Origin of the sequence: Streptomyces sp. NPDC002564 (genome assembly GCF_042889645.1) — a bacterium.
In the GTDB taxonomy this organism is placed as follows: domain Bacteria; phylum Actinomycetota; class Actinomycetes; order Streptomycetales; family Streptomycetaceae; genus Streptomyces.
Map to the genome: position 1 here is coordinate 1 of NZ_JBIARE010000009.1, position 55,857 is coordinate 55,857.

The 55,857-nt window shown below is 70.3% G+C and carries 49 protein-coding genes and 3 pseudogenes (1 of these 52 only partly in view); 27 read left to right on the plus strand and 25 right to left on the minus strand.

Annotation, left to right across the window (positions count from 1 at the left end):
- Window positions 1–302: 302 nt before the first annotated feature.
- Window positions 303–674, minus strand: a complete 372-nt coding sequence (locus tag ACFYXE_RS28130; RefSeq protein WP_389316869.1) for an ATP-binding protein — start codon at window positions 672–674, stop codon at window positions 303–305.
- Between the two features lie 249 nt (window positions 675–923).
- Here ACFYXE_RS28130 and ACFYXE_RS28135 point away from each other — a divergent pair, with 249 nt between their 5' ends.
- Window positions 924–1,328, plus strand: coding sequence for an STAS domain-containing protein (locus ACFYXE_RS28135; RefSeq protein ID WP_389316872.1), 405 nt, complete (start codon window positions 924–926; stop codon window positions 1,326–1,328).
- 55 nt (window positions 1,329–1,383) lie between these two features.
- Here ACFYXE_RS28135 and ACFYXE_RS28140 read toward each other — a convergent pair.
- Both ACFYXE_RS28140 and ACFYXE_RS28145 read right to left on the minus strand, forming a co-directional pair.
- Window positions 1,384–2,167: pseudogene (locus tag ACFYXE_RS28140) on the minus strand (DUF6086 family protein).
- Complete coding sequence (locus tag ACFYXE_RS28145) at window positions 2,064–2,933, minus strand: alpha/beta fold hydrolase (RefSeq protein WP_389316876.1); 870 nt, start codon at window positions 2,931–2,933, stop codon at window positions 2,064–2,066. Before ACFYXE_RS28145 ends, ACFYXE_RS28140 begins: the two are co-directional and overlap by 104 nt.
- A gap of 261 nt (window positions 2,934–3,194) precedes the next feature.
- On the opposite strand from ACFYXE_RS28145, the gene ACFYXE_RS28150 reads away from it, so the two are divergent.
- From ACFYXE_RS28150 to ACFYXE_RS28160, 3 genes are all read left to right on the plus strand, one after another.
- Complete coding sequence (locus ACFYXE_RS28150) at window positions 3,195–3,437, plus strand: DUF6411 family protein (RefSeq protein ID WP_361177049.1); 243 nt, start codon at window positions 3,195–3,197, stop codon at window positions 3,435–3,437.
- A gap of 229 nt (window positions 3,438–3,666) precedes the next feature.
- A complete protein-coding gene (locus tag ACFYXE_RS28155; RefSeq protein ID WP_389316880.1) occupies window positions 3,667–4,263 on the plus strand; it encodes a TetR/AcrR family transcriptional regulator in 597 nt (198 codons plus the stop codon).
- A 229-nt stretch (window positions 4,264–4,492) separates the two neighbouring features.
- The gene (locus ACFYXE_RS28160) at window positions 4,493–5,227 is read left to right on the plus strand and encodes an SDR family NAD(P)-dependent oxidoreductase (RefSeq protein WP_389316883.1); all 735 of its coding nucleotides are present in this window, start codon (window positions 4,493–4,495) and stop codon (window positions 5,225–5,227) included.
- A 316-nt stretch (window positions 5,228–5,543) separates the two neighbouring features.
- Here the strand turns inward: ACFYXE_RS28160 and ACFYXE_RS28165 are convergent, their stop codons facing one another.
- Window positions 5,544–6,587 (minus strand): iron-siderophore ABC transporter substrate-binding protein, encoded by a 1,044-nt coding sequence (locus tag ACFYXE_RS28165; RefSeq protein WP_389316886.1) that lies wholly within the window; start codon window positions 6,585–6,587, stop codon window positions 5,544–5,546.
- A 301-nt stretch (window positions 6,588–6,888) separates the two neighbouring features.
- Between ACFYXE_RS28165 and ACFYXE_RS28170 the strand changes: the two genes are divergently transcribed.
- Window positions 6,889–7,134: a DUF5133 domain-containing protein gene (locus tag ACFYXE_RS28170; protein WP_389316889.1), complete on the plus strand. Its 246-nt coding sequence runs from the start codon at window positions 6,889–6,891 to the stop codon at window positions 7,132–7,134.
- Window positions 7,135–7,215: 81 nt separating this feature from the next.
- Here ACFYXE_RS28170 and ACFYXE_RS28175 read toward each other — a convergent pair whose 3' ends face one another.
- Window positions 7,216–7,464, minus strand: coding sequence for a hypothetical protein (locus ACFYXE_RS28175; RefSeq protein ID WP_389316892.1), 249 nt, complete (start codon window positions 7,462–7,464; stop codon window positions 7,216–7,218).
- Window positions 7,465–7,795: 331 nt separating this feature from the next.
- The gene (locus ACFYXE_RS28180) at window positions 7,796–8,659 is read right to left on the minus strand and encodes an oxidoreductase (protein ID WP_389316895.1); all 864 of its coding nucleotides are present in this window, start codon (window positions 8,657–8,659) and stop codon (window positions 7,796–7,798) included.
- Window positions 8,660–8,780: 121 nt separating this feature from the next.
- Here ACFYXE_RS28180 and ACFYXE_RS28185 point away from each other — a divergent pair, with 121 nt between their 5' ends.
- The gene (locus tag ACFYXE_RS28185) at window positions 8,781–9,596 is read left to right on the plus strand and encodes a helix-turn-helix domain-containing protein (protein WP_389316898.1); all 816 of its coding nucleotides are present in this window, start codon (window positions 8,781–8,783) and stop codon (window positions 9,594–9,596) included.
- A 199-nt stretch (window positions 9,597–9,795) separates the two neighbouring features.
- On the opposite strand, the gene ACFYXE_RS28190 is transcribed toward ACFYXE_RS28185, so the two are convergent.
- On the minus strand, window positions 9,796–10,407 hold the full coding sequence (locus ACFYXE_RS28190) for a TetR/AcrR family transcriptional regulator (protein ID WP_389316901.1): 612 nt from the start codon (window positions 10,405–10,407) through the stop codon (window positions 9,796–9,798).
- A gap of 150 nt (window positions 10,408–10,557) precedes the next feature.
- Here ACFYXE_RS28190 and ACFYXE_RS28195 point away from each other — a divergent pair, with 150 nt between their 5' ends.
- The 3 genes from ACFYXE_RS28195 (at window position 10,558) to ACFYXE_RS28205 (ending at window position 14,610) form a co-directional block, all read left to right on the plus strand.
- A complete protein-coding gene (locus ACFYXE_RS28195; protein ID WP_389316904.1) occupies window positions 10,558–12,093 on the plus strand; it encodes an MDR family MFS transporter in 1,536 nt (511 codons plus the stop codon).
- 95 nt (window positions 12,094–12,188) lie between these two features.
- Window positions 12,189–13,202, plus strand: coding sequence for an amidohydrolase family protein (locus ACFYXE_RS28200; RefSeq protein ID WP_389316909.1), 1,014 nt, complete (start codon window positions 12,189–12,191; stop codon window positions 13,200–13,202).
- 223 nt (window positions 13,203–13,425) lie between these two features.
- Window positions 13,426–14,610 (plus strand): hypothetical protein, encoded by a 1,185-nt coding sequence (locus ACFYXE_RS28205; protein WP_389316912.1) that lies wholly within the window; start codon window positions 13,426–13,428, stop codon window positions 14,608–14,610.
- Window positions 14,611–14,776: 166 nt separating this feature from the next.
- On the opposite strand, the gene ACFYXE_RS28210 is transcribed toward ACFYXE_RS28205, so the two are convergent.
- The 4 genes from ACFYXE_RS28210 to ACFYXE_RS28225 all read right to left on the minus strand — a co-directional run bounded on the left by ACFYXE_RS28210 (window position 14,777) and on the right by ACFYXE_RS28225 (window position 19,736).
- Entirely contained in the window at window positions 14,777–14,962 is a 186-nt protein-coding gene (locus ACFYXE_RS28210; protein ID WP_389316915.1) for a hypothetical protein, read from the minus strand.
- A gap of 32 nt (window positions 14,963–14,994) precedes the next feature.
- Entirely contained in the window at window positions 14,995–16,971 is a 1,977-nt protein-coding gene (locus tag ACFYXE_RS28215) for a HEAT repeat domain-containing protein (protein WP_389316917.1), read from the minus strand.
- 42 nt (window positions 16,972–17,013) lie between these two features.
- On the minus strand, window positions 17,014–17,691 hold the full coding sequence (locus ACFYXE_RS28220) for a DUF7019 family protein (RefSeq protein WP_389316920.1): 678 nt from the start codon (window positions 17,689–17,691) through the stop codon (window positions 17,014–17,016).
- A gap of 521 nt (window positions 17,692–18,212) precedes the next feature.
- On the minus strand, window positions 18,213–19,736 hold the full coding sequence (locus ACFYXE_RS28225) for an aldehyde dehydrogenase family protein (RefSeq protein WP_389316923.1): 1,524 nt from the start codon (window positions 19,734–19,736) through the stop codon (window positions 18,213–18,215).
- 419 nt (window positions 19,737–20,155) lie between these two features.
- On the opposite strand from ACFYXE_RS28225, the gene ACFYXE_RS28230 reads away from it, so the two are divergent.
- The 3 genes from ACFYXE_RS28230 to ACFYXE_RS28240 all read left to right on the plus strand — a co-directional run bounded on the left by ACFYXE_RS28230 (window position 20,156) and on the right by ACFYXE_RS28240 (window position 23,828).
- A complete protein-coding gene (locus ACFYXE_RS28230) occupies window positions 20,156–21,298 on the plus strand; it encodes a PQQ-dependent sugar dehydrogenase (RefSeq protein ID WP_389316926.1) in 1,143 nt (380 codons plus the stop codon).
- Between the two features lie 433 nt (window positions 21,299–21,731).
- Entirely contained in the window at window positions 21,732–22,760 is a 1,029-nt protein-coding gene (locus tag ACFYXE_RS28235) for a VOC family protein (protein WP_389316929.1), read from the plus strand.
- Between the two features lie 213 nt (window positions 22,761–22,973).
- Window positions 22,974–23,828 (plus strand): SigB/SigF/SigG family RNA polymerase sigma factor, encoded by an 855-nt coding sequence (locus ACFYXE_RS28240; RefSeq protein ID WP_389317601.1) that lies wholly within the window; start codon window positions 22,974–22,976, stop codon window positions 23,826–23,828.
- Window positions 23,829–23,927: 99 nt separating this feature from the next.
- Here the strand turns inward: ACFYXE_RS28240 and ACFYXE_RS28245 are convergent.
- Together ACFYXE_RS28245 and ACFYXE_RS28250 are read right to left on the minus strand one after the other, a co-directional pair.
- Window positions 23,928–25,181: pseudogene (locus ACFYXE_RS28245) on the minus strand (GAF domain-containing protein); the annotation flags it as partial.
- Between the two features lie 145 nt (window positions 25,182–25,326).
- Window positions 25,327–25,929, minus strand: coding sequence for an N-acetylmuramoyl-L-alanine amidase (locus ACFYXE_RS28250; protein ID WP_389316932.1), 603 nt, complete (start codon window positions 25,927–25,929; stop codon window positions 25,327–25,329).
- Between the two features lie 381 nt (window positions 25,930–26,310).
- Here ACFYXE_RS28250 and ACFYXE_RS28255 point away from each other — a divergent pair.
- Window positions 26,311–27,156 (plus strand): annotated as a pseudogene (locus tag ACFYXE_RS28255) (NAD(P)H-binding protein).
- Window positions 27,157–27,535: 379 nt separating this feature from the next.
- On the opposite strand, the gene ACFYXE_RS28260 reads toward ACFYXE_RS28255, so the two are convergent.
- Entirely contained in the window at window positions 27,536–28,768 is a 1,233-nt protein-coding gene (locus ACFYXE_RS28260) for an ROK family protein (protein ID WP_389316935.1), read from the minus strand.
- 14 nt (window positions 28,769–28,782) lie between these two features.
- Complete coding sequence (gene xylB, locus ACFYXE_RS28265) at window positions 28,783–30,237, minus strand: xylulokinase (RefSeq protein ID WP_389316938.1); 1,455 nt, start codon at window positions 30,235–30,237, stop codon at window positions 28,783–28,785.
- A gap of 123 nt (window positions 30,238–30,360) precedes the next feature.
- On the opposite strand from xylB, the gene xylA reads away from it, so the two are divergent.
- Both xylA and ACFYXE_RS28275 read left to right on the plus strand, forming a co-directional pair.
- The gene (gene xylA / locus ACFYXE_RS28270) at window positions 30,361–31,527 is read left to right on the plus strand and encodes a xylose isomerase (RefSeq protein ID WP_389316941.1); all 1,167 of its coding nucleotides are present in this window, start codon (window positions 30,361–30,363) and stop codon (window positions 31,525–31,527) included.
- 174 nt (window positions 31,528–31,701) lie between these two features.
- Entirely contained in the window at window positions 31,702–32,427 is a 726-nt protein-coding gene (locus ACFYXE_RS28275) for a hypothetical protein (RefSeq protein WP_389316944.1), read from the plus strand.
- Window positions 32,428–32,443: 16 nt separating this feature from the next.
- Here ACFYXE_RS28275 and ACFYXE_RS28280 read toward each other — a convergent pair whose 3' ends face one another.
- The 3 genes from ACFYXE_RS28280 to ACFYXE_RS28290 all read right to left on the minus strand — a co-directional run bounded on the left by ACFYXE_RS28280 (window position 32,444) and on the right by ACFYXE_RS28290 (window position 38,470).
- On the minus strand, window positions 32,444–33,796 hold the full coding sequence (locus tag ACFYXE_RS28280; protein WP_389316947.1) for an esterase-like activity of phytase family protein: 1,353 nt from the start codon (window positions 33,794–33,796) through the stop codon (window positions 32,444–32,446).
- Between the two features lie 499 nt (window positions 33,797–34,295).
- Entirely contained in the window at window positions 34,296–35,615 is a 1,320-nt protein-coding gene (locus tag ACFYXE_RS28285) for an SWF or SNF family helicase (RefSeq protein WP_389316950.1), read from the minus strand.
- Window positions 35,612–38,470: a DEAD/DEAH box helicase gene (locus ACFYXE_RS28290; protein ID WP_389316953.1), complete on the minus strand. Its 2,859-nt coding sequence runs from the start codon at window positions 38,468–38,470 to the stop codon at window positions 35,612–35,614. Before ACFYXE_RS28290 ends, ACFYXE_RS28285 begins: the two co-directional genes overlap by 4 nt.
- A 265-nt stretch (window positions 38,471–38,735) precedes the next feature.
- Here ACFYXE_RS28290 and ACFYXE_RS28295 point away from each other — a divergent pair, with 265 nt between their 5' ends.
- Both ACFYXE_RS28295 and ACFYXE_RS28300 read left to right on the plus strand, forming a co-directional pair.
- Complete coding sequence (locus tag ACFYXE_RS28295; protein WP_389316956.1) at window positions 38,736–39,788, plus strand: fatty acid desaturase family protein; 1,053 nt, start codon at window positions 38,736–38,738, stop codon at window positions 39,786–39,788.
- A 206-nt stretch (window positions 39,789–39,994) separates the two neighbouring features.
- Window positions 39,995–40,177, plus strand: coding sequence for a hypothetical protein (locus ACFYXE_RS28300; protein WP_361168708.1), 183 nt, complete (start codon window positions 39,995–39,997; stop codon window positions 40,175–40,177).
- A 54-nt stretch (window positions 40,178–40,231) separates the two neighbouring features.
- Here ACFYXE_RS28300 and ACFYXE_RS28305 read toward each other — a convergent pair whose 3' ends face one another.
- On the minus strand, window positions 40,232–41,074 hold the full coding sequence (locus ACFYXE_RS28305) for a hypothetical protein (RefSeq protein WP_389316960.1): 843 nt from the start codon (window positions 41,072–41,074) through the stop codon (window positions 40,232–40,234).
- Window positions 41,075–41,203: 129 nt separating this feature from the next.
- Window positions 41,204–41,452, minus strand: a complete 249-nt coding sequence (locus ACFYXE_RS28310; RefSeq protein WP_361168702.1) for a hypothetical protein — start codon at window positions 41,450–41,452, stop codon at window positions 41,204–41,206.
- A 151-nt stretch (window positions 41,453–41,603) separates the two neighbouring features.
- Here ACFYXE_RS28310 and ACFYXE_RS28315 point away from each other — a divergent pair, with 151 nt between their 5' ends.
- The gene (locus tag ACFYXE_RS28315) at window positions 41,604–42,509 is read left to right on the plus strand and encodes an oxygenase MpaB family protein (RefSeq protein ID WP_389316963.1); all 906 of its coding nucleotides are present in this window, start codon (window positions 41,604–41,606) and stop codon (window positions 42,507–42,509) included.
- Here ACFYXE_RS28315 and ACFYXE_RS28320 read toward each other — a convergent pair.
- Window positions 42,486–43,019, minus strand: a complete 534-nt coding sequence (locus ACFYXE_RS28320) for a PadR family transcriptional regulator (protein WP_389316966.1) — start codon at window positions 43,017–43,019, stop codon at window positions 42,486–42,488. The two genes, ACFYXE_RS28315 and ACFYXE_RS28320, sit on opposite strands and share 24 nt — an antisense overlap.
- Before the next feature lie 135 nt (window positions 43,020–43,154).
- On the opposite strand from ACFYXE_RS28320, the gene ACFYXE_RS28325 reads away from it, so the two are divergent.
- The gene (locus ACFYXE_RS28325; RefSeq protein WP_389316969.1) at window positions 43,155–43,910 is read left to right on the plus strand and encodes an alpha/beta fold hydrolase; all 756 of its coding nucleotides are present in this window, start codon (window positions 43,155–43,157) and stop codon (window positions 43,908–43,910) included.
- Window positions 43,911–43,945: 35 nt separating this feature from the next.
- Here the strand turns inward: ACFYXE_RS28325 and ACFYXE_RS28330 are convergent, their stop codons facing one another.
- Window positions 43,946–44,545: a class I SAM-dependent methyltransferase gene (locus tag ACFYXE_RS28330; protein ID WP_389316972.1), complete on the minus strand. Its 600-nt coding sequence runs from the start codon at window positions 44,543–44,545 to the stop codon at window positions 43,946–43,948.
- A 182-nt stretch (window positions 44,546–44,727) separates the two neighbouring features.
- Between ACFYXE_RS28330 and ACFYXE_RS28335 the strand changes: the two genes are divergently transcribed.
- From ACFYXE_RS28335 to ACFYXE_RS28355, 5 genes are read left to right on the plus strand one after another with little or no spacing between them, the layout of a single operon-like run.
- Window positions 44,728–45,501 carry an MHYT domain-containing protein gene (locus ACFYXE_RS28335; RefSeq protein ID WP_389316975.1) on the plus strand — a complete coding sequence of 258 codons (774 nt, stop codon included), beginning with the start codon at window positions 44,728–44,730 and terminating at the stop codon, window positions 45,499–45,501.
- A 53-nt stretch (window positions 45,502–45,554) separates the two neighbouring features.
- Window positions 45,555–48,191, plus strand: coding sequence for a nitrate- and nitrite sensing domain-containing protein (locus ACFYXE_RS28340; RefSeq protein ID WP_389316978.1), 2,637 nt, complete (start codon window positions 45,555–45,557; stop codon window positions 48,189–48,191).
- Window positions 48,188–48,622 (plus strand): roadblock/LC7 domain-containing protein, encoded by a 435-nt coding sequence (locus tag ACFYXE_RS28345; protein WP_389316982.1) that lies wholly within the window; start codon window positions 48,188–48,190, stop codon window positions 48,620–48,622. Before ACFYXE_RS28340 ends, ACFYXE_RS28345 begins: the two co-directional genes overlap by 4 nt.
- 19 nt (window positions 48,623–48,641) lie before the next feature.
- Window positions 48,642–49,055 (plus strand): DUF742 domain-containing protein, encoded by a 414-nt coding sequence (locus ACFYXE_RS28350; RefSeq protein WP_361168678.1) that lies wholly within the window; start codon window positions 48,642–48,644, stop codon window positions 49,053–49,055.
- Window positions 49,036–49,641 carry an ATP/GTP-binding protein gene (locus tag ACFYXE_RS28355; RefSeq protein WP_389316986.1) on the plus strand — a complete coding sequence of 202 codons (606 nt, stop codon included), beginning with the start codon at window positions 49,036–49,038 and terminating at the stop codon, window positions 49,639–49,641. Before ACFYXE_RS28350 ends, ACFYXE_RS28355 begins: the two co-directional genes overlap by 20 nt.
- Before the next feature lie 52 nt (window positions 49,642–49,693).
- Here the strand turns inward: ACFYXE_RS28355 and ACFYXE_RS28360 are convergent, their stop codons facing one another.
- Window positions 49,694–50,122, minus strand: coding sequence for a PPOX class F420-dependent oxidoreductase (locus ACFYXE_RS28360; RefSeq protein WP_361168672.1), 429 nt, complete (start codon window positions 50,120–50,122; stop codon window positions 49,694–49,696).
- A gap of 92 nt (window positions 50,123–50,214) precedes the next feature.
- On the opposite strand from ACFYXE_RS28360, the gene ACFYXE_RS28365 reads away from it, so the two are divergent.
- Window positions 50,215–50,628, plus strand: coding sequence for a roadblock/LC7 domain-containing protein (locus tag ACFYXE_RS28365; protein ID WP_389316990.1), 414 nt, complete (start codon window positions 50,215–50,217; stop codon window positions 50,626–50,628).
- A gap of 136 nt (window positions 50,629–50,764) precedes the next feature.
- On the plus strand, window positions 50,765–51,700 hold the full coding sequence (locus tag ACFYXE_RS28370) for a DUF6397 family protein (protein ID WP_389316993.1): 936 nt from the start codon (window positions 50,765–50,767) through the stop codon (window positions 51,698–51,700).
- A 41-nt stretch (window positions 51,701–51,741) separates the two neighbouring features.
- On the opposite strand, the gene ACFYXE_RS28375 is transcribed toward ACFYXE_RS28370, so the two are convergent.
- Entirely contained in the window at window positions 51,742–52,644 is a 903-nt protein-coding gene (locus tag ACFYXE_RS28375) for an acyl-CoA thioesterase (RefSeq protein WP_389316996.1), read from the minus strand.
- Between the two features lie 46 nt (window positions 52,645–52,690).
- The gene (locus ACFYXE_RS28380; RefSeq protein ID WP_389316999.1) at window positions 52,691–55,264 is read right to left on the minus strand and encodes a DEAD/DEAH box helicase; all 2,574 of its coding nucleotides are present in this window, start codon (window positions 55,262–55,264) and stop codon (window positions 52,691–52,693) included.
- Window positions 55,265–55,325: 61 nt separating this feature from the next.
- Between ACFYXE_RS28380 and ACFYXE_RS28385 the strand changes: the two genes are divergently transcribed.
- On the plus strand, window positions 55,326–55,857 hold the 5' portion of the coding sequence (locus tag ACFYXE_RS28385; protein WP_361168660.1) for a metal-dependent hydrolase. It continues 263 nt past the right edge of the window; the window shows 532 of its 795 coding nt (coding positions 1–532); it begins with the start codon at window positions 55,326–55,328; its stop codon lies off the right edge, out of view.

Here is a 55,857-nt window from a genome sequence, read left to right on the forward strand (position 1 = left end):
GCCCGATCTCCCGGGCATCCTTCGGCCGGACCGAGGCGGGATCGGCGTAGGCGCGCTCGATCAGAGCCTCCCCGACCGACCCGGCCGTGGTGTGCCTCTGCTCGTCGACTGCCGCGGTCGCCATGGTGACCCGCCCCTTTCTGCTCAATATTGCTCACGGTCTTGCGTGCGTGCTCGTACCCCCGCCTCAGAGGCATATGCACGACGGAACGCGCGGATTCTCCCGGCCCGGGCACACGGTCGGCTTTGCCGTCATGCCGGTATGCCGTCATGCCGTTATTCCAGACCGTCTTCCGGATCGGTCAGACCGTCTTCAGAGCCGCGGTGATCGTCTTGCCCTCCGGCTCCACGGCGACGTCGAGGCGCGAACACAGGCGCTGGACGACCATCCAGCCGTGGCCGCCCGGCCTGCCCGGGGCCGCCGGCTGGCGGCGCGGCACGTCGGTGCTGGCATCGCTCACGCGCAGCTCGATCTCGTCACCCGTCAGGCGCGCGCTGAAGCGGGTGATGCCTCCGGCGTGCAGGAGAGCGTTGGCGGCCAGTTCGCTGACGACCAGCAACGCGTCGTCGCGCAGGCGCTGCGCCTGCGGCGGCGGCAGGCTGCAGGACATCTCCGCGAGTACCTCACGGACCGCGGTGCGTGCGTCCGCGCAGCTGATGTCCTCTGTCTCCACTGGCTTCACTGTTTCCACTGCCTCGGCAACGCGCATCGGCCGTTGCTCCTCTCCCCGTGCATGCCCGAACACCGCATCGGTCTCTTCGTTCCCTTCCCGCCTGCCCGACGCGACCCGTCCCACACTCAGGCCCGCACGGACCCGTCGTGGGTTCCCGCCTGGAGCGGAACACGTCAGTGTCGACCTTCTCACGGGTCGGTCGGCACATTCTCTTGTCACATGCAGTAGCCGGTGTGGGAAGGTCTGGGCATGGTTTCCGACCGACAGAGCATCGACGTCACCCGGCACGAGCGGGTCACCGTCGTCTCCTTCCGCAACGAGCTCGACCTCGAAGACACCACCGAGGCCACGCTCGCGCTCTCCAGCGCGCTCACCGACACCCTCACCGCGGGAACCCTGCTCGATCTGGCCGGACTCACCTTCGCCGACAGCACCCTGCTCAACGTGATCCTGCGCGCACACGCCGAGCACCAGGACGCTCTGCGCCCCTTCGTTCTTGCCGGCCCCTACCAGAGCGGCATCTCACGGCTCCTCGAAGTCACCGGCGTCACCGGTGTCCTGGATCTGGCCGACACCCACGAGGACGGTGTCCGACGCATCCACGCGCTGCGCGACTCGGGCAGGGCCTCCGCGCCGGACGACACACGGCACTGACCCGCTGCGACGGGTGGTGGTTCGGGACGTCGAGCCACCCCCGCGGGGCGGATGGTCAGCGGGGCATGCCACGTCCCAGCTCCCGTGTCTTCTCGCGCAGGCCCGCAGCCCAGGCTGTGCCCTCCGCATGGGTGGACACTCCCGCTCCGGTGGAGACCTGCACGTCTTGGAGCGGGCCTTCCGGGGCGACTCCGTGTGGTGCCCAGTCCACCTTGACCGCGGCGCGTTCGGCAAGAACAAGCACTGTGGCAGTGAAGCCTTCGGAGAGCGCGAGCCAGACGGAGTGGATCGACTCGGTGCTGCGTTAGGAGGGCATTGACGAAGGCTTCGAAGATGGCGGGGCTGATCTGGCACTCGTCGTTCTCCATCTTCCCAATGCCTGACGGGAGTTCCAGCTCCGCTTCGAAGACCGCTATCTGGCGCTGGAACATACGGGAAACTGCATTGGACGGGTTCCACAGCGTCTCGTCGCCGAGGTCGAAGTTCTGGCTCATCGCGGCACCTTTCATCAGAGCGGAGTCTTGGCCGGACACCGGTGGCAGATGAGCATCGCAGCTGTGCCGACGAAGCCCAGGAGGCGTTCGCGCTTGCGTGCGTAGCGGCACTTGTGTGCGTAGCGGCAGTGGAGCCGACGGCGCCGGCCAGCCAGAATACGGTCCTCTCGGCCACCCCTTCCCCATGCCCGTGCCTTCTGGCAGGCCGACAGACCCACGCTTCCGCGTACGGTCGAAACCCTTACTCGGGCTGCTCGGTGAAGAAGTCCGCGAGGGAGGAGGCGACGTCGGCGGGGGCTTCTTCGGCGACGTGATGGCCGGCGTCGATGCCGTGGCCGCGGACATCGGCCGCCCACTGCCGCCAGATGAGCACCGGGTCCCCGTACAGGTCTTCGAGGTCGTCTCGGAGCGACCACAGGATCAGCGTCGGGCAGGAGAGCTGTTTCCCGGTGACGCGGTCCTCCTTCTCGTGCGCGCGGTCGATGGTGAGACCGGCCCGGTAGTCCTCCAGCATGGCCCGGACGACGTCGGGGTTGCGCGTGGCCGCACGCCACTCGTCGTAGTTCTCCTGACCCATCCTCTGCGGGTCGCCGCGGTACCAGTTGTCCGGGTCGGCGTTGATGATCCGCTCGGGGATCTCGGGTTGGGCGAAGAAGAACCAGTGCCACCACTGGGTGGCGAACTCGGTGGTGATGCGGGAGAGGTGCTCGGTGACGGGCAGGCAGTCCATGAGCGCCACCCGCGAGACCGCGCCGGGGTGATCGAGTGCCAGCCGCAGCGCGACGCTCCCCCCGCGGTCGTGCCCGGCGAGCGCGAACCGGTCGTGGCCCAGGGAGCGCATCACCGCGATCACGTCGCCTGCGACGGCCCGCTTGGAATAGCCGGCGTGGTCCGCGGTGGGCGTGGGTCCGGTGGACTGCCCGTAGCCCCGCAGGTCAGGGCAGACAACGGTGAAACCCCTCTGGACCAGGAGCGGGGCGACGCGGTGCCAGGTGGCCGACGTCCGGGGATGGCCGTGCAGCAGTACCACCGGCGGTCCCTCACCGCCGTAGCGCACGAAGGCGGATGCCTCGTCCACCTGAACGCGTGTGGTCGTGAAGCTCTCGAACACGGCCTGGGCCTCCCCTCGTTGAACACGTGGTTCCCGACGGCTGCTGGTCCAGTGCCCACCCTCGCTCCGCCCGAACATTGCGGGCAGGCCCAGCTGTCCTGGCAGGCCTACCTGTCCTGGTCACCTCAGGCCCCGGGGGCGGCGGGAATCCGTTTGGCTCCGCCGCAGGGCAGGGCAGGGCGGGCCGGGACGCGGTGGGCGGCGCATGGGAATGCGTTGTGAGGGCATCCGGCAGGAACACATCAACGCTAGGAGCCTGTCGTGATCATTGTCGGTATCGTCGCGGTGTGCGTGGTCCTGGCCGTCCTCGCGTTCTTCGTGCCGCGCCTGTCGCGCCACCCCGAGCGCGGTACTCAGCGCACGTTGGGCGCGGGATCGCGGGCGGGCGGCAAGGCCCCGGGCATCCTGGGCCGGATCTTCAGCAAGCCGTTCCGCAGCAGTTCCAAGGCGGTGGGCCGCAGCGGCTCCGCCGGACGCCGCGCCCGCAGCCGTATGCCCTTCTGACCACCCCGCCGGACGGGGCCCGCAGTCTCCGCAGCTGATGCACCAGGGCCAGTCCGTGGCTCGGGACGTTGATCAGCCGCCCGGCGCGGGCGCGCCGGGCATGTGGGACAGCCCGGGCCATGCCGAGGAGTCCGGGCTGCGCCGAGGAGTCCGGGCTGCGCCGAGGAGACCGGGCTGCGTCGAGGAGCCCGTTCTGGCCCGTGCGGTCCAGAACCCGTACGATGAGGGCATGGCCCGCCCCCGCAAGTTCGACGAAGAGCGAGTGATTCTCGCTGTCCGCGACGAGTTCTGGGACAAGGGCTATGCGGCAACGTCCCTGGAGGACCTGCTGCGCGTCAGCGGGCTCGGCAAGGGCAGCCTGTACGGCGCATTCGGGGACAAGCACCACCTGTTCCTGCGGGTCCTGCGCGCGTACGACGACGCGAACCTCCAGATGCTGCGCGAGCGGCTGGAATCCGCGACGCGGGGGATCGACCTGGTGCACGAGTTCCTGCTGAGCCCGGCCTCCGACCCCACCGGGTCAGCCGCACGGCGTGGGTGCCTGCTGGCCAACAGCAACGCCGAACTCGCCGCCAGTACACCGGAAGTGGCCGCTGAGGCGCGGCGCAGCTACGACGCGATCACCGCCATCCTTGCCGAGGCGCTGGAGCGGGCCCAGCGCGAGGGTGACCTCGCGCCCGATGCGGACCCGGCCGAGACCGCCCGCACTGTCCTCGTCGCCCAGCTCGGCCTCATCGCCCTCGGGCGCACCGGCATGAACATGGAAACTCTCGCCGCGGCGGCCCAGTCCGCCCTCGCGCGACTCCTGCCTGCGCTCGCGCAGTAGTAGCCCCCTCCTGGGCGCCCTGAACCGCCCGCGAACCCCGCAATCCCTACACCCTGCCAGCCGCGTCTTCGCGCTGCGCGCTGCGTGCTTCGCGCTGTGTGTGGGGCTTTCTGCGGCGAACCCCGCCCCCAGCCCCCTCTGCGCTGCGCTCCGACCTCGTTCTTGACTGTTCGGTCCATATCGGCGATGGTTATTGACCTAGCAGTCCATAACTAGTGAGGAGGACGGCATGCCCGTCTTGGCAGGCAAGGTCGCGGTCATCACCGGGGGCAGCATCGGCATCGGCTTCGCCACGGCACGCGCGTTTCGCGACGAGGGCGCCGAGGTGTTCATCACCGGTCGGCGCAAGGACGCGCTGGATGCCGCGGTCGCCGAACTCGGAAGCGGCGTGAGGGGAGTGGTGTGCGATGTGTCGGTGCCCTCGCAGCTGGATGCGTTCTACCGGGTCGTGCGCGAGCAGGCCGGTCCTATCGACGTGCTGGTCGCCAACGCCGGCATCGGCACCGCGGCTCCGCTCGGCGAGGTGACGGAGGAGGTGGTCGACTCCCTGTTCGCCGTCAACGTCAAGGGGACGATCTTCACGTTCCAGCAGGCGCTGCCCCATCTGAACGCCGGCGCTTCGGTGATTCTGACGGGCTCGACCGCCGCGACACGACCCGATGAGGGGCTCGAGGTCTACGCGGCATCGAAGGCGGCGGTGCGCAGCCTCGCGCGCGGATGGGCCCTCGGTTCGCGCGCACGCGGCTTCCGCGTCAACGTCGTGTCGCCGGGCGCCACGCGCACTCCGGGCCTGCTCGACCTGGTCCCGGCCGACGTGCTCAAGCAGGCGGAGGCCGACGTTCCGCTGGGGCGCCTCGCCGAGCCCGCGGAGGTGGCCGCGGTGACGACGTTCCTCGCTTCGGATGCCGCGAGCTATGTCAACGGCGCCGAGTTCTTCGCCGACGGCGGATACGCGCAGGTGTAGGCGCGGATCGGCCCAGCAGCACGCTCGGGACGAGCGACCCGTCAGCGGACTGGCGGCTCTTGAGGCCTCCATGGAGCACTCCATGGGTGACGCCACTCCGGTGCCGGGTGCTGGGTGGTGGGTACCGAGTGCCGGGTGCTGGGTGCCGATCCGGAAATGGCAGAGGGCCCCCAAGTCGAGCTGGGGGCCCTCTGTCGGTGCGCTGCCCGCAAGGTAGCGGTGGTGCCTCGTCCCGTGCCGATGGCCTCGGCGTCGTCGTCCGGCTCGGGACGAGCGGCGTGCGAGGGCCTCCTCCTCGGAGGGGCACGGCCTCCGGCTACTTCAGGGCTTTGGCGAACTCGGGAACGATCTTGTCCAGGGTGTAATTCACGGAGAGCACGGAGTCCGTGGCGAAGGCCTTGCCGGACGGCGACTTGGGGTCAAGGATCACGTCGTGTCCGGCCTTGGCCGCAGGGACCTTCTTGAACAGCGGGTCCTTGGCGACCTCGGCCGCCGACAGGCCGATGGGCTCCATCACCATGAGGTCGGCATCGAGCTTGCTCACGTTCTCGCGGGCGATGCTGATGTAGAAGCTGTCGCCGCCCTGCTTGTCGACCCAGGGATTGTTTTTGAAGCCGAGCCGCTCGAGGAAGTCGACCCGGCCGCTGCCCCGTACGTAGGCGCCGAAGCCGTTGGAGGTCAGTGAGCCGGAGGTGACCGTCTTGCCCTTGAACTCGGGGTGCGCCTTGGCCGCTGCGGTGAACTTCGCCTTGGTCTGCGAGATGAGCTTCTGGCCCTTGTCGTGCAGGCCGAGTGCGTCGGCCACCATCTCGGTCTGGTCCTGCCAGTCCGTCAGGTACTGGTCGCCGCCCTTGGGGACGCCGATGGTCGGGGCGAGCTTGCTGAGCTTCTCGTAACGCTTGGGGTCACCGCTCGACTTGGTGTCGAGGATCAGGTCGGGCCGCAGGGACGCGATCTTCTCGTACTCGGGCTCGAGGGTGCCGATCTTCGTGGGGCTCTTGTCGTACTTGCCCTTGGCCCACGGCCCGACGCCGTCTCCGTCGAAGTCGAGCCAGTCGCTGGCCCCGACCGGCTGTACGCCCAGAGCGAGCGCGGTCTCCGCGTCACCCCAGCCGAGCGCGACGACGCGCTTGGGCTGCTTCTCCACGGTGACCTTGCCGAACTTCGTGGCGACCTTGGCGGGGAAGTGCCCCTTGGCGACCGTCCCGGAGTCGCTCTCGGTGTCGCTGCCCGAGTCGGAGCTCGAAGAGCAGCCTGCGACCACGAGGACCGCTGCGGCCGCGAGGGAGCCCGCGGCGAGGCGGCGGGGCCGGGAGAAAGGGGCAATCGGCCGCGAAGAGGTTGTCGAACGCTTGAACATGAGGAAAGGCTAACCTAACCAGTCGCGTTCGGGTGCCACCGGCCCGGCCTCTTGCGCGGGTCCTTTCCTCATTGCTGTCCCGCTACCAGAAATCGAATCGAAAAGGCGTGGGGAAGGACCTGAAAATTCGTGGACGAAAGTCCCGGCGGATTCTCCGCTTCGCCAGAAACTCCAGCGCCTGGGTGGCCCGCCGTGTTTCGCCGTTCTGCACGTGCTGCCAGCGGCTGTTGGGCGTGGATCTTCGGGGACGGGGCATGCGGGCGAGGAAGACATCGCACCGCATGTACATCGAGGAGAGATCATGGTCGTTCCGGCGGAGAATACGCTGCGCCTGGTTCTGGCACGCTTCGCGCAGGCACGCTTCGACCATGACATCCGCCCCACCGGCACCACCTCGCGCGCCTTGGAGGACGTCACCTACACGCTGTGCGTGATGACCGGCCGCCCCGACATCGACCAGGCCCTGGAGGAAGCGGACTTCCTGCTCGCCGCCGGCCCCAGGAGCGAGGCGAGCGCCGGGCAGTGCGACGAGGCGCTCGCCGCGTAACCTCGCTCCACGCAGCCGCCGTCTGCCGCTTTCTCGGTTCGGCCACCGCCGCACGGCGGCCATGCCATCTCGCTGAGGACCTCAGTGGGGGCGGGCTAGCGGGTAGTCCGGGTCGACGCCCGAAAGGTCCAGGTTCCCGTCCGTGACAGCGGGGAGCGCACTCCACGAGCTGTCGCCCTGGTGATAGACGCCCGCGGCTTCGATCTCGGTGGGTGCGGCACCGGCCCCGTTGCTCTGGAGCTCGATACCTGCGGTGGCGAGGCCGACGGCGAGTACGAGGCCACCGCCCGCCAGTACGGTGACGGCGGCAAGGTGTGCACGACGGCGCATGACTCTCCCGGAGTGGTCGGCGGCAGTCGCAGAGGAGCAGGCCGGAGGAACCGGCCGTCCTCAGTCTGCTCATTGCTTACGTCTCGTCTTGCTTGTGTCTCGCCCACCTGTCATACGCCCAAGGACCACACGGCGTCCAGAGCGCAAGGAACTCCAGGCCGGAACCGGCCTCGGGGCCTCGGCGACGCTCTGCGTGCCTGCCCGTGCGCCAGGGTGCGGCCGAGACCCGGTCCGCGGTGACGGCATCGTGCGGTGACGGCGTCGGCGGTGACGGCATCGTCGGGTGCCGTGTCCGCGGCGCCGGCCCCTGGTGATGCACGAACCTATCCGGTCATGATTCCCCCACGAAGTCCGCGCTGAGCGTCAGCGCCTCGTTGATGTCGATCTCGCCCGCGAGGCGCCGCAGCCGCGTGCGGGCCCCGCCCAGGGCGTCCGAACCCAGCAGCAGACGCAGCGGCGGCTGCTCGGAGTCGACCACGGCCCCGATCGCCGCGGCGGCCCGGTCGGGATCACCGGGCTGCTTGCCCGATACGCCCAGGGTGGAGGTCCGTCGCGCACCCGCCGTCGGCGCGTAGTCGTCGATGTGCCGTGCGGACTGCTGCATGGACGAACCCGCCCACTGGGTGCGCAGCCCGCCCGGTTCGGCGATGGTCACGCGGATCCCGAGTGGCTCCACTTCGGCGGCCAAGGACTCCGACAGTCCCTCGAGGGCGAACTTCGTCGCGTGGTAGTAGCCCGTCGCCGCGAAGGCGGCCAGGCCGCCGAAGGAGGACACGTTGACGACGTGGCCTGCTCGACGGGCCCGCATCCCCGGCAGCACGGCCTTCAGAACGGTCACCACGCCGTGCACGTTCGTGTCGAACAGGGCGCGCACGGCCTCGTCCTCGCCTTCCTCGACAGCGGAGAGGTAGCCGTAGCCGGCGTTGTTCACCAGCACGTCGATGCCGCCGAAGTGTTCCTCGGCCCGCTCCACGGCGTTGCCTACCGACCGCGCGTCGGTGACGTCGAGCGTCAAGGGCAGAGCCCGTTCACCGTGGCGGCCGACGAGGTCGCTGACCGCGGTGGTGTCGCGGGCGGTGACGGCGACGTTGTCACCGCGGTTGAGGGCGTGCTCCGCCAGTGCGTGTCCCAGGCCACTGGAGCAGCCGGTGATGAGCCAGGTCTTTGTCAGCGCAGTGCTGTTGCTGTCGAACATGACGTTATCCGAACAGGCCGCGCACACAGCTGCCACACCCTGGCGAGGGTAGCTCTCGCAGGGGCAGCCTCACGGCGCAGGCCGACGCGCCGGCACCGGCGGCCGCAGTAGGGTCGGCCGTGTGACCAGCCACGACGACAACGCACTGGGCACGTTCCTGCGCAGCCGGCGAGAGAAGACCGATCCCGCGCGCGCAGGCGTGATCACGCACACGCGCCGCCGGGCCAAGGGCTTGCGCCGCGAGGAACTCGCCCTGCTCGCCGGCGTCAGTCCCTCGTACTACACACGCCTGGAGCAGGGACGGGACCGCAACCCCTCACGCGAAGTCCTCCAGGCCATCGCGGCTGTCCTCGAACTGGACGACACCGAGCGGACCTACCTGTGGGCCCTGGCGGCCCCAGCGCTCGACGCGGCCGATGCCGCCAGCCCCGCAGTCGACGCCGTGCGGCCCGGAGTGGTGCACCTGCTGCGCCGCTGGAGCGACCTGCCTGCCCTGGTCGTCAACCCCCGACGCGACGTGCTGGCCACCACCGCCCTCGCCCCTCGCATGAACCCGGCCTGGACCACCGGGCAGAACCTGATCGAATTCACCTTCCTCGATCCCCGGGCCCGGCAGGTGTATCCGCAGTGGCAGGACATCAGCCTTCAGGCCGTGGCCGGCCTGCGGGCCAGTGCAGCCGCTCACCGCGGACAGCTGGACGATTTCATCGCCACTCTGCGCGACCGCAGCGACGTCTTCCGGTCCCTGTGGGACTCGCATGACGTCTACGGCCGTGTCCACGGCATCAAATTGCTGCATGTCCCCGGCGTCGGCGAACTCCACCTGGCGTACGAGACGTTCACCCTGCCTGGCCCGGAGGGACACACCCTCTACGTCTACTTCGGGCAGCCCGGCAGCGAGGACGAACAAAAGATCCACCAGCTCGCAACCCAGTAGTTCTCCGGGTTGCTGCGGGGTGTCCCGTGCTGGGGAGCGGCCCCCGCCCCCGGGGTACGGCGGCTGGCTGCCCTGCCTCGCACGTACTTTTCCGCAAGGCTCGTGTCGGAGCGGTCGGAGCGGTCGGAGCGGTCGAAGTGGTCGGGGCGGCTTGAGCGGTAGGCCGATCGAATGCCGCGCCCTTCGCTCAGCGAGTCATTCAGGGGCGGGCGGTGAGCGAGGTCCAGCCTGCCTCGAGGAGATCGAAGGCGCGGGTGATGGACTCGCGGGGGTCGTGGTGGCCGCGAGCGGCGCGGGGCGCTTCGAGGGCGAAGTGGGCCAGAGCGGCGCAGGCGGGGTCCTCGGCGGGCAGGCCGCTCTCCTGCGCGATGGCCCGGGCGAGGGCCTCGGCGTGGCGCATCCACATGGCCTGGACGTAGTCGCGCAGCGCGGGAGTGGAGTCGACCAGGGCGAAGAACGCGGTGAACCGGGGGTCGTCTCCCGCAGCGGCCATGCGGTAGCGCAGTGCATGACCGCACAGCGCGGCCGGGATCGACTGCCCTTCCGGGCGTTCGCGTACGGCGGCGAGCAGGCGGGCCTCCTGGTCGGCGTCCTCGTCGAAGACGAGCGCTTCCTTGACCGGGAAGTGCTTGAACAGCGTGGTGGTGGACACGTCTGCGGCGTCGGCGATCTCGCGGATGCCGACGTCGTCGTAGCCGCGCTCCAGGAACAGGCGCAGGGCGGCGTCGGCGATGGCCTGGCGGGTGGCGGCCTTCTTGCGCTCGCGGCGGCCGACGGGCGCCGCCGGGGGCGAGGAGTCGGTCTGGGGCATGGCTCCACGATAGCTCCAAAGTTGCCCGACTTCAAAAGTGCAACAGTTGCACTTAGTGTGTTGGTGTGCTCTTCTGGAGGAGCGGTCGACGCCTCCCGTCCCGCCCTCTCTCCCTCCCTTCCTCTCTCCGTCCGAAAGGAGTGATCAGTCATGTCCGCGTCTGCATCCCTCCCCTCCGCCCCGCCGGCCGTCCCGAAGAACGTGCGGTGGGTGCTGCTCGGCGTGATGCTCGCGATGCTGCTGTCGATGCTCGACAACATGGTCGTGAGCACCGCGATGCCGACGATCGTCGGCGAGCTCGGCGGCCTCGACCACATCTCCTGGGTGGTCACCGCGTACACGCTCGTCACCGCCGTGACGACGCCCGTCTGGGGCAAGTTCGGCGATCTCTTCGGCCGCAAGAACATGTACCTGGCGTCCATCGCCGTGTTCATCGTCGGATCCGCCCTGTGCGGGGCATCGCAGTCCATGGGCGAGCTGATCGCGTTCCGTGTCGTGCAGGGCGTCGGTGCCGGCGGGATCGGCGCCGGCGCCTTCGCCCTGATCGGAGCCCTCGTACCGCCCCGCGAACGCGGCAAATACCAAGGCATGACGGCCTCCGTCATGGCCATCGGCACCATCGGGGGCCCGCTGCTCGGCGGGTTCGTCACCGGCCACTTCGACTGGCGCTGGGCCTTCTACGTCAACCTGCCGCTCGGCCTGGTCGCCCTGGTGTGGCTGTGGCTCAAGCTGCACGTCCCCGCCACCCGGATCAAGGCGAGGATCGACTGGGCGGGCATCGGTCTGCTGACCCTGGCCATCACCGCGATCGTCCTGGCCGCCACGTGGGCGGGCAGCACCTACGCGTGGGGCTCCTGGCAGATCCTGGCCCTCGCTACCGTCGCCGTGCTCGGTCTCGCCGCGTTCATCCGAGTGGAACAGCGCGTCAGCGAGCCGCTGCTGCCCCTGTCCGTCTTCACCGGCCACCGCAACTACCCACTGGCGATGGTCATGACCCTGGCCGGCGGTGTGGTGATGTTCGGCGCGGGTCTCTACCTGCCCCTGTTCCAGCAGACCGTGCAGGGCGCCTCGGCCACCAACTCCGGGCTGCTGATGCTGCCCATGATGATCCCGGTCGTCATCGTCTCGACCATCGCGGGAAAGGTCATGTCGGCCACCGGGAAGTACAAGATCTTCCCTGTTCTCGGGACCGTGTTCCTGACCACCGGTCTTGGTCTGCTGGCCACGATGGACACCGGTACGTCCTTCGCCGTGACCGCCCTGTACATGGTCCTCGTCGGCATCGGCCTGGGCTTCACCATGCAGATGGCCGGCACCATCGCGCAGAACAGCGTCTCGCTGCGGGACATGGGCGCCGCGATGAGCTCGTCCAACCTCTTCCGCACGCTGGGCGGATCCCTCGGCGTCGCCGTCTTCGGCTCGCTGTTCACCCGCGCCGTCCAGCCCCACCTGGCCCCCGGCGCCGGCACCGGCCCGGATGCCCTGCGCCGGCTTCCGGCGGGCGCCAGGGACGCCTACCTCGCCGCCGTCACGAACGGCGTCGGCCACATCTTCCTCACCGCCGCGATCATCTGCGCACTCGCGTTCGTCGCCGCCCTCTTCGTCGTCGAAGTCCCGCTGAAGAAGGCCGGACCACCCGCTCCCGCTGACACCACCAAGGGCCTGCGCGCCGCCACCACCAGCTGACCTCGCACCTGGCACCTGGCACCTGGCACCTCGCACCCCGCATCTCGCACCTCGGACCGCGCTTGAGCCCTGCACGACATGACTGGAGCCCCGCCATGACCAACCGCCCCACCCCTCCCACCGCTGTCGTGAACGCACGGGTCTTCGACGGCGAGCAGACCCTGGAAGCAACCACTGTCATCTTCGACGCCACCGGCATCCTCACCGTGGGCGGCGAGGCGCCCTCGGGTGCACGAAGGCTCGACGCCGCCGGCGCGACCCTGCTGCCCGGCCTCATCGACGCCCACGTCCACACCAATGCCGAATCCCTCGCCCTCGCACTGCGGTTCGGCGTGACGACCGAGCTGGAGATGCAGGGCACGAACACCGCCGACAACCGCGCCCACATCACCGACGACGACACCGTGGCCGACGTGCGCTCCTCCGGATTCGGCATCACGCCGCCCGGCGGCCACCCCAGCGAACTCTTCCCCGAGGGCTTCCGACCCGGCCCGCCTCCCGGGGCGCCCGGGCCGTCCGGACCGGCACCGCTGATGCCGTTCTCCACCACCCCCGAGCAGGCCGTCGCGTTCATCCCGCAACTCGTCGAACGTGGCTCGGACTACATCAAGTTCATGGTCGACGACGGCTCCGTCGAAGGCCACCCCGGTCTGCCCATGCTCGACCGGGCGACCCTGAACGCGGGCGTCGCCGAAGCCAAGCGGCACGGCAAGCTCACCGTCGCCCACGCCTTGACGATCGAGGCGACCGAGATGGCGATCGAGGCCGGCATCGACGGCCTGGCTCATTTGTTCATGGACGGCCCCCACACCGACGAGATCATCACGCTGATCCGCGACTCCGGCGCCTTCGTCGTGCCCTGTGTCGTACTGAACGCTTCCATGATGGGCATCACCGGCGACGACCTGGCCGACGACCCACGAGTGGCCGCCCGGCTGGACGAGAGCTGGATGAAGACCCTGCGCAGCAGCTTCAACCACTACCCCCGGGGCAGGATCACCGACGTGCTGGAGTCCGTGCGCGCCCTCCACCACCCCACCATCACCATCTCCGACACCCTGAACACCCGCGCCGTCTGGCGCCGCGGAGCTCAGCTCACCGCAGCCTGAAGCAGCAGCAGCCCCGGCAAGCGGCATGAGACGGGACGGACAGCACAGTCCGGACACGCCGTCCTACCTGGCCGTCGGCCCCGACCGAGGGCACCACGCAACTTCTCGCCCGTTTACTGGCGTAGAACCTTCCAGCAATGGATGAGGAAGGTGCTGGGCGCCCTGGTGTCGTAGCCGTGGCTGTGGTTGCCTCAGAGGTTCGACCGGACACGGGGGGTGTCGCATGGATGCGACCGGGAGCATGGCGTTATCAGCCGTACAGATACTGACCGGCACGGCGGCAGGGGCGGACACGGCAGTGGGCGCCGAAGCGGGCCGGGCGGTGGACGACCTGGTGCGGGCACGGCTCGGCTCTTCCGAGGACGGTCGTGCCGCCCTCGCGGGAATAAGCGCCGACCCGGTGGATCCCTCGGCGGTACAGGGACTTGAGGAGGCGATCCGGAAGGCCTTGGACGCCGATCCCGATTTCCGGGGCCGCCTGGCGGCGGTGCTCGCCGGTCCGCCTCCGGCCGCTGCGCCCAGGTACACCGTCACGCCGCCGCACACCTCCTCGTACAACGGCAGCATCGTCATCGGAAGCGGCAGCGCGGTGCGGCGCAGCCAGATCTCGCTGGGGCCACTGACGATCACCAACACCCGCACCACCCGCGCCTCCCTGACCGGAATCGCCGCCATACTGCTCGCGCTGGTGTCCCTGGCGGTCTACGGCGGAGTCCAGATGGTCACCGGCGACGACTCCTCCCGGCGTTCGAGCGGCACATCCGCGCGACACCCGCGCGATGCGGTGTCCTCCGCGCCCGCTTCCGGTACATCCGACGGGTCGGCCCCGGTCGTCCTTGACGCCGAGCAGGCCAAGAAGATCCTCCCGGGGCCGCCAAGCCTGCCGGACGGCTGGAACCTCGCGAGCGACTCGCCGACGACGGAGCGGTGTCGTAGCTCCCGCGTCGGTGGCCTCGGCCAAGGGGAGCGCCACGAGATCTGCAAGTCGGCCTCGCAGCTCGACCTGCGATCGGTGTACGACCCAGGGTCGGCCGTCAGCTTCGAAAAGGTCCACATCGAAGTCCTGCCGTACACCAGCACCGACGCGGCGGCCGAGGGGTACCTCGGACTCAAGATGGAACAGGCCGACTTCGCCGGCGGTACGCAGCCGGTGGAGCTGGCGCGGCCGCTCTACGGGGACGAGTCGGCGGCTGTCACGCTGACGTACACCGGCGTCACCGACGCCGTGGACAGGGCGGAGGGGCGGGCGGTGGTCCGGTGCGGGACCGTAGTGGCCGCCGTCTACGTCATGAACGAGAACGGCGGCATCGTCGATGTCGGCGCGCTCAGCGCCCTCACGCAGGCAGTGGCTGCCCGCGCCGAGCAGGCGCTGGACGGTGAAACGCCCACGGCCGCCGTCGAACTGTGAGGCAGATTCCCCGATCGCTGCCGGCCCCTGCCCTCGCCGTCCCCGCCTTTCCTCCACCGGGTGCGCCGACGGCCACCGGGTGCGCCGACGGCGCGGCACAGCAGCCCGATGGCGGGAACCGACTAAACGACGCAATCCAGCTCAGTCCAGCGACGCAGCGTAGCTGTCACCGGCTCGGCATGCTGCTCGTCACCAGTCGCGATACGTCGTCGCCGGTCAGCAAGGACCGCGCCGTGGTCGAGCGGTGCTTCGGGCGTCCGAAGCAGTTCCGCACGATCGTCACCCGCTTCGTCGAACCCCCGCCCGGTACGAGGCCGGAGTCGCCCTTGCGGCACTCCTCCTCTGACTCCACGAACCCCTACCAGATCCTGTGTTGGACAGGACCTACGGGCCGAGCCGGATCCCGCGAGCTTCGGCGATGACGTCCAATGCGTGGACGTGCCAGTCGTAAAAGTTTGACGTCCTGCGGCAGAACGCCAGCACGTGTTCGTGTGCCTCGTGCGTGCCGATCTCAAGGAGAGCGGCAGCGGCGGGCTCGTGCGCACCGGACCATGAGCCGGGGGCGAGGAGCCCCACCAGCGGGGTGAGGCACTCGGCCGTGCCTCGCCCGACGAGCGCGAGGGACGCGGCCTCCTGCGCGGTACGGTCGGTGGCCAGCGGTCCTCCAAGGGGCGCGGCATACCGGACCCGCGGTGGCGCTGGCGGTGTTGCGGCGAGTCGGCTCAGGGCGGCCGTCGCCTCGGTCTCGGGGCGTGCGGCGAGTGCCCCGACGATCTGGGCGCCCAGATCGTCGCCCAAGCTGTGCGCGGGGCCGTCGGCGAGTGCGACGAGGACCGGCAGCGCCGGGGCGCCCATCCGGGACAGTGCCTGCACGGCGGAACGCGCGAGGAGGGGCTCGGCGTGGGGAGTAATGAACTCTCCGAGCACGCCGGCCGACTCCGCTGTCGGGAATTCGCCGAGGGCCGTGACCGCCCTTGCCCGCACGGCCTCGTGCGGCGAGCGTGCGCAGGCCAACAGCACCGTGAGGCTGTCGGTGGCGCCGATCGCGCCGAGGGCCCGCACAGCATGGGCGCGCAGGGTGCCGGGCTGCTCCTCGTCGGATGCCAGGGTGGCGAGTACTCCGGAGGCCCCTGCGTGCCGCAGGGCGCCGAGTGCGTCGGCGACGGCCGCGCGCAGGGCGACCGGTGCCGACTCCTGAGCGAGCAAGGACAAGAGAGCCGGGGCGGCTGCCTCTGGGCGCCCCGTGAGCCCCAATGCGCGTGCAGCTCCGCGGCGTTGGGCCACAGAGCCGTCCGGCCGTGTCAGCAGGAGCTCCAACGCGGGCAGTGCAACGGGCATCGCGGCGACGAGGTCCGCGACCGCGTCGCTGATGTGCGCGTCGCCCAGTGCCACAAGGAGCGGCCAGGCCGCATCGGCGCCCGCGTAGGCGGCGAGCGCGTCGGCTGCTGACCGGCGTACCGGCGGTGCTGCCGCCTCGCGCAGATGGTGGCGGAGTGCGGCGATGTGCTCGTCCCGGTCTGGTCCCGCGAAGAGTTCGGGTTGCGCCGTGAGATGGGTGCAGACGGCGGCCACGGCGTGGGGCGGGCACTCAGGGTGAGTGGTCTGCGCCGCTCGGTGGAGCACGGACCACAGGAGGTCCCGGCCTTCCCGGGTCCGGGCCAGCAGGGCGGTTGCGAGGCGTGCCGTCTCGGGATCCGGATCGCGCTGGGGTGTCTGCAGGAGCTGTTCGGCGGACGGCCACATATGCGCGGGCGGCCATGCGGCGGCGGGTAGAGCGTGAAGCGCTGTGAGTGCCGCCCGACGCAGCTGCGTGTGCGAGGCGGATGAGTGCGCCAGAACCAGGAGTGCGGAGGCCGCCCGTGGGTCACCGATCGCGCCGAGCGTGCGCACCACGTGCTCCGCGCGGTCGGGCAGGTACTCCCACAGCGCGGCGAGGAGCGGCGCCACGGCCTGTGGAGCCCGCAGTTCAGCCAGCGCGTCCAGCACCTTTACCGTCCAGTACCCGCGGCTGGTCCCCAGCTTCCCGCACAGAGCGACGAGCCCACGCACCACTTCTGGTCCACCGATGGTGACCAGTGCCTCCAAGGCGGGCTTCTCCAACTGCTCACGAGGGTCGTCCGGCTCAGTGAGCACATGCAGCAGAACGGGGACAGCGTGTGGGACGCGCAGCCTTCCCAACGACCTGACGGCATGCCAACGCAGTCCGATGTGCGGCCGGTCCTGACCGTTGATGCAGAAGTCGAGCGCCGCCACGACTTCCGGCGTAGGCGTGCCGCTCCCCAGCATCGCGGTGGCATATACGGCGACGTCCGGAATCGGGGAACGGGTGGCCGCGCACAGCCCCGCCACATCGCCGGCCATCCGTGTGTCCATCAGCTCCGCGATCGATGCAGCCCCTCCCACTCAGGCCCCCTCGCCCTCGGCGACCCGGTCCGACATCGCCACGAACAGTGGAGTCCCGACGACGATCGTCACCTCACGCCCGTCCGCACGCGTCACGGTGTCCCGCAGCAACTGCCGCGCCAGGAAATCGCAGTACATGGGCGGCACGGTCAACGACTCGGCGCAGCGCAGCACGTTCTCGGTGATGCTTCCCCGGCTCGGCATGCGGCCCCGAGATCTCACTTCGAACTGTCTTTCCCATTCGGGTGGGGAGTCCTGAAGCAGCCTGAAGAGCCCCGGCAGACCTGAGAAGCCGAGCTGCCTCATTTCGGGGGACGCCTGATGTCCGATCAGGTGACGGGCCGACCCGATAAGGGCGACGACCGTGTCGCCGTCGAACCCCGTCATCAGCGTGGGGCCATCCGCGTCCCCGTACCCCGCGACCCGCAGAGCCGCTTCTCCCCGGAACCAGGCTGTCGGCTCCGTCATCCAGCTGACGTCGCATTCCCGCTCGAGGTACGCCTCCACGAGGTCGAGCTGGTCGTAGGTGGTCGTGTCGGGGCGCGGCGACTGGAGGGCCAGGCTGACGACCTTCAAATCGAGCTTGGCCTCCACGGCGAGCCGCCGCAGGAGCTTCTGGGGTATCTGGCTGTACAGCATGTCCACTTTGGTGGTGGAGACGTAGAGGTAGTAGCGCATGGGAGGGTCAGGCACCGTGGCCGTGGGGGAGAGCGGCACGACCAGTACTCCGGGCGCCGCAGGCGAGGTGTGCCCCGCAGACCCCGCCTCCACTACTGCCTCGGCTCCACCTGGCCCAAGCACGCGCGGTGCCGCTGCTCATCGCTCTCCCCGAGTCTCGTCCAACAGGACCTGGTCAACCTGGTGTTGAGCAAATCTAAGCGGAGCATCCCATACTCGTGGGCTGGGAGCGACGCATCGTCCTTCACGGGCGGGGCCGTATCGCGTCCGCCATCTGCGCGACGTGTTGCACGTCCGACGATGACGTCCTGGTCGGCCCGGAACGAGTTTCGTCGAATCCCGGCACATCGATCACGGTTCTGCGGAAGCAAGGAGCGCGCGGCCCTGGCGCGCACCGCGTGCACGGTCTCGATCGACGGTGATCGACGAGGGGCGCCTGGCAGGTAGTCGCCCTGGTCAGGCGCCCTTCTTTCCCGTCTAGTTCTCTGTCTGGTTTCCTGTCTGTTCCTGTCTGTCCCTGTCTAGAAGAAACCCAGCTTCTGGGGGGAGTACGACACCAGAAGGTTCTTGGTCTGCTGGTAGTGCTCCAGCATCATCTTGTGGGTTTCGCGGCCGATGCCGGACTGCTTGTAGCCGCCGAACGCCGCGTGCGCCGGATACGCGTGGTAGCAGTTCGTCCAGACACGGCCCGCCTGGATCGAACGGCCCGCCCGGTAGGCCGTGTTGATGTCCCGCGTCCAGACGCCTGCCCCGAGACCGTAGAGCGTGTCGTTCGCGATCTTGATGGCGTCGTCGAAGTCGTTGAACGAGGCCACCGACACGACCGGACCGAAGATCTCCTCCTGGAAGACCCGCATGCGGTTGTCGCCCTCGAAGATGGTCGGCTGGACGTAGTATCCGCCCTCCAGCTCACCGTCGTACTGGATGCGCTGACCGCCCGTCAGTACCTTGGCGCCCTCCTGCTGGCCGATGTCCAGGTAGGAGAGGATCTTCTCCAGCTGGTCGTTGGACGCCTGCGCTCCGATCATGGTGTCGGTGTCGAGCGGGTGCCCGGCCTTGATCTGCTCGGTGCGCGCGATCGCCGCCTCGAGGAACTCGCTGTAGTGCCCGCGCTGCACCAGCGCCCGCGACGGACAGGTGCACACCTCGCCCTGGTTGAGGGCGAACATGGTGAAGCCTTCGAGCGCCTTGTCCCGGAAGTCGTCGTTGGCGGCCCACACGTCGTCGAAGAAGATGTTCGGCGACTTGCCGCCCAGCTCCAGCGTCACCGGCTTGATGTTCTCGGAGGCGTACTGCATGATCAGCCGCCCCGTCGTGGTCTCTCCGGTGAAGGCGACCTTGGCGACGCGCGGGCTGGAGGCGAGCGGCTTGCCCGCCTCGACGCCGAACCCGTTGACGATGTTGACGACGCCGGGCGGCAGCAGGTCGGCGACCAGGCTCATCCAGTAGTGGATGGACGCCGGCGTCTGCTCCGCGGGCTTGAGGACGACGGCGTTGCCGGCCGCGAGCGCCGGGGCCAGCTTCCACGTCGCCATGAGGATCGGGAAGTTCCACGGAATGATCTGCGCGACCACGCCCAGCGGCTCGTGGAAGTGGTACGCGATGGTGTCCTCGTCGACCTCGCTGAGCGAGCCCTCCTGCGCGCGGATGACGCCCGCGAAGTAGCGGAAGTGGTCGATCGCGAGGGGGATGTCGGCGGCGAGGGTCTCACGTATCGGCTTGCCGTTCTCCCAGCTCTCGGCGACCGCGAGCTGTTCGAGGTTGGCCTCCATGCGGTCGGCGATCTTCCGCAGCACGTCCGCGCGTTCGGTCACGGAGGTGCGTCCCCAGCCGGGTGCCGCGGCGTGCGCCGCGTCAAGGGCGCGTTCGACGTCCTCCGCGGTGCCCCGGGCGATCTCGGTGAAGGGCTTGCCGTTGACCGGGCTCGGGTTCTCGAAGTACTGGCCACGCGCGGGCGCCACGTACTCGCCGCCGATGAAGTGGTCGTACCGGCTGTCGAAGCTGACGTTGCTGCCTTCGGTGTTCGGGGCTGCGTAGCGGGTCATGGGGTCCTCCTCCGGAGGGCGGGTGCGACTCACGGCACGCTAATCACGGGGAGGTTGCAGCGACGTTGCACGGGGAGGGCCCCGGGAGGTCTCGGTGGCCTTCGGAGGGTATGCCTCAGTTCGGTCGTTGTCGGCTCGGTCGTGTCGGTTCGGCTCGGTCATGTCGGCTTGGTCGGCGTCTGCTGGGTCGCGTCGGCCCGGCCGTATCGGCCTGGCTCGGCCGAGTCGGGTGGGGCGGCGGAGATGGACGGATTCCTGGTCTATACCAACCACCCCGGTCCCAGTATCCTCAGGCGCAGCCAGTGGCACACCATCCCCCACCCAGGTTGCGTGCTGGCGCGGGCGACACCGCACCCTCAACTCTGCCCCCAGCAGCCGGGTGACTTCCCCCCCCATTCGCCGCCTCCAGGAGGCTCACGGTGAAAGTTCGCACCAGAAGCACGGCGATCATCGGAACCATCTGTCTTGTCGCATCCCTGGCCCTGACCACGGCGTCCGCCGACGAGTCCGCCTCCTCACGGTCACGACACGCTCCCGCGGTCGCGCTCGAGAAGGTGGCCGCGGCCACGAACCCGACCGCGGGCACCGCCGGCCCCGGCGGCACCCTCTGGCTGGCCGAACGGGCAGGAACCGTAAGGGTCCTGGGCCACCACGGGCTGAGCGAGCCCGTCCTGGACATATCCAAGGAGACCACCACCGACGGCGAACGCGGCCTGCTGGGCATCGCGTTCGACAAGAAGTTCGCGCACTTCTACATCTCGTTCACGAACCTCGAAGGCACCAGCACCGTCGACGAGTTCGCCGTACGGAAGGGCAAGATCCGTCCGGAGACGCGGCGCACGGTCATCACCCAGACCCAGCCGTACTCGAACCACAACGGCGGCGACATCAAGATCGGCCCCGACGGTTACCTCTACATCGCGCTGGGCGACGGCGGCTCCGGCGGCGACCCGCACGGCAACGGCCAGAATCTCGACACCCTCCTCGGCAAGCTCCTGCGGATCGACCCGAGGGGCGCCAAGCCGTACGCGATCCCTCGGGACAATCCGTTCGTGGACGACCCGAAGGCGAAGGACGAGATCTGGGCGTACGGGCTGCGCAACCCGTGGCGGTTCTCCTTCGACGCGGGAACGGGCGACCTGCTGATCGGCGACGTCGGCCAGAGCTCGTGGGAGGAGATCGACTGGGCGCCGGCGAAGAGCAAGGGCGGCGAGAACTACGGCTGGTCCCAGATGGAGGGCACGCACCCCTTCCGGGAGGGCACGGAGCCCGCGAACCACGTCCCGCCCGTCCACGAGTACGACCGCACCGGCCTCGGCTGCTCGGTGACCGGCGGCTTCGTCTACCGGGGCAAGGCGATCCCTGCCCTCAAGGGCCAGTACGTGTTCAGCGACTACTGCGACGGCACGGTGCGGGCCCTCCAGATGAAGAACGGCAAGGTGACCGGCGCCAGCGACCTCGGCGTCAACGGTGGCGAAGTCATCTCCTTCGCCCAGGGCGGTAACCGCGAGCTCTACGTGCTCGACATCGGCGGCAGCGTGTATCGGATCGACCCCGCGTAACGATCGACCCCGAGCAACGATCGACCCCGCGTAACGATCGACCCCGAGCAACGAGGGAGTCCCCTTGACGAGGTACCCCTGGTAACGAAGGACTCCTCGTCTCGTCGCGCCACCTCCGGGTCGGGCCCTAGGGCTCGACCCGGAGTCATGTCCCGACCAGGTCTCGAACACGTCCCGTAGGGGACATCCCGTGGACGACCGTACGGAGCCGCGGTCCGCGCTCCCGGACAGGCGCGTCACCGCTACCGGGACCAAGGTCCTCGCACCGCGTGACCTTCGGCCGTCCGCCCCGCCCTGAGGCGGCACCGGGCCCTAGGGGCCGACCAAGCGATGACCTTGGTCCCGGTGGTCGGTGAGGAAGGTCCCGCTTGCGGGCCGCTCCACGAGGAACGACTCGCGGGACCGCAGGAGCGAGACGATGAGAGGGCGGGCCATGCCAAGGGGCCTCGGCGTGCACAACGATCGGTTGCAGTGGGTCCGGCGCGGGGAACCATCCCGGCGCACGGGCACCCTGGGCCGCACCACACGGCGTGCGTGGGGGATCGGCGGACTCCGCCTCGTGGCGCCCGGCGAGCGGCGCCCCGCCGCGCCAGGCGGGACTCCACCGAACCCCTACGGGAAGACACGAGGCGCCCCCTGCTGGCTCGGGCTTGCCGCACGTGATCTTTCCGCCGCCAAGCAGTTCTACGGACGGGTGCTGGGCTGGTGCCACGTGCCTCTCGTCGGCCAGCCGGGAAGAGCGCGATCGGTGGCCCTGAAAGACGGGCTGCCGGTGGGGACCATCACCGAGACGGATTCGGAGTTCGGCGCCCACGCGGGATGGATGCCGTACTTCTACGTCGACACGGTTGACGCGGCCGCGGCCCGCTTCCGCGAACGTGGTGCCACCGTGGCCCTCGGCCCGCCGGTGACCGTCGCCGACCGGGTCGCCGTGGTCTCGGGGCCGGACGGAGCGGTGTTCGGCCTGCGGGAACAGACACCTGACGACCGCTGGACGGTCGGGGACGGCCCGATCGCCCACCTCGAACTGCACACACGGGACGTCTTCGCCGCGGCCCTCTTCTACGGCGGTCCGCTCGGCTGGTCGGCCGGCAGCGACGACGCTGCTGCCGGGAGCGAGAAGGGGAGCGGGAGCGGCAACCGGTCCGGTGCAGGTGGCGGAGGAGTCTTGGGCGGCGTCCTGCGACACGGTGGAGCCTGCGACGTGGCGTACGACGACGGGCGGATCCTGCTGCGGGACGGGACGCTCCCCGTCGCCACGCTGAGGGAGGCGACAGCCCCGGGCTCCACGGAATGCCACCGCTGGCACGCCTGCTTCCGCGTACCCGATGTCGACGCGGCCGTCGCCGCAGCCGTCGAGTGGGGCGGGCGGCTGATCTCGCGGCCGCCAGGATTCCGCTCCCGACGCGAGGCCGTGGTGAGCGACCCGGACGGGGTCGCCTTCACGGTCGTCGCTCCTTGAGGGGTCATTCATTGAGTCGTGCAGGTACGCGAAAGCTTGGAGAGTCAGAAGATGTTTCTGCGGGCGACCGGTGCGGACGAGGCCGTCACCGAGCCGACCGACCGGGAGTGGAAGACCGAGCGGGAGTGGGACAGCGAGCGGGAGTGGAAGACCGAGCGGGAGTGGGACACCCAACGGGCGCGGGCCACCGAGCAGGCATGGGCCCCCGAGCGGATGTGGGCCACCGAGCGGGTGTGGGACGAAGCGGTCGGGCTGCCGCGGATCGAGGAGGGCGAGGAGGTCGCGCCGAAGGACGCACGTGAACTGTCGAAGCTCTTCTTCGACCGGCTGCGGACCCTGGAGGAGGGCTCACCCGAGTACCACTACACGCGCAACACCCTGATCGAGATGAACCTCGCACTGGTCCACTACGTCGCGGGCCGCTACCGCAACCGCGGCAACGGTCAACTGGAGGACATCGTCCAGGTCGGGACACTCGGCCTGATCAAGGCGATCGACCGGTTCGACAGGGGCCGAGGGCACGAGTTCGTCTCGTACGCGGTCCCGTGCATTCTCGGCGAGATCAAGCGGCACTTCCGTGACACGAGCTGGGCCGTGCACGTGCCCCGCAGGTTGCAGGAACTACGCGTCGCCCTGACCAAGTCCCAGGAACGGCTGTCGTCCACGCTCGGCCGCGAGCCGACCGTGCGGGAGCTCGCGGCGGACCTTGCGATGTCCGAGGAGCAGATCCTGGAGGGGATCATGGCCGCCAACGGCTACGCGGCCCGCCCTCTGGACGCGCCGAACGTCCTGAACGAGGGCGATGAGCCGAACAAGAACGGCAGGTCCCTCGCCGACATCCTCGGCCACAGCGACCCGGCCATCGAAGCGTTCGAGAACGCCCATGCCCTGGCCCCGCTCATCGCGGCACTCGACGAGCGGGACCGCCGCATCATCGAGCTCCGCTTCGGTCAGGAAATGACCCAGGACGAGATCGGATCCGCGCTGGGCATCTCACAGATGCACGTGTCACGCCTGCTCTCGCGGACCCTGGTCCGCTTGCGCGAAGGTCTGCTTGCACGCGAGTAGTGAGTAAGCGGAGGTGGAGGTGGGGGTGGGGGTGGAAGGGGTGAGGGTCGAGGTGGAGGGAGGTTGGCGGCGGAGAGGTCGCGGGGTGGGAGACAACGGAGAGGGCGACGCCTGCTCGGCGTCGAGCTCCCTCAGGCGGGCCAGAACGGACGGCGTCGGACGCAGCGCCGCCAAGGCCCGCCATACCACCAGGTCGTCGTCTCCCCACGGAGCGTGCGCCCAGTCCGCGAGCAGATCCGGATCATTGCGGTCGACGAGCGCGGCCCGCAACTGGTCGGCGATCCGGCGACGGAGCCGGACCAGCGCGGGCGCCTGCGACTGCGGCAGCAGCGGCCCGGCGTACGCGGCGGCCGCCGCCGTGACCGCCCCCGCCCCCAGCCGACGTTCGACGGTGTCGACGTCACACTCGACGGGCACCGCGAGCCGGTACGGCCGTGACCGGAGCAGCTCGGCTCCCAGCAGCCGCCGCAGCCGCGCCATCTCGGCCCGCAGCGTCACCTGCGGAACCGACTCGTCCTCGTACAGCGCGTACAACAGCTCATCGCCCGTGAGCCCCTCCGGATGGCGGGCCAGCAGCACGACGATCTCACTGTGCCGACGGCTCAGCCGCAGCTTGCGCCCGCCCGCGAGCAGCAGCGCCTCGTCCCTGCCGAGCGCGGTCAACTCGACACTGCCGTCGGTGACCACTGGTGGCACAAGCAGGGCCAGTTGGGACTCCGCCGCCCGAGCGACAGCCTGTACGAAGGCGAGGCTGTGCGGATGGGCGAGCCCGTCCCCGCCGGTGATGTCCACCGCTCCGATCAGCCGTCCCGTCCGCGGGTCGTGGACGGGTGCCGCCGCACAGGTCCACGGCTGGACACGCCGCATGAAGTGCTCGGTGGCGAAGACCTGCACCGGGCGGTCCACGGCGACCGCCGTTCCCGGTGCGTTCGTCCCCATCGCCGACTCCGCCCACCGCGCCCCCGGCACGAAGTTCATCCGGCCCGCCTGCCGTCGCGTCAGTGTGTGGCCCTCGACCCACAACAACCTGCCCTGTGCGTCGCAGACGGCGAGCAGATGCTCCCCGTCGGCGGCAAAGGTGCCCATGAGTTCACGAAACAGAGGCATCACGCGCGCCAGCGGATGCTCCGCCCGATACGCTCCCAGATCGCCGTCGGTCAGCTCCACCGCCGCAGCCGTACTGTCGGGACTCACCCGCGCCCTGGCCGACCTCCTCCATGAGTCCGCCACCACGGAACGCACCGGGCGCGCGATCGTCCCCCCGTCGGTGAACTTGTCGTGGGCCCGGCGCAACGCCCTGACCCGCTCGCCGGGGTCCATGCCGGGCTCCAGCGCCACCCATGGATCGGTCAATGCGGCCTCCCGGGACGGCGATGCGAAGCGGTGCTGCCATCGTCGCCCCGGAGAGGGAAGCCGACAAGGACGCGGTGCGGGCCGGATCCGGTGACACGGTCCGTGGGACGTGGCAGGCGGCGGTTTCCCGAGCCCCGGGCTTCGCTCAGGCGAAGTTGACGATCCGTAGGTATCGCGTCCAGTCCCAGTACGGGCCCGGGTCCGTGTGGTCCGCGCCGGGGACCTCGTTGTGGCCGATGATGTGCTCACGGTCCTTGGAGATGCCGTAGGTGGAGCAGATCGCCGCCGTCAGCGCGGCGGACTGCTCGTACATCGCGTCGGTGAAGTATTCGGGTTTGTCGACCCACCCTTCGTGCTCGATGCCGATGCTGCGTGTGTTGTAGTCCCAGTTCCCGGCGTGCCAGGCGACGTTCCGCTCGCGGACGCACTGGGCGATGTGGCCGTCCTCGGAGCGCACCACGTAGTGGGCGGAGACCTTCTTGGCCGGGTTCTTGAAGATGGCGAGTGCGTCCGCGTAGGTCTCCTGCGTGACGTGGATGACCACATGGTTCACGGGGTACGTCGTGGGGCGGTTGGCAGCGGTGTAGTTGGACGTGCTGGCCGGTACGGATTCGGCCAAGGGGTAGTCCACGGCTCGTTCCTGTGCGGTTGCGCGGGTGGTGGGCAGGAGCACTGCGGGCACGGCGGTGGCGACCGCGCCCTGCAGCAGCCGACGCCTGCTGGGGAAGCGTCTCGTCGTGGGGTCCATGGTCGGCCTGCCTCTCGGGTGGGGGGAACAGTGGGGGGAATGCGGCGGGGGGATCAGTGAGGGAAACAGGAGTCGCGCTGAGGCTGAGTTCGAGATGGTGAGAATGGCCGGGGTGGGGAGCACGGGTTGCTTGGGTCGTGTGGGTCGTACGGGTTGCGCGGGTTGCATGGGTCGTACGAGTTGCGCGGCCGAGGCGCGACCGCGCATGGCGATGAGGGGTGCCTCAGCTCTTGATTCGTGTGGCGGCGGATGAGGCCCCTGCGCAGGCCCCGCCGCCTCACGTGAATTACGTTACGGCGCTTGCCGGTTGAGGCGGAAGGGTGCGGCCGGCATCTGTGGGTAGTCGCGAGATTGTGGATATCTCGGCCACCCGATTGGGGGATGGGGGTGGGGGAGGGGCATGGTTGCGAGCTCGATCGATCGCGGAGGCGAGGGGCTCACGGCATCACAGAGCCCATCAGGGGAGGCTCGAACAGTCGGAAGCGGCACGAAGACGGGATCCGGCACGTGCCGGCTGACTTGACCGAGCCGCAGAGCCTCACTCCCGCGTTGGACGGGGCGAAGGCGCTGTTCCTCCTCCTGTCCGGCGACCTGCACGCCCCCGAGGCCAGGCCGACCGACATCATCGACCTGGCCGTGGCCAGCGGGGTCCGCCGGGTCGTCCTGCTCTCTTCGCAGGGCGTGGCGACCAGGCCGCTCGGCCCGACGCGGATCGCGATGCGCGCGGTGGAGGACGCGTTGAGAGAGTCCGGCCTGGAATGGGCCGTCCTGTGACCGGGCGGCTTCGCCTCCAACGCCCTGGCCTGGGCGGAGTCCGTGCGCACGCAAGGGACGGTCGCCGCGCCCTTCGGTGACGTCGGTGTTCCGATCGTCGACCCGGCGGACATCGCCGAGGACGCGGCGGCCTGCCTGCTGGACGGCCGGAACACCGGCGGAGTGCATGAGCTGACCGGACCCGAGGTGATCACGTCGCGTCAGCAGACGGAAGCCATCGCCGCCGCGCTCGGCTCGCCAGTGCAGTTTCACGAACTCACCCGCGAGGAGGCCAAGGCCGCAATGACCCAGTTCGTGCCGCCGGAGCTCGCCGACGACACCCTGGACATCATCGCCGCCCCGAACCCCGCCGAACTGGGGATCAGCCCGGACGTGGCACAAGTTCTCGGCCGACCCCCGCGGTCCTTCGACAGCTGGGTCGCCCGCAACATCGCCGCATTCGCTGAGGCGTAACTCAACTGAACTGCCTGGGCAACTCCGTGCGACTACGGCCGCACGGGGCGACCCCGCAGGGCCTCTGCCCGCCGCCAGCTCTGCCCAACGGGCACGTCGCGGGCGGTTCTGCGCAGGCCGTGCGCGACATGACGTGGCCGAGGTATTTGCGATGCATGCTCAGCGCCTCGTTACTGTCGTTACTCCGGACTGTCGTTACTCGGGACGTCGTGGTCGATGCCGCGCACGAGCAGGCACGTGTCGAAGGGTGATCTTCGAGCGCAGCAAACGCAGTTCGTGCCAGACGATCCACGGCCGCGCTTCCCTCGTCCGACTCGACGCACGGACCAACGAGCTTCCCAGCCGACAGCCACACCATCGACGGCTGCTGTCAGGACCTCTAAGCCCTTCGCCCGGTCCCGCCCCCGAGTCCCGCGCCGACCCCCACGGGGTCGTCGAGCACACTCCGGGCCACAGAATGCGCGGCGCCCAGAAGTGGCCCGTCGGGCCCCAGGCCGGAAACGGTCACGCCGCACGCGCGACCGGCGGTCCGCCCCGACAACTCCTCTTCGAGCGTGGGCAACAGCCACGGTGCCAGCCGCGACAGCGCCCCGCCGAGCACGACCGCCCGTGGATCGAGGAGGTTGACGGCGCCGGTGAGTGCGATCCCGAGCGCCGCACCGGCCTCGCGCAGCGCTCGCCGCACCCGTTCGTCGCCCGCGGCGGCACGCTCGGCCAGCCGGGCGCCCCGGTCCTCGCCGAGGTTCAGGCCCGCGGCACGCAGCACCGCTTCCTCACCCGCGTACTGCTCAAGACAGCCGCGTCCTCCGCAGGGGCAGGCCGGACCCTCGGGGCGTACGGGAACATGGCCCAGCTCGCCCGCGAATCCGTGCGTTCCGCGCAGCAGCCGCCCGTCGACGACGAGCGCGGCGCCGATGCCGATCTCTGCCGAGACGTGCAGGAAGTCCTCGGGCGTCTCGGCGCCGAGCCAGAGCTCGGCGAGTGCGCCGAAGTTGGCCTCGTTGTCGACGGTCAGCGGCAGCTCGGTGGGGACGAGACGGTCCAGGTCGACGTCCTGCCAGCCGAGGTTCGGGGCGCGGACGACGGTGCGGGTGTCACGCGCGACCAGGCCGGGGACGGCCACCGCGAGGCCCGCGGGCGCCAGACCGGCCTGACGGGACTCGTCGCACACCTGCTCCACCAGGACGGCAAGTTCCTGGAGGACGGGCAGGGGCGGGCGGCCACGGTTCCCGGCTCGGCGCACGGCCCGCGCCTGAACCTCCCCACGGAGGTCGACGGCGCACGCCGCGAGGTGGTCGACGCCCACCTCGGCGCCGATGCCGACGGGGCCCCGCGCGCTGACCGCCAGGGCGGAGCCGGGGCGGCCGACCCGGCCCGGGCGTTCCGGGCCCAGCTCGTCCAGGAGACCCGAGCGGATCAGCTCGTCCACCAACGTGGAGACGGCGGCCCGGGTCAGCCCGACGCGCGAGGCCACGGCGGCGCGGGAGAGCGGCCCGTGCGCGGCCACGGCGTGCATCACGCGGGACAGATTGCGGCGGCGCATTCCCTGCTGGGTGTCGGGCAGCCGCGCACCGGACGTACCCCGGCGCTCGTCGTGCAGCGGTGCGGTCATCCGTCGGTCAGTCCTCACTCCCCGTGGGGCGCCCTGTCCAGGAGCGGCGCCGCGTCGGAGAGTACCCCGGAGATCCGGGACAGCGCCGCCTCGTCCCGTTCGACGGGTTTCCGTACGGGCCCCTGATCCGTGCCCCAACGGCGCGCGATGGCGCTCGGGTCCTCCCCGGTCAGCACGCCCGCCGCCTGCGCCGCCGCGCCGAGGGCGACCAACTCCTGCGCCTGTGGCACCTGGACGGGGCGCCCGGAAAGCCGCAGCACGGTGTTCTGCCACGCGGTTCCGCGGGCCCCGCCTCCGATGAGCAGCAGCGGGGTCGACCGGTCGGCGTCCGGGTCCAGAACGAGGTTGAGCGCGCCGAGCAGTGAATGCACGGCCCCGTCGTACGCGGCCTGCAGCAGTTGTCCCGGGGTCGTGTCGTGCCGCAATCCGTGCAGCATGCCGGAGGAGTGCGGGAGGTTCGGGGTGCGCTCGCCGTCCAGGTAGGGCAGGAGCGTAACCGTGCCGCCCGGTTCGACCGCGTCGCGCCGCAGGTTGAGCAGGGTGGCCACCCGGTCGACGGCCAGCGTGCAGTTGAGGGTGCAGGCCAGGGGCAGCCACGCGCCGCGGGCGTCGGCGAAGCCGGCCACGGTGCCGGTCGGGTCCGTGGGACGGTGCTGCGAGACCGCGTAGACCGTGCCGGAGGTGCCGAGGCTCAGTACGGGTGTGCCGGGGCGCAGGCCGAGTCCCAGGGCGGCCGCGGCGTTGTCGCCGGTGCCGGGGGCGACGAGCGTGCCTCTGGAGAAGGGCAGTTCGCCCCCGTCACGGACCGTCCCCACGACCTCGCCCGGATGCGCGACCCGGGGCAGCAGCGCCGGGTCCAGGCCGACCAGGTCCAGGATGCCTTCGTCGTACTGCTCCGTGCCCGACGCCCACCAGCCCGTTCCGGAGACGTCCCCGCGGTCGGTCGTGCCGAGACCCGTGAGGCGTTCGGTGAGGTAGTCGTGGGGGAGGCGCACGGCAGCGGTGGCGCGTGCGGCGGCGGGCTCGTTCGCGGTGAGCCAGGCCCATTTCGTCACCGTGAAGGACGGTCCGGGGACGCTGCCGACCCGGTCGGCCCACACCTTGGGGCCGCCGAGGCGTTCGACGAGGCCGCGCGCCTGCGGGGCCGAGCGCACGTCGTTCCAGAGCAGCGCGGGCCGCACCGGGCTGCCGTCCTTGTCCAGGGTGACGAGACCGTGCTGCTGGCCGCCGATCGACACGGCGGCGGCTTCCCGTGCGGCCGTGCCGCACTGCTGGAGCGCCGCGCACAGGGCGTCCCACCAGTCCTGGGGGTCGCTTTCGCGGAGGTCACCCGTGCTGACGCGGTGCGGCGCCTGCCCGCTGGCGACGACTCGGCCGGTGGCCGAGTCGACGACCAGCGCTTTCGTGGACTGTGTGGAGCTGTCCACGCCGACGACGAGCGGCCCCTGGGCAGTGGGCGCTGATGACATGAGGGTCTCCGTTCCTGCGGTTCTCCCCGGGCCCGCCCCGGAGTTCCTTCCATGACCTTCCCAGCGGCGCCCTCGGATACTAATTTGTAAAGCGCCATGACGAAATAGCTGAGGGAGCCGCACATGAACTACCAGCCCACTCCTGAGGACAAGTTCAGCTTCGGCCTGTGGACCGTCGGCTGGCAGGGCAGGGACCCGTTCGGAGACGCCACCAGGGCCGCGCTCGACCCGGCCGACTCGGTACGCCACCTCGCCGAACTGGGCGCCTACGGAGTCACGTTCCACGACGACGACTTGATCCCGTTCGGCGCGTCGGATGCGGAACGCGAGGGGCACATCAAGCGGTTCCGGCAGGCGCTGGACGCGACGGGACTCGTCGTGCCCATGGCCACCACGAACCTCTTCACCCATCCCGTGTTCAAGGACGGCGGATTCACCGCCAACGACCGCGACGTACGCCGCTACGCGCTGCGCAAGACGATCCGCAACATCGACCTCGCGGCCGAGCTCGGTGCGCGTACGTACGTCGCCTGGGGCGGCAGGGAGGGCGCGGAGTCCGGCGCCGCGAAGGACGTGGGGAACGCGCTCGACCGGATGAAGGAGGCCTTCGACCTGCTCGCCGAGTACGTCACCGAGCAGGGCTACGACCTGCGGTTCGCGATCGAACCGAAGCCGAACGAGCCGCGCGGCGACATCCTGCTGCCCACCGTCGGCCACGCCCTCGCGTTCATCGAGCGGCTGGAGCGGCCCGAGTTGTTCGGCGTCAACCCCGAAGTGGGCCACGAGCAGATGGCGGGCCTGAACTTTCCGCACTCCATCGCCCAGGCACTGTGGGCCGACAAGCTGTTCCACATCGACCTCAACGGCCAGACCGGGATCAAGTACGACCAGGACCTGCGGTTCGGCGCGGGTGATCTGCGCAGCGCCTTCTGGCTGGTGGACCTCTTGGAACGGGGCGGCTACGAGGGGCCGCGGCACTTCGACTTCAAGCCGCCGCGCACCGAGGACGGCGAAGGCGTGTGGGCGTCCGCGGCGGGCTGCATGCGCAACTACCTGATCCTGCGGGAGCGCGCGGCCGCGTTCCGCGCCGACCCCGATGTGCGCGAGGCGCTGCGCGCCGCGCGCCTGGACGAGCTGGCGATCCCCACGGCCGACGAAGGGCTCGCCGGGCTGCTCGCCGACCGGAGCGCCTACGAGGCGTTCGACGTGGATGCCGCCGCCGCGCGCGGGATGGCCTTCGAGCGCCTCGACCAGCTCGCGATGGATCACCTGCTGGCGGCCCGAGGCTGAGCGACCGCCCGGCGGGACGTTCGTTCAACTTCCGCACAGGGGTCGCCATATGACCGGTTCGAGGCGACTCTTGATGGTATGGCCATGCCGCCCGTACCGCCGCAGCCCCCACCGCCGCCGCCCAGTGGCCCGCCACCAGGCGGCGGCTTCGGCCCACCACCAGGAGGCGGCTACGTGCCGCCTCCCCACGGCGGGGGGTGGCCGCCGGGGCCGCCGCCCGGAGGCGGCCCTCCGGGACGGCGTACCGGGCTGTTCATCCTGCTCGCCGTCATCGTGGTCCTGGGGGCCGTCGTCGCGCTGGTCCTGGTGACCAACAGCGACGATGACGACAAGAAGGGGCCCGCCGAAAGCACGAGGAACACGACACCCGAACCCACGCCCTCCCTGAGCATCCCTTCGCAGATCCCGACCGATCTGCCGACCGGACTGCCCACGGAGTTGCCGACCGAGCTGCCGAGCGGTGTCCCCTCCCTGCCCACGGACTTCCCGACGCTGCCCACCGACTTCCCCAGCGGCGTCGACCCGGCGCTGCCCTCGCCCGCGGCCGGACAGGTCCCGTACTACCTGCTGAAGGCCGGCGACTGCTTCAACATCGACAGCAGCAGGCCCGGTCAGGCGAGGAAGAAATCCTGCACCGCACCGCACGACGCCGAAGTCGTCGACCTCGCCGAACTGAAGGGCTCCTTGACGACCGACGCCGCCCTGAAGAAGGCAGCCGCCGACCTCTGCCGACGGACCCTGGAGCGCAAGGCGCGCAGCCAGCCGCCCGGAACCGTGCGAGGCACCCTGGTGCAGTACCCCGACGCATCCGGCTACCGGGTGGGCATCGACGACGTGGCGTGCAGCCTGGCGGGGGACAGCGGCGCGGGCAAGCGCAAACTCACCCGGCCGCTGTCCTGACGACGCGGCCTCGCGATCAGTACTTGCGCGGCAGCCGCACGTACGTCACCGACGTCTCCACCTCGCTGTCCACCAGCCGGCCGTTCTTGTCGAACGCCTCAGGCCCGTCACTCATGCCGAAGTCGTTGTCGTTGATGAGGGCCAGAGTGCGACCGTCTACCCGCGCCACGCCCTCGATCTTCCCGGGTACGCCGTCGACCGTCCCCAGGTCGACCGCCAGGCGTTTGCCGAGGACGGGCACTCCGGAGGCGGCAGGATCGTCCAGCTGCTCCAAGGAGGGCTGCGTCGTGGCCTGGTCCCACTTGCTGCCGAGGATGTTGGCCCGTCGGTCCAAGGAGACCGTCTGGAGGCGTGCGGCCTTGTCCGTGCGCTCCTGGACCAGCAGCCGGTCACGCCCGACGGCCACCACGGAGGAGATCTTCAGTTCGGACGTGTCGTCCTCACCGGGGTCGACGACACCCACCGGATCGAACCGATAGGCGTACTCGGCGGTGACGGCATCCTTCTTGGGCGAGAAGCGCAGCAGGCGCGCCGTGCGCGAGTCGTCGCCCGCGTCCTCGTCCGGCAGTGACAGCGGGCTCTGCACCGCCATCACGAGATCCCCTCCAGGGAGGAGAGCGAGCCCCTCGAAGCCCCGGTTCGTCTTGCGGTGCAGCAGGACACCCGGCAGCGCCTCGGCCACCGGATAGTCGGCGCCGCGCAGCTGGAGGCCCCGGGGAACGTAACGCTTGATGACCTTCCCGCGCGCGGATACGTGGATCAGGGAGGGCCCGTACTCGTCGATCAGCCAGAAGGTGCCGTCCGACGCCCGGACGATGCCTTCCGTGTCCAGCCCGTTCGCGTCGTACGGGACAGGGGTCTTGGCGTCGTAGCTGTACGGGGCTTCGTCGCGGCCCTCCTGGTTGGGCAGGCCCGTCACGGGCTTCCCGGAGGAGGTCGTGATCGGCAGGGCGGAGACGACCTTGACCTTGTCGCCCCGGACACGGATCTTCACGATCGCCGGGTCGAAGCCGGGCACGGGGAAGGTGCGGCGCTTCTTGCCGTCCACCTTGATCTGGCCGTTGGGCCCTCGATCGGTCACCGTCCAGAACTCGCCCTCGCGTCCGGCCGGGTAGAGGTCGCTGCCGATGCCGCCGAGATCCACACCGCGGTCGTTCTCCACCGTTCCCGGGAGCAGTGCGTTGCTGAAGGCGCCGAGCGGGATGTCCCCGAGCGTGGCGGTCCCGGTGACGCGCGCCTCCTTGTGGCTGCCGTGTGTCGGCTGGCCCGTGGCGGTGCCGGCCACGGTGAGGGCGGCGATCACGGCCAGCGGTATGCCGACGGCTGCGGAGCGGCGGACACGGCCCTTGCGGGCGGCGTGCGGGGACATCGGGGCCTCCTGGGGCACGGGTGCGGTGACAGCGGTCAGACTTCGCCGCCACCGCGAACGCAGGGGAGCCACCGGGTGAACGGAGGTGAACATGCCGACGGCGCCTCCCGCGAGGGGCAGGAGGCGCCGCCGTTCATCACCGCTCCGAAGACTGCCCGTGGGGGGGGGCAGAGTGCCTGGATCAACCCCTTTCGGATCGGCCGTACGAACAGCTCCGCTGAGTCCGGTGACCTTGCTGGTGAACCCGGTCGGGCTCGTGCGGTCAGACCTCCCTGAACCGACCTGACTCCACGCTCGCGCATGACATGGCCGCGCTCAATCGCCGGTCAGGGCGAGTGCGTGAGCCGGTGTTCCCGGCGCGCGAGCGGCCGGTGGAAACGCGCCGGTGGGCGCCGTACGCGATCCCACGCCACCCTGTGCGCCGGAGCGCGGGGGCCGGGCGGAGCGGACGGAATCTCCGGAGCGTACGGGCGCAGGTCCGCCACGACCGGCCCCCGGGTCACTCGCCCCCGGAGGCGACGGCCAGCGCTGTCGCAGGGTCGTGGACAGCGGGCCCTGCCGGCGTCCAACGGCCGCGCTCCTTGCGGTAGGGCCACCAGCGGCCGTCCCTCCCGTGGCGGAGCTGCGCGTCCGCGCCGACCACGGTCCAGCGATTGCGCGCCGCTCGCAAGGCGGGCCGCTCGTCGTCGTCCCAGGCGGCGTCCAGAGCGGCACGCGCGCGTGCCAGTGCCTCGTCCTGAGGTGTCCACTCCTCTTCGAGTATGTGGAGCGCGGCCCGACCGCCGTAGGTCCACGCCCGAACGGCGAGGGCGAGCCCTTCGCGGCCCCGCTCGGAAACGGCCGCCAGCCGGGCCTCGATCACCTCGCCGGGCCGACCGGCCGCCAACCGCACGGCATCCTCACCGCGGGTCAGTTCCTCGTCGACCGGCAGGCGTTCGTGACCGGCGGCGAGCGCGTCGGTCAGCAGCCGATAGGCCTCCACGGCCGCCTGAGCGGCCAGGAATTCGACCCCCGGTACGTCGAGCCCCGGTGCCGCCTCCGCCTCTGTGTCGAGCGTCGGCGGCATACCCGGCTCCACAGGCAGCGGAGGCAGGTCGGGCAGCGGCGGGAGGATGGCACCGTCCGCGTACGCCTGATCGGCTCCCACGCCCTCCGGAGCGGCATCCTGAGCGTCTTCCCGGGCCTCGTGCGCGTCGGCGGCAGCGACGCTCCGCGCCTGCAGTTCGTCGAGGAGCGCCCGCTCTCCCCGGCCGCGCATCAACAGCAGTACAAAGGGGTCCTCGTCGAGTAGGCGGGCCACCTGGTAGCAGAGGGCTGCTGTGTGCCCGCAGTGGTCCCACGCGTCGCAGTCGCACTCCGGCTCTAGATCGCCGATGCCCGGCAGGAGCTCGACACCGGCCGCCGCGGCGTCCTCCACCAGATGAGGCGGCATCTCCCGATCGAGGAGCGCCGCGATGTGCCCGGCCCGTTCGATGGCCATGCCCAGGAAGCGGTCCCACGCGCCGGGGCCCAGCTCCTGCAGCAGGACGTCGGAGCGGTGTGGCGTACCGTCACGGTCCTTCACGACCGCCGTGATGCGGCCGGGTCTGACGGTGACCGCGCCCACCGCGCCCGCCCGCGCGAGCCTGCGCCCCGCCTTGAGCTGCTGCAGGTCCAGCGCCGTGTCTTCGAGGGCCTTGAGCCAGGCCCGGCCCCACCAGCTCTGGGTGAATCCCCGCCCGTGCGGCGGCGCCAGCGGCGCGAACGTACGCTCGTCCGTCCCGCCGCCGCGCGGGTCGTCGTCCGGAGCGCCGTATGCGTCGTCGTGGATGTCCCTCATCGATTGCCCCCTCGCAGCTCCACCAGGTCGGACAGTTCGGCGTCGGTCAGCTCGGTGAGAGCGGCCTCGCCCGCGCCGAGGACGGAGTCCGCCAGCTCCCGCTTGCGCAGCAGCATCTCGGCGATCCGATCCTCGATGGTTCCCTCCGCGATCAGCCGGTGCACCTGCACGGGCTGGGTCTGCCCGATGCGGTACGCACGGTCGGTCGCCTGTGCCTCGACGGCGGGGTTCCACCAGCGGTCGTAGTGCACGACGTGCTCGGCCCGGGTGAGGTTCAAGCCCGTGCCCGCCGCCTTCAGGGACAGCAGGAAGACCGGGACGGCGCCGTCCTGGAACCGCTGCACCATCGCCTCGCGCTCCGCGATCGGTGTGCCACCGTGCAGGAACTGCGAGGGGATACCGCGCGAGGCCAAGTGCTGCTCGATGAGGCGTGCCATCTGTACGTACTGCGTGAAGACGAGCACGCCCGCGTCCTCGGCGAGGATCGTGTCGAGCAGTTCGTCGAGCAGTTCCAGCTTTCCGGAGCGCCCCGGGATACGGGGTGCATCCTCCTTGAGGTACTGCGCGGGGTGATTGCAGATCTGCTTGAGCCCGGTGAAGAGCTTGACGATCAGCCCCCTGCGGGCGATGCCGTCGGCACCGGAGATCTCCGCGAGGGTCTCCCGTACCACTGCTTCGTAGAGGCCCGCTTGCTCCGTGGTGAGCGAGACCGCGCGATCGGTCTCGGTCTTCGGGGGGAGTTCCGGCGCGATCCCCGGATCCGACTTGCGGCGGCGCAGCAGGAACGGCCGGACGAGCTGTCCGAGCCGCTCCGCCGCGCCGGGATCCGTCCCGCCCTCCACGGCCTGCGCGTAGCGGGTACGGAAGGTGCCGAGCTTGCCGAGCAGGCCCGGTGTCGTCCAGTCGAGGATGGCCCACAGCTCGGAGAGGTTGTTCTCCACGGGCGTTCCGGTGAGCGCCACGCGTGCGCGTGCCCCGATGGAGCGCAGCTGTCGGGCTGTGGCCGAGTAGGGGTTCTTGACGTGCTGTGCTTCGTCGGCGACGACCATGCCCCAAGAGGTCTGGGCGAGTCGCTCCGTGTCGAGTCGCATCGTGCCGTAGGTGGTGAGCACGAACTCACCGTCCGCCACGTCGTCCAGGGTGCGCTGGGCGCCGTGGAACCGGCGCACGCGCGTGCCGGGTGCGAACTTCTCGATCTCGCGCTGCCAGTTGCCCATCAGCGACGTCGGACAGACCACCAGCGTGGGGCCCGCGGACTCGTCCTGTGTCTGCCGGTGCAGATGCAGGGAGATCAGCGTGATCGTCTTGCCGAGCCCCATGTCGTCCGCGAGACAGGCGCCGAGGCCGAGGGAGGTCATGCGCGCGAGCCAGTTGAGGCCGCGCAGCTGGTAGTCGCGCAACTCGGCGGCAAGGGCAGCGGGCTGCCCGACGGGCTCCATGCCCTCGGGGTCGGCGAGCCGGTCGCGCAGGGTGGCGAGCCATCCCGTCGGCTGTACGGCGACACGACGCCCCTCGACCTCGGCCGTGCCGGTGAGCGCCGCGCTGAGCGCGTCGATCGGCGTGACCTTGTGATCGTGCCGGTCGCGAGCCCTGCGCGCCTCCACGGGGTCGACCAGCACCCACTGGTCCCGCAGGCGGACCACCGGGCGGTTGGCCTCAGCGAGGCGGTCCAGCTCTGCCCGGGTGAGCTGCTGGTCGCCCAGCGCGAAACGCCAGTTGAAGGCAAGCAGGGCGTCCGCGGACAGGAAGGAGGGGGTGTCCGAGGAGAGCTTGTGCGGGTCCTTGCCCGCGTTGTCCTCGTCGTCCGGTGGGCCGATGACCGCACGGGCGGTGAGACTGCGTGCCAGCTCTCGCGGCCAGTGGACGTCGACGCCCGCGACGGCCAGCGTCCTGGCGCCCTCGCCGAGAAGCGACGTGACGTCCTCGTCGGCGAGCTCGATCGCGTCCGGCACGGTGGCCGAGAGCAGTGGGGCGAGCGGCGGCCACGCACGCGTGGCGCGGCGCAGCGCGAGAAGGGCGTCCATGCGTGCGCGCGGGCCGAACGACTGCCCGGAAGAGCCCGACCCCGCCCACACCTCGGCGGCGTCCGCGACGACCGAAGGGTCACTGACGCTGTGCAGTTGCAGAACGGCGCGGAACGGCAGCAGGGTGCCGTCCTCGGAGACCGAGGCGAGACCGGGAATCTCGACGCGCAACGAGATCCGTACGCCGGCGTCGTGCCCGGCGGCCACATCCAGTGCCCAGGCGCGCTGTTCGGGAACACGCTGCGGTTCCGGTGCCGCGAACACCGTTCCCGCCGAGGCGAGGGGCGCGGCAGGGGAGCGCGGAAGGGTGTCGGCGACGGCGTCGAGGAACCGGCGCAGGAGGTGCTCGGGCTCGGGCAGCCGCAGCGGGGAGCTCTCGGCCAGCGGCAGGGCGTGGGCGGCGGGCGGCATCGCCGCCGCCAGGTCACGCAGCCGCTGCAGGTCGTCTGCGTTCAGCGGACCGGCGCGCCACGCGTCGTGATCGGTGGACGTCAGGCCCGGCAACAGAAGGCCACGCGCCGCCAGTTGCAGAGCCAGGACGCCGGCCGTTCCCCAGAAGGCGGCTGTCGTATGGGCACCTGCTGCTGCACGCGCGCGTGTGAGCACCGGCAGCGCGGAACGGAGGGGGAGCAGAACCGCGGGCACGGCGGTCAGCTCGACCCCGTCGTCCCCCGGCAGGGCAAGCATCAGCTCCTCGCGCGTGCCCGCGGTGACGACGGGAGGCTCGGTGCCGTCGGCGTGCCAGAACGCGACGCGTCCCCCGCGCGGCGGGTCTGTGGGCACGAAGAGTACGGAGCAGCGGGACAGTTCGGAGATCTCGGAGGGGGGCATGACAGGAAGCCTCTGCACAGCGATGGCGCATTCCTCAAATTTGACTAGCGACGCCGGAGCGGCCGAGAGTACAGCACGGTGATGGATCCACGGTAGCGGTGGCGGGGTGATGTGGGTCACTTCGCAGTGGGGGGTGTAGTCAACCCCCCTGTCGGACGGTGCTGGCCCCCGAGCGGACACGGGTGGTGCCGCCATGGTCGCCCAAGGTCACTGATCCGTACGTTCTATGAGGTCAGCCCGTCGCCACGAAGACCGGAGACCCACCATGCCCCACGCCGCCGCAGTAGCGGAACGCTCCCCAGCCGTCGCCGGTGGACCGACCGCCGGAAGCGACTTCGCACCCCTCCTGCGCGCGGTCAAGGCGCAGGGCCTGCTGGACCGCCGCATCGGCTGGTACGCGCGGACCATCGTGATCAACGCTATGGCGCTGGTGGCTGTGGGCATAGGGATGTTCGTGCTCGGCGCCTCGTGGTGGGTACTTCTTCTCGCCCCGGTGCTGTCCGTCCTCTGCGCCCGGACGGCGTTCATCGGCCACGACGCGGGCCACTCGCAGATATCCGGAAACCGGGCCGTGGGACGGGCGCTGGGTCTCGTACACGGCAACCTGCTGCTCGGTATGAGCTCGGCCTGGTGGAACGACAAGCACAACCGACACCACGCCAACCCCAACCACATCGAGAAGGACCCCGATGTCGCCGCGGACGTACTGGTGTGGACGAGCAAGCAGGCCAAGGTCCGCGTCGGCTTCCGACGCTGGCTCACCCGCAACCAGGCCTGGCTGTTCTTCCCGCTGACGCTCCTCCAGGGCGTCGCCATGAAGATCTACGGTTTCCAGGACCTGCGCCGACAGGACCCGCGGGAGCGGGTGACGGAAGGCCTTCTGCTGGTCGCGCATCTCGTCGGCTACGTGACGCTGCTGATCACCGCGATGCCCCTGGGGCACGCACTCGCCTTCGCCGCCGTTCACCAGGCCCTCTTCGGCCTCCATCTCGGACTGGCCTTCGCCCCCAACCACAAGGGCATGGAGATGCCCGACCCGAACGGTGAGCGGTGGGGACACCTGCGCCGACAGGTCCTGACCTCGCGCAACATCCGCGGCGGCCTGGTCACCGACTGGTTCCTGGGCGGGCTGAACTACCAGATCGAGCACCACCTGTTCCCGAGCATGCCCCGCCCGAACCTGCGCCGCGCCCAGCCGGTGGTGCGCGCTCACTGCGCGGCCGTGGGGATGTCCTACACGGAGGCAGGTTTCCTGGACTCCTACCGGCAGGTGCTGCGCCACATGTACGAAGTCGGTGAGCCCCTGCGGGTCGAGTAGCCGACCGGTCCGTGATCGCGTGGCAGGTCCGTGACCAGTCCGGCCACCCCGTGTCCAGTCCGGCCACCCCATGTCCAGTCAGGCCGGCCCGCGACCACTAGGGGGTCCGGATCAGGGGTCTCTCAGGGTCGGGGTCAGGAACCGTGGGGAGTCGGATCCCGTTCTCAAGACAAAGAGCGGCACAAGCCGCGGAGGAGGCGACGCACATGTCGAGAAACGCGAAGATCGCCGCAGGTGGTGTGGCGGCCGGAATCATTCTGCTGATCTGGCTGCCGTGGTGGGCCGCGCTCCTGATCGTGCTGGGAGTCCCCGCGGCGGCCTATCTGACCCTCGACTCCGGGCAGCGGCGCAGGCTCCGCCGTGTCACCCGCAAGGAGATAGGCCGCTGAGGCCGTTGCGGAGCCCGTGGCCCACCGGCGGACCCAGGTGAGCCGCCGCCGTACTCAAGCAGGGCGCACCGCTATCTGGTCGAGGGCTTCGAGGAGCGCCGGGAGCTCGGGCCCGCGGCCCACGGGCAGCACTTCGCCCGGTTCCTCGTCCAGCAGGACGAAGGCGATGTCGTCGGTCCTGGCGACCAGGGACCAGCCGGGACCGTCGGCCCGCAGGGTCCGCGCGTCGCCCGAGGCGAACGACGAGCGCACCCGACCCAGGGGCGGCGGTGTGTCGACGTACGCGCGAGCCTCGGCCAGGACGCGCCGGACACCGGTCAGAGGCGTCTCGGCGGCGTCCGCCGGCGCCTCCTCCGCGGTCCCGTCCGCCGCGTCCGCCGCGTCCGTCGCGAAGTCGCCGTCATCGATCTGTGTCCGCCAGGCCGCCCACTGCAGTGCTATCTCGTCCGCCCCCAGCCGCCGCTGGGCCGGGCCCCACGTGTCGGACTCAGGCGGCCTCAGTGAAGCACGGTCCTCGCTGCCGGGCTCCGGTTCCGGGTCGTGCGGAGCAGGTACCCCGGGTGCCGCCACGGCCACCGCGAGCGGCCAGCCGGGGAGCGCGGCGACCACCGTGCGCTCGTCGGGGGAGAGGTCGTACTCCATGCCGCAGTCCCAGGAGGCGATCGCCACGGCCACCAGCGACACGTCGTCGACGACGACCGTCCACCGCGCACCCGCACCGTCCTGCCCGAGCACGAGCCCGTATCCGGCGGCGAGCGGCGCGAGATCCAGTGCCGCGCACGCCTCCGGATAGTCGTCGCCCAGAACGCTGGGGAACTTCGCGGGGGTCAGCAGCACCGCCGTCAGTACATACAGCGCGTCGTCATCGGCGGCGACTGCGTCGTCCGTCCCGGCCATGCCAGCCTCCCCCATCGGTTCATCCGTCGGCGCACCCTAACCACTCGCCCCAGAGATCGTCGAGGGGTGGATGACCAGGAGAGTTGCCGGTGGCCGGTCCTGCCGAGCGGCGACGGCGAGCGCAGGGGATCAGGCGGCGGGCAGTCCGAGGAGTGAACGGGCCGCCTCCCGTGGCGACTCGTCCCGCTCCCGAGCGACGGCGATGACGGCACGACACGCGAGCTCGCTGATGCCGAACGACAGGGCCTCGGGGGAGACCCAGCCAGCCGCCTCGTCCATGTCGTCCTGATCGTCCTCGGCGCACGCCGCGACGTAGACCGCAGCAGCCTCGAACAAATTGTGGGCCCGTTTGCGGCCGTCACGCTCTGGCGCAGCCACGCTCTGGTCCCGTGCCGGCTTGTTCGCCCGCCACAACTTCCGGAGTCCGTCAAACACGTGGGCCACCCCCGTACCGCTACTGCCGCGGACTGCTCATCTTCCGTTCACCAACGTAGAGTTAGTGCTCCGGTGGCAGAAGGGGGACCGCGCGGTGAAGCGTTACGAGCGGCTCGAGCAGATCAGGCACCTGGACCCGGAGCGGGACTTTTTCGAGATCTACCGGCTCACCACGACCCTTGAATTCCCGTGGGACTACACGCGCGCCCTGGAACTCGCCCTCTACCGCACGTACGCGGTCCCCAGCATCGGCCGACTGCTTGCACGGACAGCCGAGCTGACCGACCGTCCACAAAAGCGGTACGACGACACGGCCTTGCTGCTCGACACCGTCGTGGAGCACGGATTCGACAGCGACAAGGGCCGCACGGCGATCCGTCGCATCAACCAGATGCACCGCAGTTATGACATCAGCAACGACGACATGCGCTACGTGCTGTGCACGTTCGTGGTGGTGCCGACGCGGTGGATCGACGTCTACGGCTGGCGCAGGCTCTCACGCCACGAGACGGCCGCCGCGGCCGCGTACTACCGCACCCTTGGGCAGCGGATGGGCATCAAGGGCATCCCGGGCTCCTACGCCGAGTTCGAGACGTGCCTCGACGACTACGAAGAGGCCCACTTCGCCTGGGACCGCGACGGGCGCGCGGTGTCCGACGCGACGCTGGACCTGATGGCCTCGTGGTACCCGCGCCCCATGGCACCCCTGATGCGCCACGCGACCCGCGCCCTCCTCGACGATTCACTGCTGCGGGCGTTCCGCTACGAACCGCCCCATGCCGTGTCCCGCGCACTGATCAGGCGCGCGGTGCGGCTGCGGGGGCGCGCGGTGCGCCTGATGCCGCCACGCACCGCACCGCGGCACGCGTGGCAGAACCGGGAGATCAAGGGGTACCGCGACGGATACGAGGTCGCCGAGCTCGGTTCGTTCCCGGTGCCCGGCGTCCGCGGGTGTCCGGTGCCGCACCAGGGCAGGTCAGCGGTCGCCTCCTTCGAGTGACGCCAAGGTCTCCCGTAGCCAGGCGAGTTCGGCCCGGCTCGTGGCGCGCGCGATCGTGAGGATGCCGCGTCGGAATGGGTCGTCGACCTCCTCGGCGGGAAGCGGCCGTTCCCCGTCGTAGAAGAAGCTGGCGGGCTCTTCCAGAAAGGCGAGCCTGCGGCGCAGCACCGCTGCCTGCGCGCCCTCCTCGTCCAGGTGGCGGAGGAAGGCGAGGACCGTGAACCAGCGGTTCTCGTCGGTGATGTCTCCTCGCGCCGGCTCCGCGAGTCGTCGGTGCAATTCACGCTGTCCGTCGGCGGTGAGGCTCAGGACATGGCGGGGCGCCGCCACGGAGCCGGGCTGGGTTTCACGCATGAGCAGTCCCGCCTTCTCGAGCCGCTTGATCGCCGGGTACAGCGTGCTCTCGGCGACCGGGCGTACGTGCCCGGTCAGCGCGGTGATGCGTTTGCGCAGTTCGTAGCCGTGCAGGGCGCTGTCGTAGAGGAATCCGAGGATGGCCAGTTCGAGCATGAGGTGCATTCTGCCGCACGAACCTACGCCTCCGGTGTACCTCGCCCAAGGTATACATCGGGACCGATGTATTGTCGCTGTGGGTCGCAAGCGGCCCTGGCTAGGAGCGGAACGACTAGGGGAGTGGGGACGGTCATGCGTGAAGCGCGATTCGATGCGCAGGGAAGCCGCGTGCGGTGGAGCGAGGCCGACGGGGCAGAGCCTGCGCGGGTGTACGTCCACGGCCTCGGCGCGGCTTCCGCGGCCTACCACGCGCATATCGCGGCCCGGCCCGAACTGGCCGGTCGCCGCTCGCTCTTCGTCGACCTTCCCGGGCACGGCCTCAGCGACCGCCCGGCCGACTTCGGATACACCTTGGAGGACCACGCCGACGCGCTGGCCGCGGCTCTCGACGAGGCCCGGCTCGCCGGGGCAGAGATCGTCGCCCACAGCATGGGCGGTTCCGTCGCCGTCGTGCTGGCGCACCGGCGCCCCGACCTGGTGGCGCGGCTCGTCCTGACAGAGGCGAATCTCGATCCGCATCCCCCGGCCACCGCCGGCAGCAGCCGCATCGCCACGTACACGGAGGAGGAGTTCGTCCACGACGGCTACGCGCGCGTGCTCGAAGAGGTCGGCTCCCCGTGGGCGGCCACCATGCGTCTCACGGACCCCCTGGCACTGCATCGCAGTGCGACCGGCCTCGTCGCGGGGACGCGGCCCACCATGCGCCGCATGCTCAGCGACGTGCGCGTGGACCGCGTCTACCTGCAAGGAGCCCTGAGCGGGGAACTCGTCGGGCGCCGTGAGCTGGAGGCGTCCGGGGTACGGGTGGTGACCGTGCCGGCGGCTGGTCACAGCGTCATGTTCGACAACGCCGACGCCTTCGCCGCGGCGATCGTCGGGCAGCCCTGACCGGGCAGCCCTGACGGGGCAGCGGCCAGGCGCGGTCAGTCCTGGCGTACCGCCAGCGCGAGAAAGCGGGCGTCCTCGTCGACGTACGACGTCAGGAGCCACCCGGAACCTGCCAGCAGGGGACGGAGGTTGGCTTCCGCGCGCAGATCGCCAGGAGCGATCTGTCGCCCCTGCCGGGCGGCGAGCGCGGCTCGCCCGATGGGATGGAACAGGGCGAGCTTCCCACCGGGGCGCACCACGCGTCGCAACTCCTCCAGGTTCTCCCCGGGGTTGGGCAGATGCGCGATCAGGCCCGCGCCGAACACGGCGTCCAGTGAGCGCGGGCGGAGCGGCAGACGCGCCACGTCGGCGAGCAGCAGCCGACCGTCCCGATCCCTGCCTGCCCGTGTGGCGGCCTCCAGCATGGCCGGTGTGAGGTCGGCGCCGAGCACCACGCCCGAGGCCCCTACGGCGTCCCTGAGGGCCGGGAGCGCCCGTCCCGTTCCGCATCCGGCATCGAGCACCGCGGAACCCGGTCGCAGGGCGAGCTCGGCGACGGCGGCCCGGTAGGCGGGGCCGTCGTCGGGGAAGCGGGTGTCCCAGTCGGCCGCGCGGGCGGAGAAGAATTCCTGGACCTTCGTGTGGTCGTCGCTCATGTGACCCATGATCGCGCAAGGAGCCGCAAGGAGCCGCAAAGAGCCGCAAGCGGCTACGAGGGCGCGGGGCGCACTCGTTCGAGCGTGACGCGATCGTTCAAGGCCGACTCTCAGTCATATTTCAACAGCTTTCGAAATGCGCCCCAGTCGTGCGCCCCTGGTCGGACTAGCGTCCCGGGGCCATGGGACACCTGGACCACGCCACCTTCGGCTGGCTGACCCCCGTGCTGTCGTACGCGATGGCCTGCATCGGCTCGGCCCTGGGGCTGTGCTGCACCGTCCGAGCGCTCGAGGCATCCGGCCGCTCGCGCCGCAATTGGCTCATCACCGCCGCCTCCGCCATCGGCACGGGCATCTGGACGATGCACTTCGTCGCCATGCTCGGCTTCGGAGTGACCGGCACCGAGATCCGGTACAACGCGCCGCTGACCTTCCTGAGCCTGCTGGTCGCGATGGCCGTCGTGGGCGCCGGTGTGTTCGCCGTCGGGTACGGGCGCGACCGCGGACGGGCCCTCGCGCTCGGCGGCCTGACCACCGGTATCGGTGTCGCGAGCATGCACTACATGGGCATGGCCGCCCTGCGGCTGCACGGCGACGTGCGGTACGACCCGGTGCTCGTCGGGCTCTCCGTGGTCATCGCCGTCGTCGCGGCGACCGTCGCCCTGTGGGCCGGGCTCAACATCAAGTCGCCGATCGCGGTCACCGTGGCGTCATTGGTGATGGGCGGGGCCGTGACCAGCATGCACTACACCGGGATGTTCGCCGTGAGCGTGCGGGTCGCGCCCTCCGACACCGCACTGCCCGGGGCCACGACGATGCAGTTCATCTTCCCCCTCGCCGTCGGCCTCGGGTCCTACCTCTTCCTCACCTCGGCCTTCGTCGCGCTGTCCCCGACCACCGGCGAGCGAGCGGCCTCCGTGTCGGCTCAGCGACCGGTCGGCGGCGTCGCCCACTAGGGGGCCCCGGGCCGGACGGACGACCGTACGCAATCCACCCGAGCGAGGAGGCCATGGACACCCCCCGACGCATACCCGAACCGACCGCAGGCACAACGTCTGCGCCCGCGGAGCCCGCCACCCGCGGGCGGCGCGCCCACGCGGGCCCACCGGCCGAGGAAAGCCCCGCCGGGGAAGGCGCGTTCGCCGAGGCCACGACGTCCAGGGCAGCACCACGCGCGGGATGGTGGCGCCTGCGGCCACGCACCGTGCGCGCCAAGATCGTGTGCCTGCTGATGGTGCCGGTCATCTCGCTGCTCGCCCTGTGGGGATACGCGACCGTCACCACCGCACAGGACGTGGCACGCCTGCGGCAGGTCCAAAGGGTCGACACCGCGGTGCGCACGCCGGTCGAAGAGGCCATCACCGCACTCCAGGCCGAACGCGTCGCCGCCGTGCGCTACGCCGCCGAGCCCGACGCCGACCGCGGTGGAGCACTGCAGAGCCAGGCGACGCGCACCGACCGCGCCGTGGCCGAACTGCGCCTCGGCAAGAACCGGACCGTCGCGGACGGGGCGGGGCTCCCCGGGCACGTCACGGATCGGCTCACCTCATTCGTCACAGGGGCCGCGGACCTACGCGCCCTGCGGGCCGACGTGCTGGACCGGCGCACCGGCTGGGACGCGGCCTACGGGCAGTACACCAAGACGCTCACGCAGGCTTTCGCGGTGGGCGGCGCGCTCGCCGGGATGCAGGACACCACCCAGGGCGCGCACGCACGCGTGCTGCTCGAATTCTCCCGAGCCGGCGAAATACTGGCCCGGGAGGACGCCGTGCTGGCCGCGGCCCGACCAGGCAAGGCCTTGGACGGAGAGCGGCTGCGTCTGTTCACCGGCGCCGTCGACACCCGTCGCACCCTGACCGAGACGGCGGTCGCCGACCTGCGCGGCCCCGAACGAAGCGCCTGGCAGACGCTGCAGGCAGGAAGGGCGTACGAGAGCGTCCGCACCGCCGAGGACAAGGTGCTCGTGGCCGAACCCGGCCGCAAGGCCCTCGCGGCCGTCCCGCCAGGCGCCTGGGACACCGCCTACACGACGGTCAGGGAAGAGCTCCGTGCGATCGAGGAAGGGGCGGACCGCAGAGCCGCCGACAGCGCCGACCCGATCAGCCACGGGGTGTTCACCCCCGCGGGAGCGGCCGTGCTGCTCGGACTGCTGGCCGTCGTCGCCTCCCTGGTCATCTCCGTACGCATCGGTCGGCACCTCGTCGTCGAACTCGTCAGTCTGCGCAATGGAGCCCTGGAGATCGCCCGCCGCAAGCTCCCCAACGCCATGCTGCGGCTGCGTGCGGGACAAGAGATCGACATTCGCGCCGAGGCACCTCCCGGGCCACCCGCGGAGGACGAGACCGGGCAGGTCGCCGAAGCACTCACCACCGTCCACCGGGCGGCTCTGCACGCGGCCGTCGAGCGCGCGGAACTCGCCAGCGGCATCTCCGGAGTCTTCGTCAACCTGGCCCGCAGGACACAGGTCCTCGTGCACCGCCAGCTCAACCTCCTCGACAGCATGGAGCGCAGGGCCGACGACCCCGACGAACTCAGTGACCTGTTCCGGCTCGACCATCTGACCACCAGGATGCGGCGGCACGCCGAAAGCCTGATCATCCTCTCCGGAGCGGCACCGGGGCGGGCCTGGCGCATGCCCGTATCCCTGACGAACGTCGTGCGCGCCGCGGTCTCCGAAGTCGAGGACTACGCGCGCGTGGAGGTACGACAACTGCCCGCCACCTCGGTGCTCGGGACGGCGGTCGCCGACCTCACCCACCTCCTCGCCGAACTCCTGGAGAACGCCGCCCAGTTCTCCCCGCCGCACACGAAGGTGCGCGTCAGCGGAGAGCCCGTGGGCAACGGATACGCCCTGGAGGTCGAGGACCGCGGGCTGGGCATGGGCAAGGAGACGCTTGCCGAGGCCAACCGCCGCATCGAGCAGTCCGAGGCACTCGAGGTGTTCGACAGCGATCAACTCGGTCTCTTCGTGGTCAGCAGGCTCGCGGCCCACCACAACGTCAAAGTGCATCTGCGCACCTCCCCCTACGGCGGCACCACGGCAGTCGTGCTGCTTCCCACCGCACTCCTGCACAGCGGCACCACGGACAGCACCGTGGAGCCCCGCGCGGCGGAGGAGCGCAGGGTGGCGCGCGGCGCCGTCCCGAACAAGGAGCACGCGCGCGTGCACGACACACCCCACCCCAACGTGAACAGCACCTCCGTCCCGGCCTCCGCGACACGTCCGGCCCTGGCCGCGGCTGCCGAGCCGCCGCCCGGCGTGACCAGGCTGAGGCCGCACCAAGACCGTGAGGCACGAGACATCCCTCGCACGTCGGGTATCCCTTCCCAAGCCGCCGCACCGCTCGACATCGCGGGAGCCGACGAGCAGGACACGGCGGGCCGGCTACCGCGCCGGGTACGCCAGGCAAGCCTCGCCCCGCAACTGCGTGAACGCCCCGCGGACGACGGTGCCGGCTCGGCGACGGTCACCGGGGGAGGGGAGGAGCGCGACGAGCGCAGCCCCGAGCTGGTGCGCGAGCGCATGACCGCGTACCGCGACGGCTGGGCGCGCGGTGGCGGACCGCTCCCGGGAGCCGGTGGAACAGCCCCCGCGAGCCGGGTCGCCGCACCGGGCAGTGACAGCAGCGAAGGAGATTCCGCATGATCCAGGACCAGAGCACCCCCACCGGGCGGAGCGGCGAACTCGACTGGCTCCTGGACGATTTGGTGCTGCGCGTCGGTGAGGTACGCCACGCGGTGGTGCTGTCCACGGACGGACTGCCCGTCGGCGCGTCGACGGCCCTGACCCGTGAGGACGCCGAACACCTCGCCGCCGTGGCCTCGGGTTTCCACAGCCTCGCCAAGGGAGCGGGCCGGCACTTCGGGGCCGGTGGAGTCCGCCAGACCATGGTCGAAATGGACGACGCCTTCTTGTTCGTGGCGGCCGCGGGTGACGGTTCGTGCCTCGCCGTCCTCACCTCTGTGACGGCCGACATCGGCCTCGTCGCGTACGAGATGGCACGCATGGTCAAGCGGGTGGGCGAGCACCTCTACACCCCGGCACGCTCCGCCACGCATCCACCGACCGCAGGATGACCGAGGACGGTGCGGACACATGACCGAGGACATGAGCGGGCTCCCGGATCAGCCGGGCAGCCAGTGGTACGACAACGAGGCCGGCCCGCTGGTCCGGCCCTATGCGATGACCGGCGGCCGGACCGAGCCGGGCCCCCGCGGCGTCCGCTTCGACCTGATCGCGCTCGTGACGCTCGAGGACAGCGCGCCCGGGCCCGGCGACGACACCGCGCTCGGGCCCGAACACCGGGCACTCATCGAACTCTGCCGCGTCGAGACACAGTCGGTGGCCGAGCTCGCGGCCGGCGCCGACCTGCCCGTGGGCGTGGTCAGAGTGCTCCTCGGCGATCTGCTGGAAATGGGCTGCGTCAAGGTCAGCCGGCCGGTTCCGCCCGCACAGCTTCCCGACGAAAAGATCCTCCGAGAGGTGATCGATGGGCTCCGAGCACTCTGACGCCGTGGACGCCGAAACGGCGGCCATGGCGCTGAAGATCCTGGTCGCGGGCGGCTTCGGGGTGGGCAAGACCACCCTGGTGGGAGCGGTCAGCGAAATCCGTCCGCTGCGCACCGAAGAACTGCTCAGCGAGGTGGGCCAGGCGGTGGACGACACCGAAGGGGTCGACCGGAAGACCACGACGACCGTGGCCATGGACTTCGGTCGCATCACCATCAGGTCGGGCCTCTCCCTGTACCTGTTCGGCACCCCGGGCCAAGACCGCTTCTGGTTCCTGTGGGACGAGTTGTCACAGGGCGCCCTCGGCGCCGTGGTCCTCGCGGACACACGGCGGCTCGAGGACTGCTTCCCCGCCGTGGACTACTTCGAGCACCGACGCATCCCGTTCGTCGTGGCGGTCAACTGCTTCGCGAACGCGCGTACGTACGGTGCGCACGAAGTGTCCCGAGCCCTGGACCTCGACCGAGGGACGCCGGTGGTGCTGTGCGACGCCCGTGACCGCGACTCCGGGAAGGAGGTGCTGATCCGGCTGGTCGAGTACGCCGGGCGGGTCCACACCGCCCGGCTGCTCGACTCCGTGGGATGAGACCGACGGCGTGATTGCGTCGATCCGGCGTACGCCGGTCGGTCCGCGCCCGTCAGTCGGAGACTGCGGCGTACGCGAGGACCTTGTCGATCCGGACGCGGACCAGCAGTTCTCCCGGAACGCCGTTGCGGTCGCCGAACTCCTCGGCGCGGTCCTCGCCCATGTAGCGCGCGCCGAGCCGCGCCGCCCAATGCCGGACCTGGTCGATGTCCTCGCTCAGTTCCGCACGGCCCTGCAGCACGACGAACGCGAACGGCGGCCGGTCGTCGTCCACGCACAGCGCCACGCGCCCGTCGCGTGCCAGGTTCCGGCCCTTCACGGTTTCCTTGCCGGTGTTGAACACCAGGTCATCGCCGTCGAGCAAGAACCAGATCGGCGCGATGTGCGGGCTGCCGTCCGCTCTGACGGTCGAGAGTTTGCCGGTTCGGGTGCCCTGCGAGACGAAGGCCCGCCACTGGTCATCGGTCATCTTCTGTGCCATGTCCCCATCATGCTTGCCGGGGCGCCTGTCGTGGTGAAGGCTGGCAGGTCAGATCCCCCAGGCGGGGGGAGCGGACACGGGGAGACGGGAACATGGCGCAGAGCATGGGACTCGGGTGGCTGCTGGACGACCTGACCCAGCGGATGGAGCACGTTCGGCACGCGCTGGTGCTGTCCAACGACGGGCTGGTGACCGCAGCGAGCTCGGATCTCAAGCGGGAGGACGCGGAACACCTGGCCGCGGTCTCCTCCGGGCTGCACAGCCTCGCCAAGGGGTCCGGACGCCACTTCCACGCCGGCAAAGTCCGTCAGACAATGATCGAGTTCGACGACGCGGTCCTGTTCGTCACGGCGGCGGGGGACGGCAGTTGCCTGTGCGTCCTCAGCTCGGCCGAGGCCGACATGGGACAGGTCGCCTACGAGATGACGCTGCTCGTGAACCGCGTCGGAGAGCACCTCGGCGTGGACGCCCGCCAGCCGGAGCGCACCCCTGTCGTGGACCTCTGAGACCTCTGAGAACTCTGAGGCCCCTGACCTGCACTGACGCTGTCACGCCAAGAGTTATCCACAGGCTCAGCGAGGATCGCGGTGTCCGGGCTACGGTTTTTCCCGAGAGCAATCACATCTCACGGGGGAGATCACCATGACCGGTGACATCATGACGCAATCCGCCAGCGCGCAAGCGGTACGGCCGACACTCGCGCCGAGCCGGGCGGCCAGAGAACTGGGGCTGAAACGCGGGGAGTTCGAACTCGCGGTGATGCTGGGAAGGGTCCGCACGGTCGGAGAGGTGGCGGGCGGACGGCGTCGCGTCACCCACGAGGAGATGGATCGCGTACGCGGACGCGCAGGGTTCCCCGCGACGCTGCGCGAGAGCGTCAGAGCCGTGGGCACCACGGAGGGCGCGGAGCTCATGGGCATCAGCACGGCCCGCTTCACCCGCCTGGCGCGCGCCGGATTCCTGACGCCCGTCAAGTTCTACCTGAACAGGTACCGAGCCACCGTCTGGCTCTATCTCGCCGAAGAGCTCCGGCATTTCGCCGAGTCCGAGATCAATGCGACCCTGCTCACCGGGCGCATGCCGGAAGCGATGCGCCGTCGGCTCGAGGAGGGCCAGGACGTGCGGGCCCGCAATTGGCGGGGACGGTACGCGGGAGCGCTGCTCCGGCAGTCCGACGACCCGTGGGAGCGCGCCGCGGCCGTGGCGTCGCTGCTCGACTCCGTACAGCTCGCGGACATCGTCCGGGATCCCTACGAACGCGCGTATCTCAACCGCTTGGGGCCCGCGCCCCGCACCCACGGCGCACCGGACTCGCCGGGGACGCAGATCCTGGAGAAGATCACGACCGCGGACGACCCCGACGAGATCCGGTGGCTGCGCTCCAGCCTGCTGATCGGCCTCGTCCAGGCACGAGTCCAACGCCCGGCGCCCCGCCCCGCTCCCCGACCGGCGCCACGGAGCGTGCAGGAATCCGGCCGCCCGGGCTTGGAATGGCAGGAACCCGGTGAGGTCGCGGCCGAGGCCTGCGTGCGCGAAGCCCGAGGCCTGATGAAGTGGCTGCGCCGAAGGAGGGCGTAGGCAGCAGCCGAGCCGGCGCGGGACAGGTGGCTCTGGCGTGGTCAGGCCTGGGGAGTCGGACTGTCCATGTGGCGCTCCCCGTAAGGACGGAACAGCCCTTCCTGGACCACGGACACCAGCAGGTGGCCCTCGGCGTCGTAGATGCGGCCGCGGGCGAGGCCGCGACCGCCCGTGGCGATGGGGGACTCCTGGTCGTAGAGGAACCACTCGTCGGCGCGGAAGGGGCGGTGGAACCACATGGCGTGGTCCAGGGACGCCATGTCGAAGCCGCGGGGGCCCCAGAGCGGCTCCACCGGGATGCGCACGGCGTCGAGCAGCGTCATGTCGCCCGCGTAGGTGAGGGCACAGGTGTGCACGAGCGGGTCGTCGCCCAGCGGGCCGACGGCACGCATCCAGACCGCACTGCGGGGCTCCGCGTCCTTGATCTCCTCGGCGGTCCAGCGCAGCCGGTCGACGTACCGGATGTCGAAGGGCTGGCGCCGGGCCATGCGCTCCAGCTGCTCGGGGAGCGCACCGAGGTGCTCCTTGATCTCCTCGGCGACCGTCGGCAGCGACTCCGGGTCGGGAGCCGCGAGGCGCGGCGGCAGCTGGTGTTCGAAGGCGCCCTGTTCGGGCTGATGGAAGGAGGCGGTGAGGTTGAAGATGGTGCGTCCCTGCTGGACGGCGGTGACGCGGCGCGTCGTGAAGGAGCGCCCGTCCCTGACCCGTTCGACCTGGTACACGATCGGCACGCCCGGGCGCCCGGGCCGCAGGAAGTACGCGTGCAGCGAGTGCACCGGGCGGTCGCCTTCGGTGGTGCGCCCGGCCGCCACCAGGGCTTGCCCCGCGACCTGCCCGCCGAACACCCGCTGGAGGGACTCGTTCGGGCTGCGGCCCCGGAAGATGTTGACCTCGATCTGCTCCAGGTCCAGCAGATCGACCAGCCGGTCGGCGGGATTGCTCATGACAGTTCCTCGACTCCTGTCCGGGGCACGCGGATCCTCGGGGCGTTCAGAGCTGGCCGACGTCCGTGACCCGGATGACGGCACGGCCCTCCTCGTCGGAAGCTGCGAGATCGACCTCCGCGCTGATGCCCCAGTCATGGTCGCCGTTCGGGTCGGCGAACGTCTGGCGGACGCGCCACAGACCGTGCTCGGGATCCTCCTCGATGAGCAACAGCTTGGGGCCACGGGCATCGGGGCCGGTGCCGAGATCTTCGTACTCGTCCCAGTACTTGTCCATGGCCTCGCCCCAGGCGTCGGCATCCCAGCCGGACTCGGCGTCCAGCTCGCCCAGCTCCTCGACGTGGTCGAGGGCGGCCAGCTCGACCCGGCGGAACAGCGCGTTGCGCACCAGGACACGGAAGGCGCGGGCGTTGGCGGTGACGGGCTTGACCTGGTCGGCCCGCTCCTGGGCCTCCTCCGCCGTCATCACCTCGGGGTTGGCCAGCTGCTCCCACTCGTCGAGGAGGCTGGAGTCGACCTGACGCACCATCTCGCCGAGCCAGGCGATCAGGTCCTCCAGGTCCTCGGACTTCAGGTCGTCCGGGATGGTGTGCTCCAAGGCCTTGTACGCGCTCGCGAGGTAGCGCAGCACGATGCCTTCGGTGCGGGCGAGCTCGTAGAAGGACGTGAATTCCGTGAAGGAGAGCGCCCGCTCGTACATGTCCCGGATGACGGACTTCGGGGACAGGGGGTGGTCGCCGACCCACGGGTGGCTGGTGCGGTACGTGTTGTAGGCGTGGAAGAGGAGCTCCTCCAGCGGCTTGGAGTACGTGATGTCCTGGAGCCGCTCCATGCGGTCCTCGTACTCGACCCCGTCCGCCTTCATCAGCGCCACGGCCTCGCCGCGCGCCTTGTTCTGCTGGGCCGCGAGGATCTGCCGCGGGTCGTCGAGGGTGGACTCGACGACGGACACCATGTCGAGGGCGTACGAGGGGGACTCGGGGTCGAGCACCTCGAAGGCGGCGAGGGCGAAGGTCGACAGGGGCTGGTTGAGCGCGAAGTCCTGCTGCAGGTCGACCGTCAGGCGCACGATGCGGCCCGAGGAGTCCGGCTCGTCGAGCTTCTCGACGATGCCGCCGTCGAGCAGGGAGCGGTAGATCGCGATGGCACGGCGGATGTGCCGCAGCTGCTGCTTGCGCGGCTCGTGGTTGTCCTCGAGGAGGTGCCGCATCGCCTCGAAGGCGTTGCCCGGCCGGGCGATCACGGACAGCAGCATGGTGTGCGTGACCCGGAAGCGCGACGTCAGCGGCTCCGGGTCGGAGGCGATGAGCTTCTCGAAGGTGCTCTCCGACCAGGCGACGAAGCCGTCGGGCGCCTTCTTGCGGACCACCTTGCGGCGCTTCTTCGCGTCGTCGCCGGCTTTGGCGAGCGCCTTCTCGTTCTCGATGACGTGTTCGGGTGCCTGGGCGACCACGAAGCCCGCCGTGTCGAAGCCCGCCCGCCCGGCGCGTCCGGCGATCTGGTGGAACTCACGCGCCCGCAGCGTGCGGACACGGTTGCCGTCGTACTTGGTGAGGGCGGTGAACAGCACGGTGCGGATCGGGACATTGACGCCGACGCCGAGGGTGTCCGTGCCGCAGATGACCTTGAGGAGGCCTGCCTGCGCGAGCTTCTCGACCAGGCGGCGGTACTTGGGCAGCATGCCCGCGTGGTGCACGCCGATGCCGTGGCGCACGTACCGCGAGAGGTTCCGGCCGAACTTGGTGGTGAACCGGAAGTTGCCGATCAGCTCGGCGATCTTGTCCTTCTCCTCGCGCGTGCACATGTTGATGCTCATCAGCGACTGTGCGCGCTCGACGGCCTGCGCCTGGGTGAAGTGGACGATGTAGACCGGCGCCTGCTTGGTCTCCAGGAGCTCGGTGATCGTCTCGGTGATCGGCGTCAGCCGGTACTCGTAGGAGAGCGGGACCGGGCGGGTCGCGGAGCGCACCACCGAGGTGGGGCGCCCGGTGCGGCGCGTCAGGTCCTTCTCGAACATGCTGACGTCGCCGAGCGTCGCCGACATGAGGATGAACTGGGCCTGCGGAAGTTCGAGCAGGGGGATCTGCCAGGCCCAGCCGCGGTCGGGCTCCGCATAGAAGTGGAACTCGTCCATGACGACCTGGCCGATGTCGGCGTGCTTGCCGTCCCGCAGCGCGATCGAGGCGAGCACCTCGGCGGTGCAGCAGATGACGGGGGCGTCGGCGTTGACCGACGCGTCGCCGGTGAGCATGCCGACGTTCTCGGTGCCGAAGAGTTTGCACAGGTCGAAGAACTTCTCCGACACCAGGGCCTTGATGGGTGCCGTGTAGAAGGTCACCTTGTCCTGGGCGAGCGCCGTGAAGTGCGCGCCCGCCGCGACGAGGCTCTTGCCGGAGCCGGTCGGCGTGGACAAGATCACGTTCGCCCCGGAGACCACCTCGATCAGCGCCTCCTCCTGGGCCGGGTAGAGAGTGATGCCCTGGTCCTCGGCCCACGACGAGAAGGCTTCGAAGAGGGCATCGGGGTCGGCATCCGGCGGCAGCTGATCGATAAGGGTCACACCCCCATCTTGCCTTCCTTCCCACCCGATCAGGGAACCGGACGCGTCCACGAAGATCACGAACGCTACGCTGTGTCGCCAACGGGGCGTCAGAACAACGGGAATGGGGCGGGCAACACCAATGATGGGACCGGCACACTCACTGTCGGGGGCGGCGGCCTGGCTAGGGGTCGGTGCCGCCGCGGCGGCCATGGGGCACACGATGCCCTGGCCGGTCCTCCTCACCGGGGCGCTGATCTGTGCCGGTGCGGCGCTCGCTCCCGACCTCGATCACAAGGCCGCGACCATCTCGCGCGCCTTCGGGCCGATCTCACGGGGCCTGTGCGAGATCGTCGACAAACTCTCGTACGCCGTCTACAAGGCGACCCGCATGCAGGGGGACCCGCGGCGCTCCGGTGGACACCGCACGCTGACGCACACCTGGCTGTGGGCGGTCCTGATCGGCGTCGGCGCGTCGGCGCTGGCCGTCTTCGGCGGGCGCTGGGCGGTGCTCGGGATCCTCTTCGCCCACCTGGTGCTCGCCATCGAGGGGCTGCTGTGGCGGGCCGCCCGCGGCACGAGCAGCGATGTCCTGGTGTGGCTGCTCGCCGCGACGAGCGCCTGGATCCTCGCCGGTGTCCTCGACAAGCCCGGCAACGGCGCGGGCTGGCTCT

Excerpts from the sequence above, each read along its gene's own strand:
- ACFYXE_RS28135 (WP_389316872.1), top strand. The coding sequence starts at position 924 with ATGGTTTCCGACCGACAGAGCATCGACGTCACCCGGCACGAGCGGGTC.
- ACFYXE_RS28155 (WP_389316880.1), top strand. The coding sequence starts at position 3,667 with ATGGCCCGCCCCCGCAAGTTCGACGAAGAGCGAGTGATTCTCGCTGTC.
- ACFYXE_RS28160 (WP_389316883.1), top strand. The coding sequence starts at position 4,493 with ATGCCCGTCTTGGCAGGCAAGGTCGCGGTCATCACCGGGGGCAGCATC.
- ACFYXE_RS28165 (WP_389316886.1), bottom strand. The coding sequence starts at position 6,587 with ATGTTCAAGCGTTCGACAACCTCTTCGCGGCCGATTGCCCCTTTCTCC.
- ACFYXE_RS28170 (WP_389316889.1), top strand. The coding sequence starts at position 6,889 with ATGGTCGTTCCGGCGGAGAATACGCTGCGCCTGGTTCTGGCACGCTTC.
- ACFYXE_RS28175 (WP_389316892.1), bottom strand. The coding sequence starts at position 7,464 with ATGCGCCGTCGTGCACACCTTGCCGCCGTCACCGTACTGGCGGGCGGT.
- ACFYXE_RS28180 (WP_389316895.1), bottom strand. The coding sequence starts at position 8,659 with ATGTTCGACAGCAACAGCACTGCGCTGACAAAGACCTGGCTCATCACC.
- ACFYXE_RS28190 (WP_389316901.1), bottom strand. The coding sequence starts at position 10,407 with ATGCCCCAGACCGACTCCTCGCCCCCGGCGGCGCCCGTCGGCCGCCGC.
- ACFYXE_RS28195 (WP_389316904.1), top strand. The coding sequence starts at position 10,558 with ATGTCCGCGTCTGCATCCCTCCCCTCCGCCCCGCCGGCCGTCCCGAAG.
- ACFYXE_RS28200 (WP_389316909.1), top strand. The coding sequence starts at position 12,189 with ATGACCAACCGCCCCACCCCTCCCACCGCTGTCGTGAACGCACGGGTC.
- ACFYXE_RS28205 (WP_389316912.1), top strand. The coding sequence starts at position 13,426 with ATGGATGCGACCGGGAGCATGGCGTTATCAGCCGTACAGATACTGACC.
- ACFYXE_RS28215 (WP_389316917.1), bottom strand. The coding sequence starts at position 16,971 with ATGGCCGGCGATGTGGCGGGGCTGTGCGCGGCCACCCGTTCCCCGATT.
- ACFYXE_RS28220 (WP_389316920.1), bottom strand. The coding sequence starts at position 17,691 with ATGCGCTACTACCTCTACGTCTCCACCACCAAAGTGGACATGCTGTAC.
- ACFYXE_RS28225 (WP_389316923.1), bottom strand. The coding sequence starts at position 19,736 with ATGACCCGCTACGCAGCCCCGAACACCGAAGGCAGCAACGTCAGCTTC.
- ACFYXE_RS28235 (WP_389316929.1), top strand. The coding sequence starts at position 21,732 with ATGCCAAGGGGCCTCGGCGTGCACAACGATCGGTTGCAGTGGGTCCGG.
- ACFYXE_RS28240 (WP_389317601.1), top strand. The coding sequence starts at position 22,974 with ATGTGGGCCACCGAGCGGGTGTGGGACGAAGCGGTCGGGCTGCCGCGG.
- ACFYXE_RS28250 (WP_389316932.1), bottom strand. The coding sequence starts at position 25,929 with ATGGACCCCACGACGAGACGCTTCCCCAGCAGGCGTCGGCTGCTGCAG.
- ACFYXE_RS28260 (WP_389316935.1), bottom strand. The coding sequence starts at position 28,768 with ATGACCGCACCGCTGCACGACGAGCGCCGGGGTACGTCCGGTGCGCGG.
- xylB (WP_389316938.1), bottom strand. The coding sequence starts at position 30,237 with ATGTCATCAGCGCCCACTGCCCAGGGGCCGCTCGTCGTCGGCGTGGAC.
- xylA (WP_389316941.1), top strand. The coding sequence starts at position 30,361 with ATGAACTACCAGCCCACTCCTGAGGACAAGTTCAGCTTCGGCCTGTGG.
- ACFYXE_RS28280 (WP_389316947.1), bottom strand. The coding sequence starts at position 33,796 with ATGTCCCCGCACGCCGCCCGCAAGGGCCGTGTCCGCCGCTCCGCAGCC.
- ACFYXE_RS28285 (WP_389316950.1), bottom strand. The coding sequence starts at position 35,615 with ATGAGGGACATCCACGACGACGCATACGGCGCTCCGGACGACGACCCG.
- ACFYXE_RS28290 (WP_389316953.1), bottom strand. The coding sequence starts at position 38,470 with ATGCCCCCCTCCGAGATCTCCGAACTGTCCCGCTGCTCCGTACTCTTC.
- ACFYXE_RS28295 (WP_389316956.1), top strand. The coding sequence starts at position 38,736 with ATGCCCCACGCCGCCGCAGTAGCGGAACGCTCCCCAGCCGTCGCCGGT.
- ACFYXE_RS28300 (WP_361168708.1), top strand. The coding sequence starts at position 39,995 with ATGTCGAGAAACGCGAAGATCGCCGCAGGTGGTGTGGCGGCCGGAATC.
- ACFYXE_RS28305 (WP_389316960.1), bottom strand. The coding sequence starts at position 41,074 with ATGGCCGGGACGGACGACGCAGTCGCCGCCGATGACGACGCGCTGTAT.
- ACFYXE_RS28320 (WP_389316966.1), bottom strand. The coding sequence starts at position 43,019 with ATGCTCGAACTGGCCATCCTCGGATTCCTCTACGACAGCGCCCTGCAC.
- ACFYXE_RS28325 (WP_389316969.1), top strand. The coding sequence starts at position 43,155 with ATGCGTGAAGCGCGATTCGATGCGCAGGGAAGCCGCGTGCGGTGGAGC.
- ACFYXE_RS28330 (WP_389316972.1), bottom strand. The coding sequence starts at position 44,545 with ATGAGCGACGACCACACGAAGGTCCAGGAATTCTTCTCCGCCCGCGCG.
- ACFYXE_RS28335 (WP_389316975.1), top strand. The coding sequence starts at position 44,728 with ATGGGACACCTGGACCACGCCACCTTCGGCTGGCTGACCCCCGTGCTG.
- ACFYXE_RS28340 (WP_389316978.1), top strand. The coding sequence starts at position 45,555 with ATGGACACCCCCCGACGCATACCCGAACCGACCGCAGGCACAACGTCT.
- ACFYXE_RS28345 (WP_389316982.1), top strand. The coding sequence starts at position 48,188 with ATGATCCAGGACCAGAGCACCCCCACCGGGCGGAGCGGCGAACTCGAC.
- ACFYXE_RS28350 (WP_361168678.1), top strand. The coding sequence starts at position 48,642 with ATGACCGAGGACATGAGCGGGCTCCCGGATCAGCCGGGCAGCCAGTGG.
- ACFYXE_RS28355 (WP_389316986.1), top strand. The coding sequence starts at position 49,036 with ATGGGCTCCGAGCACTCTGACGCCGTGGACGCCGAAACGGCGGCCATG.
- ACFYXE_RS28360 (WP_361168672.1), bottom strand. The coding sequence starts at position 50,122 with ATGGCACAGAAGATGACCGATGACCAGTGGCGGGCCTTCGTCTCGCAG.
- ACFYXE_RS28365 (WP_389316990.1), top strand. The coding sequence starts at position 50,215 with ATGGCGCAGAGCATGGGACTCGGGTGGCTGCTGGACGACCTGACCCAG.
- ACFYXE_RS28370 (WP_389316993.1), top strand. The coding sequence starts at position 50,765 with ATGACCGGTGACATCATGACGCAATCCGCCAGCGCGCAAGCGGTACGG.
- ACFYXE_RS28375 (WP_389316996.1), bottom strand. The coding sequence starts at position 52,644 with ATGAGCAATCCCGCCGACCGGCTGGTCGATCTGCTGGACCTGGAGCAG.